The 48563-nt window shown below is 68.5% G+C and carries 45 protein-coding genes (1 of these 45 cut by a window edge); 19 read left to right on the top strand and 26 right to left on the bottom strand.

Annotated features, from left to right (window positions below):
• Positions 1–393 carry the 5' portion of a pirin-like bicupin family protein gene (locus HUN08_RS18045; RefSeq protein ID WP_124246167.1) on the bottom strand. Its footprint begins 366 nt before the window's first position, so only the first 393 of its 759 coding nucleotides appear in the window; the start codon lies at positions 391–393; its stop codon lies beyond the left edge, outside the window.
• Positions 394–505: 112 nt separating this feature from the next.
• Here HUN08_RS18045 and HUN08_RS18050 point away from each other — a divergent pair, with 112 nt between their 5' ends.
• Both HUN08_RS18050 and HUN08_RS18055 read left to right on the top strand, forming a co-directional pair.
• A complete protein-coding gene (locus tag HUN08_RS18050) occupies positions 506–2485 on the top strand; it encodes a M13 family metallopeptidase (RefSeq protein WP_124246166.1) in 1980 nt (659 codons plus the stop codon).
• A 125-nt stretch (positions 2486–2610) separates the two neighbouring features.
• Positions 2611–3468 (top strand): alpha/beta fold hydrolase, encoded by an 858-nt coding sequence (locus tag HUN08_RS18055; RefSeq protein ID WP_124246165.1) that lies wholly within the window; start codon positions 2611–2613, stop codon positions 3466–3468.
• A 28-nt stretch (positions 3469–3496) separates the two neighbouring features.
• Here HUN08_RS18055 and HUN08_RS18060 read toward each other — a convergent pair whose 3' ends face one another.
• Genes HUN08_RS18060 through HUN08_RS18080 form a run of 5 tightly spaced genes read right to left on the bottom strand, consistent with a single transcriptional unit; the run spans position 3497 to position 7839 of the window.
• A complete protein-coding gene (locus HUN08_RS18060; RefSeq protein ID WP_124246164.1) occupies positions 3497–4102 on the bottom strand; it encodes a bifunctional 2-polyprenyl-6-hydroxyphenol methylase/3-demethylubiquinol 3-O-methyltransferase UbiG in 606 nt (201 codons plus the stop codon).
• A gap of 30 nt (positions 4103–4132) precedes the next feature.
• On the bottom strand, positions 4133–5683 hold the full coding sequence (locus tag HUN08_RS18065) for a hypothetical protein (RefSeq protein WP_124246163.1): 1551 nt from the start codon (positions 5681–5683) through the stop codon (positions 4133–4135).
• Positions 5683–6000: a hypothetical protein gene (locus HUN08_RS18070; RefSeq protein WP_124246162.1), complete on the bottom strand. Its 318-nt coding sequence runs from the start codon at positions 5998–6000 to the stop codon at positions 5683–5685. Before HUN08_RS18070 ends, HUN08_RS18065 begins: the two co-directional genes overlap by 1 nt.
• A 36-nt stretch (positions 6001–6036) precedes the next feature.
• On the bottom strand, positions 6037–6564 hold the full coding sequence (locus HUN08_RS18075) for a DUF1697 domain-containing protein (protein WP_124246161.1): 528 nt from the start codon (positions 6562–6564) through the stop codon (positions 6037–6039).
• 15 nt (positions 6565–6579) lie between these two features.
• A complete protein-coding gene (locus HUN08_RS18080) occupies positions 6580–7839 on the bottom strand; it encodes a DUF4185 domain-containing protein (protein WP_124246160.1) in 1260 nt (419 codons plus the stop codon).
• 426 nt (positions 7840–8265) lie between these two features.
• On the opposite strand from HUN08_RS18080, the gene HUN08_RS18085 reads away from it, so the two are divergent.
• Entirely contained in the window at positions 8266–9063 is a 798-nt protein-coding gene (locus HUN08_RS18085; RefSeq protein WP_124246159.1) for a hypothetical protein, read from the top strand.
• A 268-nt stretch (positions 9064–9331) separates the two neighbouring features.
• On the opposite strand, the gene rnhA is transcribed toward HUN08_RS18085, so the two are convergent.
• The gene (gene rnhA / locus HUN08_RS18090; protein WP_124246158.1) at positions 9332–9799 is read right to left on the bottom strand and encodes a ribonuclease HI; all 468 of its coding nucleotides are present in this window, start codon (positions 9797–9799) and stop codon (positions 9332–9334) included.
• A 51-nt stretch (positions 9800–9850) separates the two neighbouring features.
• On the bottom strand, positions 9851–10627 hold the full coding sequence (locus HUN08_RS18095) for a methyltransferase domain-containing protein (protein ID WP_124246157.1): 777 nt from the start codon (positions 10625–10627) through the stop codon (positions 9851–9853).
• 46 nt (positions 10628–10673) lie between these two features.
• Between HUN08_RS18095 and HUN08_RS18100 the strand changes: the two genes are divergently transcribed.
• A complete protein-coding gene (locus tag HUN08_RS18100) occupies positions 10674–11342 on the top strand; it encodes a hypothetical protein (protein WP_124246156.1) in 669 nt (222 codons plus the stop codon).
• 236 nt (positions 11343–11578) lie between these two features.
• Here HUN08_RS18100 and HUN08_RS18105 read toward each other — a convergent pair whose 3' ends face one another.
• On the bottom strand, positions 11579–11962 hold the full coding sequence (locus HUN08_RS18105; RefSeq protein ID WP_124246155.1) for a VOC family protein: 384 nt from the start codon (positions 11960–11962) through the stop codon (positions 11579–11581).
• Between the two features lie 142 nt (positions 11963–12104).
• Positions 12105–14951, bottom strand: a complete 2847-nt coding sequence (gene leuS / locus HUN08_RS18110) for a leucine--tRNA ligase (protein WP_124246154.1) — start codon at positions 14949–14951, stop codon at positions 12105–12107.
• Positions 14952–14998: 47 nt separating this feature from the next.
• Between leuS and HUN08_RS18115 the strand changes: the two genes are divergently transcribed.
• A complete protein-coding gene (locus HUN08_RS18115) occupies positions 14999–15523 on the top strand; it encodes an SdpI family protein (protein ID WP_124246153.1) in 525 nt (174 codons plus the stop codon).
• A gap of 3 nt (positions 15524–15526) precedes the next feature.
• Positions 15527–16510, top strand: coding sequence for a bile acid:sodium symporter family protein (locus tag HUN08_RS18120; protein WP_124246152.1), 984 nt, complete (start codon positions 15527–15529; stop codon positions 16508–16510).
• 102 nt (positions 16511–16612) lie between these two features.
• Here HUN08_RS18120 and HUN08_RS18125 read toward each other — a convergent pair whose 3' ends face one another.
• From HUN08_RS18125 to HUN08_RS18135, 3 genes are all read right to left on the bottom strand, one after another.
• Positions 16613–16948 (bottom strand): DUF4333 domain-containing protein, encoded by a 336-nt coding sequence (locus HUN08_RS18125; RefSeq protein WP_124246151.1) that lies wholly within the window; start codon positions 16946–16948, stop codon positions 16613–16615.
• 65 nt (positions 16949–17013) lie between these two features.
• Positions 17014–19041, bottom strand: coding sequence for a CocE/NonD family hydrolase (locus HUN08_RS18130; RefSeq protein WP_124246150.1), 2028 nt, complete (start codon positions 19039–19041; stop codon positions 17014–17016).
• Between the two features lie 185 nt (positions 19042–19226).
• Positions 19227–19781, bottom strand: a complete 555-nt coding sequence (locus HUN08_RS18135) for a YqgE/AlgH family protein (protein WP_301547015.1) — start codon at positions 19779–19781, stop codon at positions 19227–19229.
• 122 nt (positions 19782–19903) lie between these two features.
• Here HUN08_RS18135 and HUN08_RS18140 point away from each other — a divergent pair, with 122 nt between their 5' ends.
• A complete protein-coding gene (locus HUN08_RS18140; protein ID WP_174900955.1) occupies positions 19904–21190 on the top strand; it encodes an MFS transporter in 1287 nt (428 codons plus the stop codon).
• On the opposite strand, the gene HUN08_RS18145 is transcribed toward HUN08_RS18140, so the two are convergent.
• Positions 21184–22290, bottom strand: a complete 1107-nt coding sequence (locus HUN08_RS18145; protein ID WP_124246148.1) for an aminotransferase class V-fold PLP-dependent enzyme — start codon at positions 22288–22290, stop codon at positions 21184–21186. The two genes, HUN08_RS18140 and HUN08_RS18145, sit on opposite strands and share 7 nt — an antisense overlap.
• A 92-nt stretch (positions 22291–22382) precedes the next feature.
• Here HUN08_RS18145 and HUN08_RS18150 point away from each other — a divergent pair, with 92 nt between their 5' ends.
• The gene (locus tag HUN08_RS18150; protein ID WP_165353378.1) at positions 22383–22904 is read left to right on the top strand and encodes a hypothetical protein; all 522 of its coding nucleotides are present in this window, start codon (positions 22383–22385) and stop codon (positions 22902–22904) included.
• 35 nt (positions 22905–22939) lie between these two features.
• Positions 22940–23341: a YccF domain-containing protein gene (locus tag HUN08_RS18155; protein ID WP_124246146.1), complete on the top strand. Its 402-nt coding sequence runs from the start codon at positions 22940–22942 to the stop codon at positions 23339–23341.
• 21 nt (positions 23342–23362) lie between these two features.
• Here HUN08_RS18155 and HUN08_RS18160 read toward each other — a convergent pair whose 3' ends face one another.
• Entirely contained in the window at positions 23363–24895 is a 1533-nt protein-coding gene (locus HUN08_RS18160; protein WP_124246145.1) for a glycerol-3-phosphate dehydrogenase/oxidase, read from the bottom strand.
• Positions 24892–25539 (bottom strand): TetR/AcrR family transcriptional regulator, encoded by a 648-nt coding sequence (locus HUN08_RS18165; protein WP_124246144.1) that lies wholly within the window; start codon positions 25537–25539, stop codon positions 24892–24894. Before HUN08_RS18165 ends, HUN08_RS18160 begins: the two co-directional genes overlap by 4 nt.
• Positions 25540–25559: 20 nt before the next feature.
• Between HUN08_RS18165 and HUN08_RS18170 the strand changes: the two genes are divergently transcribed.
• Positions 25560–27194 carry an FAD-binding oxidoreductase gene (locus HUN08_RS18170; RefSeq protein ID WP_301546799.1) on the top strand — a complete coding sequence of 545 codons (1635 nt, stop codon included), beginning with the start codon at positions 25560–25562 and terminating at the stop codon, positions 27192–27194.
• Positions 27194–28114, top strand: coding sequence for a YegS/Rv2252/BmrU family lipid kinase (locus tag HUN08_RS18175; RefSeq protein WP_124246143.1), 921 nt, complete (start codon positions 27194–27196; stop codon positions 28112–28114). The genes HUN08_RS18170 and HUN08_RS18175 overlap by 1 nt, the downstream gene beginning before the upstream one ends.
• Positions 28115–28331: 217 nt before the next feature.
• Here HUN08_RS18175 and HUN08_RS18180 read toward each other — a convergent pair whose 3' ends face one another.
• Entirely contained in the window at positions 28332–29771 is a 1440-nt protein-coding gene (locus HUN08_RS18180) for a CCA tRNA nucleotidyltransferase (RefSeq protein ID WP_174900956.1), read from the bottom strand.
• Between the two features lie 86 nt (positions 29772–29857).
• Between HUN08_RS18180 and HUN08_RS18185 the strand changes: the two genes are divergently transcribed.
• The 8 genes from HUN08_RS18185 to HUN08_RS18220 all read left to right on the top strand — a co-directional run bounded on the left by HUN08_RS18185 (position 29858) and on the right by HUN08_RS18220 (position 41690).
• Positions 29858–30943, top strand: coding sequence for an NUDIX hydrolase (locus tag HUN08_RS18185; protein WP_301546800.1), 1086 nt, complete (start codon positions 29858–29860; stop codon positions 30941–30943).
• Positions 30936–33431 carry a DUF6049 family protein gene (locus tag HUN08_RS18190; RefSeq protein WP_124246142.1) on the top strand — a complete coding sequence of 832 codons (2496 nt, stop codon included), beginning with the start codon at positions 30936–30938 and terminating at the stop codon, positions 33429–33431. The genes HUN08_RS18185 and HUN08_RS18190 overlap by 8 nt, the downstream gene beginning before the upstream one ends.
• A complete protein-coding gene (locus HUN08_RS18195; protein WP_124246141.1) occupies positions 33424–37221 on the top strand; it encodes a murein biosynthesis integral membrane protein MurJ in 3798 nt (1265 codons plus the stop codon). The genes HUN08_RS18190 and HUN08_RS18195 overlap by 8 nt, the downstream gene beginning before the upstream one ends.
• Positions 37222–37447: 226 nt before the next feature.
• Positions 37448–38008, top strand: a complete 561-nt coding sequence (gene sigM / locus HUN08_RS18200) for an RNA polymerase sigma factor SigM (protein WP_124246140.1) — start codon at positions 37448–37450, stop codon at positions 38006–38008.
• A gap of 172 nt (positions 38009–38180) precedes the next feature.
• Positions 38181–38882: a hypothetical protein gene (locus tag HUN08_RS18205; RefSeq protein ID WP_124246139.1), complete on the top strand. Its 702-nt coding sequence runs from the start codon at positions 38181–38183 to the stop codon at positions 38880–38882.
• A gap of 97 nt (positions 38883–38979) precedes the next feature.
• Positions 38980–39957: a thioredoxin-disulfide reductase gene (gene trxB / locus HUN08_RS18210; protein ID WP_124246138.1), complete on the top strand. Its 978-nt coding sequence runs from the start codon at positions 38980–38982 to the stop codon at positions 39955–39957.
• Positions 39958–39992: 35 nt separating this feature from the next.
• Complete coding sequence (trxA, locus tag HUN08_RS18215) at positions 39993–40328, top strand: thioredoxin (protein ID WP_124246137.1); 336 nt, start codon at positions 39993–39995, stop codon at positions 40326–40328.
• Positions 40329–40481: 153 nt separating this feature from the next.
• On the top strand, positions 40482–41690 hold the full coding sequence (locus HUN08_RS18220) for an N-acetylmuramoyl-L-alanine amidase (protein ID WP_124246136.1): 1209 nt from the start codon (positions 40482–40484) through the stop codon (positions 41688–41690).
• On the opposite strand, the gene HUN08_RS18225 is transcribed toward HUN08_RS18220, so the two are convergent.
• From HUN08_RS18225 to rpmH, 9 genes are all read right to left on the bottom strand, one after another.
• Positions 41687–42403, bottom strand: coding sequence for a hypothetical protein (locus tag HUN08_RS18225; protein ID WP_124246135.1), 717 nt, complete (start codon positions 42401–42403; stop codon positions 41687–41689). The genes HUN08_RS18220 and HUN08_RS18225 overlap by 4 nt on opposite strands.
• Before the next feature lie 130 nt (positions 42404–42533).
• Positions 42534–43565 carry a ParB/RepB/Spo0J family partition protein gene (locus tag HUN08_RS18230; RefSeq protein WP_124246134.1) on the bottom strand — a complete coding sequence of 344 codons (1032 nt, stop codon included), beginning with the start codon at positions 43563–43565 and terminating at the stop codon, positions 42534–42536.
• A 15-nt stretch (positions 43566–43580) separates the two neighbouring features.
• Positions 43581–44540 (bottom strand): ParA family protein, encoded by a 960-nt coding sequence (locus tag HUN08_RS18235; RefSeq protein ID WP_301546801.1) that lies wholly within the window; start codon positions 44538–44540, stop codon positions 43581–43583.
• 122 nt (positions 44541–44662) lie between these two features.
• Positions 44663–45349, bottom strand: a complete 687-nt coding sequence (gene rsmG / locus HUN08_RS18240; protein ID WP_124246132.1) for a 16S rRNA (guanine(527)-N(7))-methyltransferase RsmG — start codon at positions 45347–45349, stop codon at positions 44663–44665.
• A 257-nt stretch (positions 45350–45606) separates the two neighbouring features.
• A complete protein-coding gene (locus HUN08_RS18245; RefSeq protein ID WP_124246131.1) occupies positions 45607–46236 on the bottom strand; it encodes a R3H domain-containing nucleic acid-binding protein in 630 nt (209 codons plus the stop codon).
• Positions 46237–46283: 47 nt separating this feature from the next.
• Entirely contained in the window at positions 46284–47468 is a 1185-nt protein-coding gene (yidC, locus tag HUN08_RS18250) for a membrane protein insertase YidC (protein ID WP_124246130.1), read from the bottom strand.
• Positions 47469–47475: 7 nt separating this feature from the next.
• Positions 47476–47715 carry a membrane protein insertion efficiency factor YidD gene (yidD, locus tag HUN08_RS18255; RefSeq protein ID WP_124246129.1) on the bottom strand — a complete coding sequence of 80 codons (240 nt, stop codon included), beginning with the start codon at positions 47713–47715 and terminating at the stop codon, positions 47476–47478.
• On the bottom strand, positions 47712–48080 hold the full coding sequence (gene rnpA, locus HUN08_RS18260) for a ribonuclease P protein component (protein ID WP_367649925.1): 369 nt from the start codon (positions 48078–48080) through the stop codon (positions 47712–47714). The genes yidD and rnpA overlap by 4 nt, the downstream gene beginning before the upstream one ends.
• Before the next feature lie 42 nt (positions 48081–48122).
• Positions 48123–48266, bottom strand: a complete 144-nt coding sequence (rpmH, locus tag HUN08_RS18265) for a 50S ribosomal protein L34 (RefSeq protein ID WP_124246127.1) — start codon at positions 48264–48266, stop codon at positions 48123–48125.
• Positions 48267–48563: the final 297 nt, after the last annotated feature.

A 48563-nucleotide genomic window follows, 5' to 3' on the forward strand; every position in this document is an offset into this window, starting at 1 on the left:
CCACATTTGGACATAGCTCGCGTCGACGTCACCGGCGCCCTCGACGCGCAAACCGTCGTCGGAAGTCCACGTGTCGTTGCGTTCCGAATGCTCGATTCCGGCACCGGCGCTCATTCGTTGGGCCAGTCCGGGATAGACGATGCCGCTGTGCCCGTGCGAGTCCTGGTGAACGAGGCTCCCCGATCGCACCCAAGTGATGATCTCGGTCTCGCGGTGCGGGTGGGTATCGAATCCCTGCCCCGGCCGCAGCGTCTCGTCGTTCTGCACCAGGAGCACGCCATGGTGGGTGTTCGACGGGTCGTAGTGGTCGCCGAAGGAAAAGCTGTGCGCCGAGGCCAACCAGTCCGTCGTCGTGGTGAACCGATTTCCGGCGCGGATCACCGAATAACTCATGCATCCAGTGTGCACCGGTGCCCAGTCGACGGGGTTGGGGTGCCCACTCGGCAGGGTTGGGGTGCCCACTCGGCGAAACTGGGGCGGCGAAGACCGACGCGCGTCGGGCAGGATGGAAGCCGTGACTGCGACGACCCCACACTCCGGCATCGACCTCTCCTTCACCGACGACGCGGTGCGCGCCCAGGACGACCTGTACGCCCACTTCAACGGCAAGTGGTTGGCGAGCCACGAGATCCCCGCCGACCGCAGCATCGACGGCTCCTTCATCGTGCTGCGCGACCGGGCCGAGGAGGATGTCCGCGACATCATCACCGCGGCGGCGGACTCCGGCGCCGCGGCCGGGAGCGACGAGCGCAAGATCGGCGACCTCTACGCCTCCTTCATGGACGACGAGCGCATCGAGGAGCTCGGCCTCGCCCCCGTCGCCGGCGGGCTGGCGGCGATCGACGCGATCGGCGATCTGACCGGCCTGGCACAAGCGATCGGCGCCTTCCAGCGTGGCGGCATCAGCGGGCTGTTCGGCGTGTACGTGGACACCGACTCGAAGAACTCCGACCGCTACCTGGTGCACATCGTGCAGTCCGGGCTGGGCCTGCCCGACGAGTCCTACTACCGCGAGGACGCGCACGCCGACACGCGCACCGCCTACGTAGCGCACGTCGAGAAGATGTTCGCCCTCGCCGGCGTCGACGATCCGGCGGCCGCCGCCGCGACCGTGATGGACCTGGAGACCGCGCTGGCCTCGCACCACTGGGATGTGGTCCGACGACGCGACGCCGACGCCACCTACAACCTGACCTCGGCCGCCGACTTCGCAACGGAGGCCGGCAGCTTCCCGGTGGACACCTGGATCACGACCCTGGCCGACGGCGACACCAACGCCTTCGCGGAGGTGAACGTCGGCCAGCCGTCCTACATCACCGGAGCCGCCGCCCTCCTCGCCGACCGCCCGCTCGACGACTGGAAGGCGTGGCTGCGGTGGAAGCTGCTCCACTCCGCCGCCCCCTACCTGCCGAGCGCATTCGTCGACGAGAACTTCGCCTTCTACGGGCGCACCCTTTCCGGTGCGCCGGAGATCCGCGACCGCTGGAAGCGCGGCGTCGGATTCGTCGAGGGCGCAATGGGATTCGCGGTCGGCAAGCTCTACGTCGACAAGCATTTCCCCGCCGCGGCCAAGGCCCGCATGGACGAGCTGATCGGCAACCTCATCGAGGCCTATCGTCGCAACATCGGCGAGTTGGACTGGATGACGCCGGCCACGCGCGAGAAGGCGTTGGCCAAGCTCGCGTCCTTCAACCCGAAGATCGGCTACCCGGCGCAGTGGCGGGACTATTCGGCGCTGGTCGTCGACCGCGACGACCTCATCGGCAACGTCGCGCGCGCGTCGGCCTTCGAGTACGACCGCGAGCTCGGCAAGATCGGGCAGCCGGTCGACCGCGACGAGTGGTTCATGACCCCGCAGACGGTGAACGCCTACTACAACCCGGGGATGAACGAGATCGTCTTCCCGGCCGCGATCCTGCAGCCGCCGTTCTTCGACGCCGAGGCCGACGACGCGGCCAACTACGGCGGTATCGGCGCGGTGATCGGGCACGAGATCGGCCACGGCTTCGACGACCAGGGCGCGAAGTACGACGGCGACGGCAACCTCGTCGACTGGTGGACCGACGAGGATCGGACCGAATTCGCTTCTCGCACAAAGGCTCTCATCGAGCAGTACAACGAGTTCACCCCGACGGGTCTGTCGCCGGAGCACAAGGTCAACGGTGAGTTCACCATTGGGGAGAACATCGGCGATCTCGGCGGGCTGTCCATCGCGCTGGTCGCCTACCACCTCGCCGATCCCAACCCCCCGGTGATCGACGGGATGACCGGCCAGCAGCGGCTCTTCTACAGCTGGGCCCAGGTGTGGCGGACCAAGACCCGCGACGAGGAGGCGATCAAGCGCCTTGCGATCGACCCGCACTCGCCGCCGGAGTTCCGCTGCAACGGGGTGGTGCGCAACGTCGACGCCTTCTACGACGCGTTTGACGTCGCGCCGGGCGACCGGCTCTACCTCGAACCCGACCAGCGGGTGCGCATCTGGTGATCGCCGGTGGGGCGCCCGGGGAGCGCGTCGAGTCGGTGTATCGATGGTGGTCGAGTGCCGGCGAGCCGCTAGGCGAGTCGGTGTATCGAGACCCGGCAAACTAGAACGTGTTCTAGTATGGCTTCGTGGATGTCACCTACGAAGCGACCAAGCGCGAACTGTCGACCGACAAGGGCGTGATCCGGTACCACGAGGCCGGTGACGCGGACGCTCCCCCGCTGATCCTGCTGCACGGATCGGGTCCCGGGGTGACCGGTTGGCGCAACTACCGCAACAACCTCGGGTTCTTCGCCCAGACCCATCGCACCTTCATCCTGGAGTTCCCCGGCTTCGGCGTGAGCGACCCGGTCGAGGGCCACCCGGTGCTCACCGCCGGCAGCTCGGTCACCCGGTTCATGGACGGACTGGGTATCGAGTCGGCGCCGATGATCGGCAACTCGATGGGCGGCGTCGTCGGCATCAACCTGGCGATCAAGAAGCCCGACCGGGTCGCCAAGCTCGTCACCATCGGCGGCGTGGGGCCGAACGTCTTCAGCCCCTCCCCCAGCGAGGGATTGCGCCTGCTGCAGGAGTTCACCGACGCGCCCGATCGCGACAAGCTGATCCGCTGGCTCAATTCGATGGTCTACGACCGCGCGATCGTAACCGACGAACTCATCGAGGAGCGCTGGGAGGCAGCGACCAATCCCGACGCCCAGCAGACCGCCGCGATGATGTACGGCTCCAAGGCCTTCGAGATGCAGCAGCAGTTCATGGCCGCCGCCGACACCCCGCCGTACTGGGCGATGATGCACAAGGTCGCCTGCCCGACCCTGCTCACCTGGGGGCGCGACGACCGGGTCAGCCCACCCGACATGGCGATGGTCCCGATGCGCCTCATCCCCGACGCCCAGCTGCACATCTTCCCGCGCTGCGGGCACTGGGTGATGATCGAGGCCAAGGCGGCCTTCGAGTCGACCGTCGCCGCCTTCCTCGCCGACTGACACCGCCCGGGCGCCGCGCAGCAGCCGGCTATTCGGCCCGGGTCAGCACCGATACCGCGAAGTCGGCGTCGTCGCGCCACGGGCGCAGGTCCCACGTCGAGAGCCGGAGGTCGAGCCGCAGGCCCGCAGCGGCGACGGCCTCGTCGAAAGCGGGGACCGTCAGGTCGCGGTCGGTGTGGAATCCGACGACGATCCGCCCGCTCGACGACAGATGCGCGGCCAGTCGTTCGAGCACTTGCTGCTCGGTCCCCGGCGCGAGGAAGACCATCACGTTTCCCGCGCAGACGATGACGTCGAAAAGCTCGTCGATCCCACGTGCGGGCAGGTCGAGTTCGGCGAGATCGCCGACGAGCCAGGTCGGGCCGGGATGGTCCTGCTGTGCCGCGGCGATCAGCTTCTCGTCGACGTCGACGCCGACGACGGTGTGCCCCACCTCGTGGAGGTAGCCGCCGACTCGGCCGGGTCCGCACCCGGCGTCGAGGATGCGCGCGCCGCGCGGCACCATCGCGTCGACCATTCGGGCCTCGCCGACGAGGTCGGCACCCTCGTCGGCCATCGTGCGGAACCGTTCGATGTACCACTCGCTATGGCCCGGTTTGGTGTCGGTGATCCAGCGGGGTGGCGGCGTCGTCATGGGTCCAGCCTATTCGCGGCAAGGATGTGATCACCGCGTGCCGGGCAGCGGGATGTCGGGTTCACGGCAGACGTATCCGGTGGGCGCCTCGCCGCGGATCACTTTGACCATGTTCTGGAATCCTCCGCTGTCCGGATCGTCGAAGTAGCCGCCATGCCCCGCCGCGCCGCGCACCCGACGACCGTCGCCGTAGTCGCCCGAGTCCATCCGGGTCACCCCGGGGGCGGTGTCCGGGTCGCCGCCGTGGAGCCGCGACGCCTGCACCGGCTGTATCGGATCGGCCGGCGGCGTCACCGAATACCGTTGCACCTCAGCCGGATTGGACCACGACTCGGCGCCGCCCGGAAGGATTCCGGTGCCCGACGCCGAGGCGTACACGACGCGATCGGCGCGCAGCCCCAACTGCTCGGCCGTCCCGACGACGGCACCGCCGTAGGAGTGTCCGAGGTAGACGGTCGCGGCACCCGGCGCGACTCCGGCGACCTCCGCGTCGAGCGCGCGGCCGAAGGACACCAGCTGCGGCGCCATGGCCGCCGCGAACATCGGGGAGGTCGCCGACGGCAGGTCGGGCGGGAAGCGGCCGTCCATGAAGAGGAACACTGGGGCGCCGCTGCGGCTGGCGAAGTTCCACGCCGCTCGCCGGTTGGCATCCGCGGTGTCTAGCTTGGTCCCCGTGCCGGGCACGTACACGGCGGCCGACCGACTCGTCTGCGTCAACGACCCGAACATCTCGACCGCCCGCCCCTCCGGCGTGTTGTCGAAGGCGACGAACTGGCGGCGGACCCGGCGCCCGGGCGCATGCGGATCGACGATGGTCCCCAGCATCGCGCGGAGCTGATCGGCGCGGGCCCGCTCCCCCGCGCCCCGTCGGATCTCGGCGTCGAGCGCCTCGGCGATGGCACGTCGATTCGCCTCGATCCGCACCGAGAAGGGCACGCCCTCCAGGTTTCCCATCGCCTGCGGATTGGCCGTGACCAGTCGGTCGATGTCGTCGGGACTCATCGTCGAAAGGAGCGCCCGCCGTTGCGCCGGGCGCATCGAGACGAGCCGGTTGACCACCGAATCGGGGTCGCGGGGGCCCTCAGCGGTGGCGACGTTCACGTGACCGGCGACCATCGCCTCTAGTTCGGACACCAGGCGCGCGAGTTCGCCGGCGTGTGCGCGATCCTCCCGGTCGAGTTCGTCGAGCGCCTCCCGCACGCGCGCCTGGAGCGCCCGCCCGTCGTCCGCGGCGCCTCCCTCCTCCGACTCCTGACTTCCCGCGTCGCGCGCCTGTTCCGCGCCGTCGACCGCCAGGGTGAGCACCCGCTCCCGACCACGGGCCAACACCTCCGACGCGGTGCCGGCGCGCTCGGCGAAGACGGTCAGCACGCGGGCGAGTTCCTGGGCGTGGTCGACTTCTTGGCCCAGGCGTCCCACGGCACCGTCCCGGCCGCGACCATGCCATCCCCCGACGCGCCGCAGCGCGTCGCCGGCCTCACCGACCTGTCCCCGCAGCGTCGCCGCGGCCGCTCGTGCCTGGCGCGCCGCCCCGTCCAGCGGCCGCGCCGGCCAGGCCGTCACCTGCTCGACGGTCAGCATCAGCGATCCGCCAGCGCGGCGAAGGCGGCGGCCATCGCCGCGTCGTCACGCTCCGCCGACGCGGAGTACCGGTCGACGATTGCGCCGAGCGCTTCCAGCCGCTCGGCGATGCCGACCCCCGCTCGTCGAACCGCGTGCCCGGCGGCACCGGCGACCCGCAGGCAGGCTCCCCCGTCGGACGGCGTTCCCATCTCGTCGACGGAGAGTTCAGCCAGGATCGCGGCGCTGCGCCGCCATTCGTGCGACAGCGCCCGCAGCCGATCCGGGTCGACGGTGAGCAGGGGCGGGAATCGTGGTGGTGCGAATGGTGGGCTCATGCAAATTTGGACGCACGGCCCGCCGCATCGGTTCCCCTAGGCCCGGGCGAGCTCGATCAGCTTGGCGACCGTGTTCAGGTTGCGGCCGGTCCCGTGATAGCCGAGGAGGCGTTTGATCACCGTCGGGGTCAGCTTCGAGTTCGCCGCTCCCTCGTCATATCGAATATGCAGGTCAGAGCCGATTACCGCGAGATGCTCCGTCTTTGCCGCCCGCTCGGCGAGGGCCTCTGCCGCCGTCTCGGGCGGCGCTCCCTGGAGCGCGTAGACGTAGGAGAATTTCGGGTTGATCACCTCGAAGGGATGCACACGCAGCGCCTCGGCGAGCTCGTCGGGAGTACGGCTGATGACCTCGCGCTCGTACCCGAACTCCGCGGTGATGGCGCGTTCCAACTCCGCGTCGAACTCCGTGAAATCCCCCGGCGGCGTGTACAGCAGATTGCCGGAGGCGATGTAGGTCGAGACGTCGCGCGCGCCGAGGTCGACGGCGATCCTGCGCAGATCGGCCATCGGCAGCTTCGCACCGCCCACGTTGACGGCGCGGATGAGCGCGATCCGCTCGCTCACGCTACCGCCCGCCGCTCAGAGACCCGCGAGGTCGGTGCGCGCCAACATGACGTTGTAGTCCTTCCAGCGCGACACCACGAAGTACAGCGAGCTGCCGGTCTCGCGCGGCCAGATGTACGGCGCGTAGAGTCCGCTGATCTTGCTGGACGGGATGATGACGCGCGGTCCGCTCCACGGGCCTTCCGGCTTGGCCGCGGTACGCATGGTTACGCTGCCGGCGCGCGAGCTCAGCATGATGAAGCGCTTCAGGAAGTTGTTGTACCGCACCGACACCTCGGCGATCGGCTCGGTCGCGACCCGCGCTGCGTCGCCGCTGTATCCCGACCATCGACCGCCACCCCGGTAGTACTGGTAGGCGCCGAGGTTGAGGATCTGGTTGGCCGGGACGCGCGAGAGGAACAGTGCGCCATACCGCCCGTTCGGCGTTCCGTACTGGTACACCCACGGGCCGCGGCGCAGGAAGGAGCTGACCTGGAACCGGCCCTGCCCGGTGTTGGTGGCCGGGACACCCGGGATATTCAGCTCGTAGCGCGAGCGGATGGTGCTCGGCTCGACCGTCCACGTCTGCCCGTTGTTGCGAGAGCTGGCGATGGCAGAGAAGTTGGTCTCCCACCGACCGGCCTCACCCCAGCGGGCGATCGACATGAATGCGAGGTACTGGACCCCGCCGATGGAGATGGCGGCCGTCGGAATGCGCCCGACCTCGATGTTCTTCACGCCCACGGCGTTGGTGATGGGCTGCGCGAACGTCGGATTCGCCGACGTCACCGAGGCGCCGGAGCGGCTGTTACCCGGCACGGCGTTGGGGAAGGTGATGCCCTTGCTCAGGTCGCTGTTCCCGTTGGCGCGCAGCATCGTGTTGTGCCGCCACACCAGAGCGCCGTTGCACTTGCCCCAGGTGTCGCCGAAGGCCATGAGGACCTGCCCGCTGCCGTTGTCCCACGGGACGCCGACGTCGGTCGCCGTGATCGAGAAGCGCTTGTCGGTCCGGTTGGGGCTGAGCGGCCCGGTCACCCACTGGATGGTCTCCGTCGGCCCGCCGTGCAGCTTGATCAGCGGCATCTGCGGCTTCTTGCCCGGTGCCGAGTAGCTGCCGAAGTCCAGGCTGCCCATCCCGATCCGCGACGAGCCGGCGCTGCCGGTACTGCCGAAGTCGTGGCCGACGGGTCCTAGCGCATTGCAGGGCGACGCGTGGGAGACCGACGGGGTGGCCGCAAGGGTCACTGCCGCGAGGGACACCGCGATTCCGGTGGCGAGCGCGCGATTAACAGACATGGTTGTGCATCCTAGCCGCTGTTGCTGATGTGATTATTGTGACGTTTTGTCGTGGCTTGCTCGATAGCCCGCACCCAAGCGAGACCCACCCGTTACCGGTCCGAGTCCGCTCTGCTCAGTAGCGAGTCCGCTGGACTCACCCGTGGTTGCGCGCCGCCCCCTCGCCGAACTTCGACTTCGACGACGACGATTTCGCTGGTTACGCAGAAACCCGATTAATGGCAAGTATCGCCCATAACTGACGGCTCGCGTATATGTCCGAAGAAATACCAAATCAAGGTTTAACCGTCACGGGTTCTATACCGGCCCGTTACGTACCAGTCATGTTGTGATTCTTGAATTCGAAGCGTCGACCCGACATTCGAGTCCACGGCCACGAGCCGCCGGAACCGACGACCACTAACCTCAGAAAGCACGCCGGGAAACATGAAACAGCACCGCATCGCCGCCACCGCGGCCCTGCTCATCGCCGCCCTCGGGGCCGGCGCGGCCACAGCTCAGGCCGCTCCGACCACAGCATCCGTCAAGCCCGTGCATTACCAGGTCCGCAGCATCGCAGGTGGGGCCACGGTCAAGATCGACAACGGCTCCTTCACCCAGAACGGCCGCGAACTGAACATCCGCGCCAGCAACGGGCAGTCGGTCGGGCAGCTGCCGCTGACCTACCAGATCAACAACATCGCGCGGCCGCTCATCGCGACCATCTCCGGTAACACCGCGACGCTGACGGCGGTCCGCACCGGACCGGGCAGAATCGTCACCCCGGTGACGCGCCAGATCTCGCTCGCCGACGCCAAGCACAAGGCCGCCGAGTCGTTCACCCCCCGCGACCAGCAGGCGTTGGCCGCTTTCTCCAATCGCTCCACGATCGGAAGCTTCGTCAGCGCCGCCGTCGGCGCTGGTATCGGTGCCGGCATCGGCTGCGTCGTCGGGGCCCTTGCCGGCGCAATCGTGACCCTTCCGCTGGCCACCTTGCTCGGTGGCGGACCCCTCGCCGGCTGCATCGCCGGCGCCCTGCTGGGAACCTTCGGCGGTGCCTCCGCCGGCCTGCTGCTCGTCGGCGTGCCGATCATCCTGTTCTCGGCCTTCCAGTACTTCTCGACGGTCACCTCGCCTTGCACCGCCAAGGGCGCGTACTGCCAGGACCCGGCTCACCCCAAGCCGGAGAAGAAGGACGGGGACAAGAAGAACTCCTCCAAGCAGGTTCACGTCACCGCTGCCTGATCCCAGCCACGACGCACACGGCCCGTCGTCTCCGAAAGGAGACGGCGGGCCGTCGTGTATCCCCTGAGTGGTTCTTGGCTGGCCCAGCGCATCCTCGGCTGGTCCAGCGCATCCTTGGCTGGTCGAGTGGACCCCATGCTGGCCGGCCCCACCTTTGGCTGGTCGAGTAGATCTGGATGGTCGAGCACCTCTTTTGGCTGGTCGAGTGGATCCGAGCCGCTAGGCGAGGAACCGTATCGAGACCACCGCCAGCCGACCGACCAACCGACTAAGCCGATCCGCCGTCGCGCAGTTCCTTTGCCGCCGAGGTCGCCAACTCGTCGGCGATCTCGTTGTAGTGATCCCCGTTGTGCCCCTTGACCCATTTCCATACGACGTTGGGGTGGCGGGCCTCTTCGTCGACGAGGCGCTGCCAGAGTTCGACGTTCTTCACCGGCTTCTTGTCGGCGGTCCGCCACCCGTTGCGCTGCCATCCGGCCACCCATTTGGTGATGCCGTTTCGCACATAGCTCGAGTCGGTGTAGATCACCACCGACGACGGTTTGGTCAACGCGGCCAACCCTTCGATGGCGCCGGTCAACTCCATCTGGTTGTTCGTCGTGTCGGGCGCCGATCCGGAGATCCGCTTCTCGTGTCCGCGGTAGCGCAGCACGGCGCCCCAACCGCCGGGGCCGGGGTTGCCCAGGCAGGCGCCGTCGGTGGAGATTTCGACCAGGTCGTCGGGGGAGTCGTTCACAGCAGACGAGCGTACTAGCGGAGCGTATTGGCGGAGCGTACCGGCGGTGGGTCAGGATGCGCGGCTCGCGACGGCGAACGTTCGCGTGAACGGGAACAGCGTGCCGAAGGGTTCTGTGGGGTAGGCCTCCCGAAGCAGTGCTTTGTACTCGTCGGCGAACTGCTCGCGCATAGAACCGTCGAGTCCCTCCAGAAACGGCCGCGCCCCGGTTCCCGAGATCCACGTGAACACCGGATCGTCGCCGGTGAGGACCTGCAGGTAGGTGGTGGACCACGCGTTCACCCGCATCCCGCGTTCGGTGAAGAACCGCAGGTAGCGCTCCGGTCCGAGGTGGGCCAGTCGCCGCGCACCGACGAGGTGGGCCGCGTAGGGCTCGCGGTCGGCGAGTTCGTAGAGCAACCGGTGGGCGGGTTGGGCCGAGTTATCGGGAACGCCGACGGCGAGAGTGCCCCGCGGCGCCAGGTAGTCGAGGACGCCGTCCAGCGCCGACCACTGGTCATCGATCCACTGGAACATCGCGTTGGAGATGACGAGGTCGACGGGTTCATCGGGTCGCCATTGCGTCGCGGTGGCGACGAGGTATTCCACGTTCTCCTCGTCCCGCTCACGTGCCCGCGCGATCATCTCCGGCGACGAATCGACGCCGACGATCCGCGCCCGCGGCCAGCGCTGCCGCAGGTACCGGGTCAGGTGGCCCGGCCCGCAGCCCAGGTCGACGATGGTGCGGACCGAGGCGGCGTCGAGATCGACCGCGGCGATCAGTTCGAGGAACGGTCGGGTGCGATAGTCGGCAAACGCCAGATACGCCGCCGGATCCCAGGTGGCCACCCCCGCGAGCGTAGTCCCGGCCGACCGTCGTCGCTACGATCGACGTATGGGCGCAATCGTGCCGTACCTCGCCTCCACCTGGTGGCTGATCTTCCCCATCGGCTTCCTGGGGAAACGCCTTGCCCACGAGTACCGCAAGAGCCAGGCGCGGCGGCGCGCATACGAGCTGGAGATGGCCCGCATCCGGTCCGCCGCCAGCCTGGAGGAGCGTCGGGTCGCGGAGGTGAACGCCGATCAGCTGCGAACCGCGTTGCGCACCCACGACGAGGTCGACGAGCGCTGGTGGAACTACGAGATCGACCTGGCGACGATCATCAGCTATCCGATGCTCGTCGACGTCCGCGAGCCGCTGACCCGCGACTTCCACAAGGCCAAGGCGCGCGCCGACATGCTCCGACCACCGTCGGGGGTTGAGGTCACCGATCCGGCGGCCTTCGTCGAATACCGCGACGCCGTGCTCGACTACTCGTCCGCCTTCGACGCCGCCGAGCGCGAGGCGCGCCGCCGCAAGCAGGCCGACTTCTCGCCCATCGAGCGCGAGGCGCTGGAGCGGGCCCGACGGTTGGTGATGATCGCCGCCGACGAGGCGGCCACCCCGGCCGAGCGGCAAGCCGCGTATCGCAAGGCGCGCGACGAGCTCGACGGCCTCATCGACCTTCCATCCGAAGGCGCACAGCAGCTGGAGCGCTCGATCGCCAAGGAACTCGAGGCCTAACCACGCCGCGTTGATCGAGTGCCGTAGACGGTGGTCGAATGCCGTAGACGCGTTCGTCGAGTGCCGCAAGACGGTGGTCGAGTGCCGGCGAGGCGCTAGACGCGCTGGTCGAGTGCCGTAGACGGTGGTCGAGTGCCGACGAGGCGCTAGCCGAGTCGGTGTATCGAGACCGCGCCAGCCGAGAAGGTGTATCGAGACCAAGTGTATCGAGACCAAGCATATCGACGTAGACGCACTCACAAATACGGCGCGGTGATGAACTCCAAGAAGTGGCCGCTCGGGTCGCGGAGATAGACACCGCGACCACCGTGCTCTTCATTGGTCTCACCAGGCCTGGTCATCTGAGGATCGGCCCAGTACTCCCATTCGCGGCGTCGCAACCGTTCCACCGCTCGATCGAAGAGATCGTCGTCGACGAGGAGAGCAAAGTGCTGCGGCACGATCTCGTCGACGGGAGGAGTGGCGAATTGGAGCATGGCACCGGTGCCGCCGTCGAGGAGGAGATTCCGAAACGGCCCCCACGCAGGTCCCTCGTCAAGCTCGAACAGGTCTCGATAGAAGTCGACCGAGGCATCCCGGTCCGCAGAAACAACAATGAAGTGGTTGAAAGTAACTGTCACAGAAGGACTTTCAGTTCCACGCCTCCATGCCTGACGCAGTCCGTCATCGACACGCGACGCTACCACCAGGATACTGCCCACTCGGCGAGGTTGCGGTGCCCACTCGGCGGGGTTGAGGTGCCCACTCGGCGGGGTCGGGTGCCTACGGGACGACGTTGACCATTCGGCCGGGAACGACGATGACCTTGCGGGGCTCACCGTCGAGCAGTGCGACGATCTTCTCGTCGGCCAACGCGGCCGTGCGCACGGTTTCCTCGTCGGCGTCGGCGGCGACCGTGATCCGGCTGCGGACCTTGCCCTTCACCTGGATCGGGATCTCGACCGTGTCGTGCACCAACCACTTCTCGTCGGCCACCGGGAACGGCCCGTGCGCCAGCGACTCGTCGTGGCCCAACCGCTCCCACAACTCCTCGGCGATATGCGGGGCCAGTGGCGCCAACATCAGCACCAGGGGCTCGACAACGGAGCGCGGGGCGCCGGCCGGGTAGGTCTTGGTCAAGTGGTTGGTGAGCTCGATCAGCTTGGCCCCGGCGGTGTTGGTCCGCAGGTTCGCCAAGTCGTCGCGCACTCCGTCGATCGCCTTGTGCAGCGCACGCAGGTCGTCCTCGGTCGGTTCCGCGTCGGATACCCGCACCGATCCCGACTCCTCGTCGACGACGAGTCGCCAGACGCGCTGCAAGAACCGCTGTGCGCCGACGACGTCCTTCGTGGCCCACGGGCGCGACTGGTCCAGCGGACCCATCGACATCTCGTAGACGCGCAGCGTGTCGGCACCGTAGTCGCGGCAGATGTCATCGGGGGCGACGGAGTTCTTGAGCGACTTGCCCATCTTCCCGTACTCCTGGAAGACCTCGTCGTCACCCAGATAGAACTTGCCGTCGCGCTCGACGACCTCCTCGGCTGGCACGTAGACGCCACGCGCATCGGTGTACGCGTAGGCCTGGATCATGCCCTGGTTGAACAGCTTTCGGTACGGCTCGCGACTGGACACGTAGCCCAGGTCGAACAACACCTTGTGCCAGAACCGCGAATACAGCAGGTGCAGCACCGCATGTTCGACGCCGCCGATGTAGAGGTCCAGCCCGCCCGGGTCGTTCGCGCCGTGCACGGACGGGCGCGGACCCATCCAGTACTCCTCATTCTCCTTGGCGCACAGGGTTTCCGTATTCGTCGGGTCGATGTAGCGCAACTGGTACCAGGACGACCCGGCCCACTGCGGCATGACGTTCACGTCGCGCGTGTAGGTCTGCACCCCGACGCCCAAGTCCAGCTCGACGGTCACCCAGTCGGTCGCCTTGGCCAGCGGGGGAGAGGGCTCGGAGTCGGCATCGTCGGGATCGAAGGCGACGGGCGCGTAGTCGGCGACCTCCGGCAGTTCGACGGGCAGCATCGACTCCGGCAGCGGATGGGCGTTGCCGTCGGCGTCGTAGACGATCGGGAAGGGCTCGCCCCAATACCGCTGGCGCGCGAACAGCCAGTCGCGCAGCTTGTACTGGACGGTGCCGACGCCGGTCCCGTCCGTTTCGAGCTTCTCGACGATGGCGGTCTTCGCGTCATCGACGGCCAGCCCGTCGAGGAAATCGGAGTTCACCAGCGGGCCGTCGCCGGTCCATGCCTCCTCGGCGACGCCCTGCTCCGACCCGATGACCTCGCGGATCGGCAGCCCGAAGGCCGTGGCGAACTCATAGTCGCGGGTGTCGTGGGCGGGCACGGCCATGATCGCGCCGGTGCCGTAGCCGATCAGCACGTAGTCGGCGATGAAGACGGGGATCTGCTCGCCGTTCACCGGGTTCGTCGCATACGCGCCGGTGAAGACGCCGGTCTTCTCCTTGTTCTCCTGGCGCTCGAGGTCGGACTTCGCCGCGATCGACGCGCGGTAGGCCGCGACAGCCTCTGCCGGCGACGACGCGCCGCTGGTCCAGCGGGCATCGACGTCGGCGGGCCATGCTTCCGCGACGATCTCGTCGACCAACTCGTGTTCGGGCGCCAAGACCATGTACGACGCTCCGAACAGCGTGTCGGGGCGCGTCGTGAACACCTTGATCAGACGGTCGCCCGGGAGGGCGAAGTCCACGTGCGCACCGCGCGACCGGCCGATCCAGTTGCGCTGCATCGTCTTGACCTTCTCCGGCCAGTCGAGCAGTTCCAGGTCGTCGAGCAGGCGATCGGAGTAGGCGGTGATCCGCATCATCCACTGCCGCAGGTTCTTGCGGAAGACGGGGAAGTTGCCGCGCTCGCTGCGACCGTCGGCGGTGACCTCCTCGTTGGCCAGCACCGTGCCCAACCCGGGACACCAGTTGACCAGCGAGTTGCTGAGGTAGACGAGACGATGATCGTCGACGACCGTGCGCCTCTCCTCGGCCGACAGCTCGGCCCACGACCGCCCGTCGTCGAGAGTCCTTGCCCCCGAGTCGAATTCGGCGATCAGCTCGGCGATCGGCCTGGCGCGCTGCACGGTCTCGTCGAACCACGCGTTGTAGATCTGCAGGAAGATCCACTGCGTCCAGCGGTAGAAGTCGACATCGGTGGTGGCGACTCGACGACGCTCGTCATGCCCCAAGCCGAGGCGCCGGATCTGCTGGAGGTACCGCTCGATGTTGGCCGCGGTGGTCGCGCGCGGATGCGTGCCGGTCTGCACCGCGTACTGCTCGGCGGGCAGTCCGAAGGAGTCGAATCCCATGGTGTGCAGCACGTTTGCACCGTCCATCCGGGAAAACCGCGCGAAGACGTCGCTGGCGATGAAGCCCAGCGGATGCCCGACGTGCAGACCGGAGCCCGACGGATACGGGAACATGTCCTGGACGAACAGCTTCTCGTCGGGGGAGTAGCCGCTGACGTCGCCGGCCAGCGGGCCCACCGGATTCGGCGCATGGAAGACCCCGCGACGATCCCAGTTGTCCTGCCAGCGCGACTCGATCTCGCCCGCGAGGTGCGCGGTGTACCGGTGCGCGGCGTCGGGTTCGTTCGGCTTGGGGTTCGTTCCAGTCACTCGACCAGCGTAAATGGTGACCTGACACACGACGTAGAGTGGTAGCCGTGGCCGATGTTATCGCATACCTCGTGGCGGCGATCGCCGCTGTCTGCGGCGTCGTCTGGATCGGGCTCGGCATCACCGGGTGGACCGGACTCCTGCGCCGCAACCGCTACTTCGGCATCCGCAGCGAGGAGACCATGCGCAGCGCCGCGGCCTTCAGCGCCGCCAACCGCGTGGTCGCACCCGGTCTCGTCGCGACCGGGATGTTGGCGCTCGTCGCCGCCGGTCTCGCGTTCTCGCAGCGGGGGATCGCCGGAATCGTTCTCGGGGTGGTCGGGCTGATCGTCGCCCTCGTGCTCGTCGGCTTGCTGAGCGCGGCCGCCATCCGGTCTGTCGCCGCCCTTCCACCCGACGAGGAACCCGCCGGGTGCGGCGACGAATGCGGGTGCGGTGGCCACGCCGCCTCCGAAGACGAGCAGGTTTGCGCGACGCATACGGGCGAGGCCGACATCTGCGAATCCGGGACGGGCGGCTGCGGCTCCTGCGAGATGCGCGACGCCTGCTTCGACGAGCCCACTCGGGCCTGACCCGTGCGCGGACTGCTCGCGAAGTCCCCCGTCGACGGCTTCGTCCTGGCGATCCTCGCCGCCGTGGTCGTCGCGTCGATCTTCCCCGCCCGCGGCGCATTCGCCCACGTCATGGACTGGGTCGTCATCGCCGCGATCGCGCTGCTGTTCTTTCTCTACGGCGCCCGCATGCACCCGCGCGAGGCACTCGAAGGGCTCACCCACTGGCGCCTGCACCTGACGATTCTCGCGTTCACATTCCTGGTGTTCCCGATCATCGGCGTCGCGATGAAGCCGATCGTCGAACCCCTCGTCGGACACGACCTCTACCTGGGTCTGCTGTTCACCTGCCTGCTGCCCTCGACGATCCAATCCTCGATCGCCTTCACCTCGATGGCGCGCGGCAACGTCGCCGGGGCGATCGTCTCCGCGTCGTTGTCCAACCTGCTCGGCGTCGTGCTGACGCCGCTCCTGGTACTGCTGCTGATGCGCGGCGGCTCAGGGGTCCATATCGACGGCAGCGCGATCGTCAAGATCATGGCCCAGATCCTGCTGCCCTTCATCCTCGGCCAACTGGCTCGACCGTGGATCTCCGGTTGGCTCACCCGTCACGCCGCACCGACGAAATTGGTCGACCGCGGTTCGATCGTGCTGGTCGTCTACGTGGCCTTCTCCGAAGGCGTTCGCAACGGGATCTGGTCGACGGTCGACGTGTGGAAGGTCGTCGCGGTCCTCGGGGTGTGCACCGTGCTCGTCATCGGGATGCTGATTCTGACCGGCTGGCTGCCGCCGCACCTGCGCTTCAACCGCGCCGACTCGATCGCCATCCAGTTCTGCGGCACTAAGAAGAGCCTCGCGACCGGCCTGCCGATGGCGACGGTGCTGTTCGCCGGCGGCCCGGTCGGCATCATCGTCCTGCCGATCATGCTGTTCCACCAGATCCAGCTGATCCTGTGCAGCATGCTCGCCACCCACTACGCGAAGCAGACCGAGGCGGCGGAGTCCTAGCGCTTCTCCAACGCCCGAGAAACGACGGCCCGACAGACGACAGTGCCGCCGATCACGACCACTGTCTGGTCACGATCGGCGGCACCGCTGCGATCGGGGTTCTTACTTCGCCCAGTCGGGTTCGGCGATGACTCCCGGCACCGTGTTCACGTGGAAGGCACCCTTGTCGTCGGTCGCCGTCGCGGTGACGATCTGCCACTTCCCGCCGTCGTAGGAGATCGCGCACTGCTGGGTGGCACCGGCCTTGGCGTCCAAGTCGCCCTTGCACTTGAACTGGTCCAGGGTGACCTGAACCTGGCCCTGCAGCGCCTCCTTACCCTTCGACTCCAGCTGCGACTGGCTGATCGTCTTGCCCGCCGACGCGCTGACGTGACAGCCGGTCAGGCCGGCGACGACGACAGCCGCCGCGCCGATCCCGCATGCGATTCTGGTCTTCATTTCGATCCCCTTTCGGATTCGATCAGACGCTAGCACCGGAGTGTGACGGCGATGGTTCAAACGAACTACCCGAACTCCTTCGACACCGGCACGTTGAGGAAGCTCGGCCGGTTGGGATCGAGCTGGATGTGCTGCGGGCGCAGCTGCGACTCGTTCAGCAGCGGGCGCAGCGGCAAGCCGCGGGGAAGGTTCATCGCGAACACGTCGATCCGCAGCCGGTGCCCGGGCTTCAACAGTGCCTCGGTCGGCAGCAGCCCGAGATCGATCTCCACCGGCACCCCGGGCTTCACACGCTTCCGGGCGTGCAGCGACATCGTGTAGAACGGGTCGATCACGTCACCGTTGCGCGCAAAGGTCGACTTGTCCCGGTCGATGGCCCGCAGCGACGCCATGACCTGGCCCGACGAGATGACCGTCGACTCGCCGTTCGGCGCGACGTCGGTCAGCATCGCCGTCCAGTAGGCATCGGTCGCGTCGGCGATCGCGTTGATGTGCAGGTTGGTGTAGCCGGAGATGCTGCGCGTCGTGCGCACCGGTGCCGTCGTGAACGTCAACGCGTTGTGTTCGGCGATGCGGTTGTCCTTGCCGCAGAACCGGAAGATCGCCGTCACACCCGCGGTCTGCTGGGCGGAGTCCCGCGAACACAGGGTCAGCACCCCGGGTCCGACGGTGAGCCGGCCGTGCGACTGCGGCTTCCCGACGGTGAGCCGGCCGTCGCGCACCGCATAGGGCGCGGTCCCGCTCGGACGATCCGAGAGGTAGAGCCGCTGACGGGTCATCCCCGGGCGCGGGAAGTCCGGCGCGGTGATCCACTTGTTGCCCATCTGGTAGAGCGTGGCCGGACCGTACTTGTCGATCCCGTTGTCGATTCCCTTGAGCCAGTGGTCGTACCAGGCCCGCTGCAGCACGTCGAGGCGCGGGGGAGTGCCCGGCTTACCGTTCCCGGCACCCGGCGTGATGTGGTACGCCTCGCCCATCACCAGTTGCTTCTGGCCCAACGGCAGTGGGATCTTGTTGAACATCCGCACCTCGCTGTTGGTGAAGAGGTCGAACCACCCGCCGACGATCATCGTCGGCACCTTGATGCGGTCGGCGTGGTCGAGCCAGCCCCGACGCTCCACCGACCCCGGCACGAGCAGTCGTTTCATATCCGGCGGGATCGACGCCATGTCCGGCGTCAACAACGCCGCCATCAGTTGCGGGAAGAAGGTCAGCGGGTCGGCGATGCGGTCGGCCAGCCACTTCCAGTCGAAGGTTCCGTTGAACATCGAGCCGACGTTCGGCACCATCTTGGTCCCGTTGACCAGCGCCAGCCACATCGGCAGGAAGCCGGCGCCCAGCGCGCCGCCGGGGGCGACGATGTCGCGCACCAGGTCGCCGCCGGGCACGACGGGGAAGATCGCCTTCAGCGCCGCCGGGTTCTGGTTCGCCGCGTACATCTGGTTGATCGCCGAATACGACATGCCGGTCATGCCGATCTTGCCGTTGGAGAAGCGCTGCTTGGACGCCCAGTCGATCACCTCGAGGGTGTCCTTCTGCTCACGCTGCTTGAAGACGTCCCACTTACCCTGCGAGAAGCCGGTGCCGCGCACGTCGACGACGACGTAGCTGTAGCCGGAGCGGACCATCGCCTCGTCGACGGTGAAGGAGCGGAACGCGCCGCCGGTCGTCGCCTTCAGGATGTCGCCCAGGCCCTCGATCGGCGTGCCGCGCAGGTTGATCATGTCGATGATCTGCCTGGTGATCGGCTCGAGGATGGGATTCTGCATGGTCGCGGTGGCCAGCGTCGACACGAGTTTCGTGTAGGGCGTCAGATTGACGATGGTCGGCGTCTTGACCGGGACGGGCCGATTGGCGGCGTCACCGGGCCGGTAGACGTTCGCCTTGAGGACGGTGCCGTCGCTCATCCGGATGGGCACATCCCAGTCGATGTGCATCGTGGGATATCTCTGCTGTTTGTCCTTGGTGTGGGCCCATGCCCTCCCGGCGCTGCCCCCGCTCGGCCCGACCGGCGTCGCCGCCCCGGCCGTCGCGACCGGCGCGAACAAGGCTCCAATCGCGCACACGCTAACTGCCAACAAACGTTTCCTCATGACGAGGCTCCTGTCCCAAACACCGTGATCCGAACGTGCTGTGCCCTGACGATCCGGATGGCGGCCAGGGAATGGGTCACACGACCCGCTTACTGTGGGGTAGGTTACTCACAGGTAGTTGACAGGATCAAGAGCGGGTCGGTAATTGCCCGAAAAGTCCCGTCCGCCCTTGTCGGCGAACAGCACTAGTTCGCGGTCACATCCATCGGGTAGGTCGCGAGCAACGGCAGCGGCCAGGGCTGGCGGCGGAGCACCGTCGCCCACAGGTCCGTGCCGGCCGGGGCGAGCACGTCGTCGGGCATCGCCGACGCGACGAGCCAACTGTCCTCGCCCAACTCGTCGTCGAGCTGACCGGGACCCCATCCGGCATACCCGGCCATGATTCGCACCCCCACCAGCTGCGGCGAGAGCTCGGTCGGATCGGCGTCCAGGTCGACGAGGACGACGCGCCCGCTGACGGTCATCACCCCGGTGACTCCGCGCAGGTCGGCGCCCCGCTGGGCGACGCCGAGACACAGGGCACCGTCGCGTTTGACCGGGCCGCCCACGAACAGCGCCTTCGGGTTCGCGGCCAAGGGTGACCACTGCGGCAGCAGGTTGTGTACGGCCGAATGCGACGGCTGGTTGATCACCACCCCGATGCTGCCGCCCTCGTCGTGCTCGATGAGATAGACGACGCTGCGCGCGAACGAGGATTCGGTGAGCGAGGGGGAGGCGATCAGCAACGTCCCGGCCCGGATCGAGGCCGTGCCGAAGCGGCCGTCGGCACCACCGCCGGTCCCGGCCCTCGGCTCCTCGAAATCGTCACCGCCCACGTTTTCATCATGACATGGCACACAGGTCCCGTCGGTAGTCTTGAACGGTGCTGATCCGGCTCCTCGCGACTCGACTGGCCGGCCAGGCGGCCGACGGGGTGTTCCAGGCCGCGCTCTTCGCCGCTATCGCCTTCAATCCCGAACATCAAGCCTCGCCGCTGGCGATGGCCGGTGCATTGGTGGTGCTGGTGGGACCGTACTCGCTGGTCGGTCCGCTGATCGGCGGCCTGCTGGACCGGTGGGATCGCCGCGTCGTCCTGTTGTGGGCCAACGTGATCCGCAGCGTGCTCATCGTCGTCACCGCCGGCCTGCTGCTCGCCGGCCTGCGCCAATTCGTCGTGCTGGGCGCGGCCCTGGTCGTCATGGGCGCCAGCCGATTCGTCGCGGCCGGCATGTCGGCCGCGCTGCCGCACGTCACCGATCGGGAATCGCTGATCACCCTCAACGCGGTCTTCACCACGCTGGGCGGAGTCGCGTTGATGGGCGGCGTGGGAATCGCGGCGGGCGCACGGATGGTCCTCGGCGCGGGAACGACGGGCGCCGCCTGGGTGATGCTGGTCGCGGTCGCGCTCGGCCTCCTGGCCGCGCTTCTCGCACTGACCTTCTCGGCCGGGGCCCTGGGTCCCGACCTCGTCGACGATCCGCCGACGACGGCTTCGGGCAGCGCGGGCCACGTGGGCCACGGCGTGCAGCGCGGGGTCGAGGCCATCATCGGCGCACCGTCGGTGGCCCTCGTCCTCGGGGCCATCGGCGCGCATCGGGCGGTCTTCGGCATCAACACGCTGGTCCTGCTGGTGCTGGCGAACTCGACGGGCGAGTCAGCCGGGCTGCGCCGCTTCCTGCTGCTCGTCGGCGCCACCGCCCTGGGGGCCCTCCTCGCCGCGTTCACCACGCCGGTCGCGGTACACCACCTGGGCCGGACGTGGACGCTGGCCGGATCGCTGGCCGTCGGAATCGGCGCGCAGACGGTGCTGCTGACCTTCAACCTGAACATTCTCGTCGTCGCGGTCACGATCATCGGCTGGGTGGGGCAGACGGTGAAACTGTGCGGCGACCTGGCCATGCAACTCGACATCGCCGACGACACCCGCGGCGAGGTGTTCGCGATCCAGGACGCGGTATTCAACCTGACCTTCATCGCGGCCGCACTCGCCGCCGCGCTGCTCGTCCCCGCCACCGGCCATGCCGCCGTGTTGATCATCGTCGGCGCACTTATCTACACCTCGGCGCTGGCCGAAGTGGTGCGCCGCCGCCTCGTCGACCAAGTGGCCCCGATCGACGAGCGCCGCCGGGAGCCCGCCGACCCGAATCGGGTGCGGACCTCCGATCAGTAGCCCATCGTCCGCAGCGCGGTGGCGAGGTGGTCCAGGTCCTCCCGCGTCGCGTCGAGGTGCGGGGAGAGGCGCAGCACCGCGTCGTCGCGCATCAACGGTGTGCGCTCCGGCCCGGCCGGTGTGACGAGCAGGCCGATCTTGCGCAGATGGGCGGCCGCGGCGACGACGTCGGCGGTCTGAAAACCAGGCGGGGGAGCCAGGGTGACCAGCGCCGACGGTTCGTCGACCGGTTCCACCACCTCCCAGCTCGCGATTCCGGTCAGGCGCTCGCGCACCGCCGCACCGATGGCCGCCAGTTCGTCGAACACCTTCTGCGGTCCCGCTTCGATCAATTCCGACACCGCCTGCCCCAGACCCAGGCGACCGGCGACGAAGCCGCCGGTGGTCCCCGCGTCGGCCTCGGCGATGTCGATGCGCAGCCGGGAGTCGGGGCGGACCGCAGCGAATCCCACGCCGCGTGGACCGGTGAGCCATTTGCGACTGGTCCCGTAGACGACGTCGGCACCGGTGATGGTGGGTACGTGACCGACCGCCTGCGCCACGTCGACGACGACGGGGACGTCGGCGGCGTGGGCGATCTCGACGATCGTGGCGACCGGCTGGACCACGCCGCTGCCGGATCCGATCTGGCAGACGTGGATGAAATCGGGCTGCTCGAACTGCAGCATGTTTTCCAACGCATCGGTGTCGACGTGCCCGTACACGTCGACGTTGGGGAGGGTGTGTACCGCGTATCCGCGACGCTCGAATTCGACGAGATTCGGCCCGAACTCGTTGCGCGCCACCCACACCGTGCTGGCGATCGGCAGGTTCGCGACTCCGAGCAGGGCGCGCAGGGCGGCCCTGGCGGTGTCGCGGAAGAACAGTTCGTCCGCGTGGTGGCCGAGGAGCGCGGCGAGTTCGCGCGAGCCGCGGTCGAGTTCGGCGGCCGCGGCGTCCATCGCGACATACGAGCCCTGCTTGGACTCCTCCCACAGGTGGTTGGTGACCGTCTCGATGACCGCGTTCGACGAGCGACCGGCCGACGCCGAGTCCCATGCCACGATTTCGGGCTCGACGCGCGCGGCGTGCCAAGCCGATCCGAGCTCGCTGAGAAACATGTCTCCCAATCTATCCCCGCCCGGTGGCGGTTCGGAGACCACCTCGTGCCCGGGTGCGGGAACCGAATGGGGGCGGGCTGCGTCCAAGGAATATGGACCCGTCGCTCATCGCCCACACCTTCGGCACCGGGATCGGGGGCACCCACACCTGGTACGCACCGGCCGACGTCGACCTCAACGGCGACGGCCGCCTCGATTCGGTACGCCTCGACTTCGACGGCGACGGCCTGGTCGACGATCTGATGGTCGACCTCGACGGGGACGGTATCGCCGACCTCGCCGCACTCGACCTCGATGACGACGGGGTGGTCGACGCCTTCTTCACCGATACCGGCAACGGGACGTGGTCGGTGTCTGCGCCCGCTCCAACAGGTATCGGCGGCCAACCCCCTGGCGCACCCGACGAGCCGCCGAAGCCAGCACCGCCGCCGGGTCGGGTGTCGGTACCGATCGATCTCGACGGGGACGGCCGACCCGATGCGACGCTGGTCAGCGGGCCGGGGCCGGGTGGTGAGCTCCGCGTCGACACGGACGGCGACGGGGTGTGGGACACCGCGCTCGTCGACTCCGACGGGGACGGGGTCATCGACGAAGTGCGGCAGCGCAAACCGTGACGACCGGGTCTCCCGGATTCGGGCATACTCGGGGGATGAAGACGATCCTCAACATCATCTGGCTGGTGCTGTGCGGACTGTGGATGGCGATCGGCTACGCGCTCGCCGGCGTCGTCTGCTGCATCTTGATCGTCACCATCCCGTTCGGCATCGCGTCGTTCCGGATGGCGAACTACGCCCTGTGGCCGTTCGGCCGCACCATCGAGCGCAAGCCGACGGCGGGCACGATGTCGCTGATCGGAAACATCATCTGGCTGATCGTCGCCGGGATCTGGCTGGCCATCGGCCACATCACCGCGGGGATCGCCATGTGCGCGACGATCATCGGGATCCCGTTGGGCATCGCCAGCTTCAAGATGGTCCCGATCTCCCTCATGCCGCTCGGCGTGGAGATCGTCCCCACCGGCTCCGACCGCGCGGTCACCGTCAACGCCTGACGGCCAGCTCCACGGGAGTGGTCAGCCGGCGATCTCCTCGACGGCGGGACGGGCACGGTCGGCATCGGCGGGCACCAGCCCGATCCGGGTGCGGCGCTCAAGCACGTCGTCGACGGTGAGTGCGCCCTCGTGGGTGAAGGCGAATTCGATCTCGGCGCGGGTCACGTCGATGCCGTCGACGATTGGGGCGAGGGGATCGGGGACGGTCGCCACCTCGACCACGCGCGGCGCCTCGGCCCCGAAGCGGGCGATCAGCGACGCGGGTAGCCCGGACACAGCAGCCGCATCGGTGTGCACGCCGCGCGGCGCAGTCGCGCCCACCAGCGGAACCGACGTCGTGACACAGGCCGACGCGGTCAGCCCGGCCGCGGACACCGCGGCGTCGACGGCATCCTGCGCCATCTGCCGATAGGTCGTGAGCTTGCCGCCGATGACGCTGACCATCGTCTTGTCAGTGACCCGGACGTCGTGGCGCCGGGAGACGTCGGCGAGCGATCCGCCGTCGCCGCCGGCCGTGTCGATCAGCGGGCGCAGACCCGAGTAGGTGCCGCGGATGTCGGCGCGGGTCACCGGGATCGCCAAGGCGGTGTTGACGGTGTCGAGGAGAAAGTCGATCTCCTCGTCGTCCGGGGTCGGGACGTCGGGGATCGGCCCGGCGGCATCCACGTCGGTCAGCCCCAGGTAGACGCGGCCGAGCTGTTCGGGGAGGACGAAGACGAAACGGCTGGTCGAGCCGGGGATCTGCACCGTCAACGCACCCGTCGGATTGCCGAAGGTCTCCGCGTCGAAGACGAGATGGGTGCCGCGGCTGGGGCGGATGCTCAGCGTCGAGTCGATTCCGGCGGCCCACACGCCCGTCGCGTTGACCACCGAGCGTGCGGCGACGGCGAACTCGACGCCGTCGACCTCGTCGAACAAGACCGCGCCACCGCCGTCGGCGCGCACCGCACGCACCCGGGTGAGGATCTGCGCGCCGTACCCCGCGGCGGTGCGGGCGATCGCCGTGACCAGCCGGGCGTCGTCGATCAGTTGCCCGTCGGTGGTCGACGCGCCGCCGCGCAGCCCGTGCCTGCGCACCGTCGGGCAGGCGGCGAGGACCTCGAGCGCCGACAGCCGCTTGGGTCCGGGCAGGACATCCGACGGTGTGTGGGCGACGCGGCGCAGCACGTCACCGGCGAGGAATCCAGCGCGGACCAGCAGGTCGCTGGTGCGCACGCCGTAGTCGGGGACGATCTGGCGCACGGGTGTGATGAGGTGCGGCGCGATCGTGGTCATCAGGTGATGGCGTTCGACCGCGCTCTCCCGGGCGATGCCGACGTCGCCGGAGGCCAGGTAGCGCAGGCCGCCGTGGACCAGCTTGCTGCTCCAGCGCGACGTGCCGAAAGCCAGGTCGTCGGCCTCGACGAGCGCCACCGACAATCCTCGGGTCGCGGCGTCGAGCGCCACGCCGACGCCGGTCACCCCACCGCCGATCACCAGGACGTCGAGCGGCTCGGTCCGCCGCGTGAGCGCCGCCAGGTCGTCTCGTCGTCGGGTCACGTTCAGTACGGTCATCGGTTCTCCTCGCCGGGGATTTGAAGGTAGCTCGCCAACGCGCGGTGCAGTTCGGTGGACCACTCCTCACCGAGGATCGGTTCGACGAGGCTCCGCGACTGCACCGCCGACTGGGTGATGAGCAGGACCATGGCGGCGAGCTTGTCCGGTTCGCCGTCACGGACCCAGCCGTCGGCCTGCCCCTGCTCGATCCCGTCGGCCAACAGCCGCAGCAGGCTGCGCTGACTGGTGCCGAGGCGGTCGAAGACGTAGGGCTGCCAGAAGTCCGGGCGGGTGCTCCACAGCTGCGCGAACAGCTCGTCGTCGCGGATGGCGCCGGCCACCCGGACGATCTGGTCGATCGCCGCGCCGAATCCGCTGCGCGTGCGCAGCGGAGTGGTCGCCTGCACGGCCGCGACGATCCGCGTGATCTCGCGGTGGCACAGGTCGCGGACGACGGCATCGAGGTCGGCCCACCGGCGGTACACCGTCGGGCGGCTGACCCCGGCCGCGCGCGCGACGTCGGCCAGGCTGACCTTGCGGCCCTGCTGCCGGAGGATCTCCTCGCGGGCGGCGTCGAGCACGCGGGTGCCCAGTTCGTCGCTCGAGGTGGAGGTGCCCGTCTCGGAGACGAATTCGCCCGATCCTGCATTACGAATTGACATGATGTGTAACACTGTATCGCATGAATGCTGGATTTGACCCCGAACTGCACAAAGTCCCCGCCCCGCCGATGCGCTGGGACGCCTGGGGCGACCCCGAACTGGCCGCCCCCCTGTCCGAGGGCACCTCCACGCTGATCCGCGGAATGCTCGGCGTCTCCGGTGACGTGACCCTCCCGACGATCGACCCGGCGACCGTCGCCGTCTCGCCGAGTCGCCTGTCCGCCGACGATCTGCGCGGACTGCGCGGCATCGTCGGCGACGACTGGGTGTCGGCCGCCGATGCCGACCGCCTGGTCCGCGCCGGCGGCAAGTCGACGCCCGACCTGCTGCGACGCCGACAATCCAACCAGGATGCGCCGGATGCCGTTGTGGTCCCGGCGACCGACGACGAGGTCGCCGCGCTGCTGGCCTGGGCCGCCGAGCAGGGGGTCGCCGTGGTGCCCTTCGGCGGCGGCACCAGCGTCGTCGGCGGCGTCGACCCCGAGGCCGGCAGATTCCGCGCCGCCGTCTCCGTCGACCTGCGTCGCATGAACGCCCTCATCGACCTCGACGAGGTCTCCCAGATCGCCACCCTCGGTGCGGGGCTCACCGGTCCCGACGCGGAGAAACTGCTCGGCGAGCGCGGCTATTCGATCGGCCACTTCCCGCAGAGTTTCCGCTACGCGACGATCGGCGGTTTCGCCGTCACCCGCTCGTCGGGACAGGCGTCGGCCGGATACGGCCGCTTCGACGACATGGTGCAGGCACTCACCCTCGTCACCCCGAAGGGCGTGCTGGAGGCCGGCCGGTCGCCGAAGAACGCCGTCGGCCCGGATCTGCGCCAGCTGGTCATGGGTTCCGAGGGTGCCTTCGGCATCGTCACCCGGGTGTCGGTGCGCGTACACCGCGTGCCCGAGGCCACCGAGTACGAGGCCTGGCGCTTCGACTCCTTCGCCGACGCCGCCGCCGCCTTCCGCGGTACCGCGCAGGAGGGCGTGATGCCGACGGTCATGCGCGTCTCCGACGAGGTGGAGACCGCGCTCAACCTGGCCCGCCCCACCGAGATCGGCGAAGAGGCCGCCGAGGAGACCCCGGCACCGCCCGGCGGCTGCCTGGCGATCACGACCTTCGAGGGCTCACCCGCCGCGGTCGCGGCCCGCGCCGGTGTGGTCCGCGAGATCTTCGCCGGTGCCGGCGGGCAATCGCTCGGCGAGGCGGCGGCCAAGACCTGGGAGCACGGCCGCTTCTCCGGCCCGTACCTGCGGGATGCGTTGCTCGACATCGGCGTCGGCTGCGAGACGCTGGAGACGGTCACCACCTGGAGCAACCTCGACAAGCTGAAGACCGCGGTCACCGCCGCCCTCACCGAGGCGCTGCCCGAGCCGACCGTCGTGATGTGCCACATCTCGCACACCTACGCCACCGGCGCATCGCTGTACTTCACCGTCGTCTACCGCCAGGACGACACCCCGCTCGACCAGTGGCTGGCCGCCAAGAAGAAGGTCAGCCAGGCCATCGTCGACGCCGGGGCCTCCATCACGCATCACCACGCCGTCGGTCGCGACCACCAGCCGTGGCTGGCCGACGAGATCGGCACCCTCGGCGTGGACATCCTCACCGCGGTCAAATCCGCGGTCGACCCCGCCGGCGTCTGCAACCCGGGCAAACTGGTCTGATGCCGATCCGATCCCTGGCGATCCTCGCCAACCCGCTCGCCCGCAAAGGCACCGGGCTGGCGATCGCCGCCCAGGTCGAGCAGCTGCTACATGCGCGCGGCGTGCGGGTGCGGCTCGTCGCCGGCCGTGATCTCGACGACGCGCGGCGGCTCGCCGAAGAGGCCGTCGCCGACGACGAGATCGACGCGCTGGTCGCCGTCGGCGGCGACGGCAGCATCCGCCTGGCCTTGGAGGCGGCGGCGACCGTCGGGTCCGACACCCCGGTGGGCATCGTCCCGGCCGGCACCGGAAACGACCTTGCGCGCACCCTCGGCATCCCCCACAAGAATCTGCCCCGCGCCGTCGACATCATCGCGGCCGGTCATTCCCGCGCCCTCGACCTGGGACGCGTGCGGATGGACTCGGGGGAGACCGTCCTCTTCGTCACCGTCGCCGCGACCGGCTTCGACGCCGACGTGACGATCCGCGCCAACCAGATGCGTTGGCCCCGCGGGCAGGCGCGCTACCTGGTCGCCGCGATCAGGGAGATCTCCAAGCTGCGGGTGCGCCACTTCACCGTCTCCGTCGACGGGCGCGGTGTCGTCGACGGCGACGTGCTCTTCGCCGCCATCGGCAACACCACGTCGTATGGCGGCGGCATGCTCATCACCCCCGACGCCGACGTACACGATGGCCTGCTCGACGTGACGATCGCGACGAAGTCGCCCGAGGTCGGGCGCGGCACCCTGCTGCGCCTGATGCCGACGGTGTTCAAGGGCACCCACGTGCATCACCCGCTGGTCCGCACCGCGCGCGGCGCGACGGTGCGCGTCGAATCCGACCCGCCCGCCTTCATCTCCGTCGACGGGGACATCGTCGGGAAGTTGCCGGCAACATTCGACACCCTCCCGGGTGCCGCGCACGTGCTGCTTCCCGGCTAGTAGCGTTCCGGCTTCGGGGCGAACTCCCGGCGGACATCTGTGACCACATGCGGGTAACAAACGTCCGCACTAGTCGCAGCCTCCGCCAATACAGACACGCCAGTGACTCCTGAGACGAAAACGTTCCGCGGAACGCCACTCACGTCACACTAGTTTCCACCTGATCGATAACCCCGCTGACCGAGGCGTTGGTGGATGACCGAAAGACGTAGCGGCCTCAGCCGTTCTCGGCCCACCAGCGGCGCAGTTCGGCCTCGGCTTCGTCGCGGTCGAGGGGTCCGCGATCGAGGCGCACCTCTTTGAGGTGCTTCCACGCCTTGCCGACCAGCGGTCCGGGCGGAATGCCGAGCAGCTCCATGATGGCGTTGCCGTCGAGATCGGGGCGGACGCGCTGCAGGTCCTCGGCAGCGGCGATCTCGGCGATCCGGCGCTCGAGGTCGTCGTAGTTCTCCTGCAGTCGCCGCGCCCGGCGCTTGTTGCGCGTCGTGCAGTCCGCCCGCACCAGCTTGTGCAGCCGATCCAGCAGGGGACCCGCGTCGGTGACGTAGCGGCGCACGGCGGCGTCGGTCCACTTCCCGTCGCCGTATCCGTGGAACCGCAGGTGCAGGAACACCAGCTGGGAGATGTCGTCGACCCACGCCTTCGGGTACTTCAACGCGCGCAACCGCTTGCGGGCCATCTTCGCGCCGACCACCTCGTGGTGGTGGAAGCTGACGCCGCCGCCCTCCTCGTGTTTGCGGGTCGCGGGCTTGCCGATGTCGTGCAGCAACGCCGCCCACCGCAGGATCGGGTCGGGATCGCCGGTTTCCAGGTCGATCGCCTGCTGCAGCACCGTCAGCGAATGGGCGTACACGTCCTTGTGTTGGTGGTGCTCGTCGATCGTCAGCTTCATCCCCGGCACCTCGGGGATGACCTGCTCGGCGAGGCCGCTCTCGACGAGCAGGTCGATGCCCTCGATCGCGTGCTCCCCGCAGATCATCTTGTCCAGCTCGACGCGAACCCGCTCCGCGGTGATCCGATTGATCTGCGGTGCCATCGTCACGATCGCGTCGAAAGTGCGCGGCGCGACCCGGAATCCCAACTGCGCGACGAACCGGACCGCGCGCAGCATCCGCAGCGGGTCGTCGCCGAAGGACTGCTCCGGGGCGGCCGGGGTGTCGATGACCCCGGCGAGCAGCGCGGTCATCCCGTCGAGCGGATCGTGGAAGTCCGCCGCCCCGTCGCCGGTGATGGCGACCGCCATCGCATTGATGGTGAAGTCGCGGCGGACCAGATCACCGTCGAGGGTGTCGCCGAAGGTCACCGTCGGATTCCGACTCTGCTGGTCGTAGGAGTCGCTGCGGTAGGTGGTGATCTCGACGAGGTGTTCGCCCTTGCGCGCGCTGACCGTCCCGAAGGCGATGCCGGTGTCCCACACGGTGTCGGCCCAGGAATCCAGGATGCGGGCGATCACCTCGGGTCGGGCATCGGTCGTGAAGTCCAAGTCGTTGCCGAGACGGCCCAGCACCGCGTCGCGCACCGATCCACCCACCAGGTAGAGCTCGTGGCCGGCGTCGGCGAACAGCTGCCCCAACGGGTTGAGAACCTCGCCGAGGCCGCGCAGCGAGACAGCCGCCGCGGCCAATAGCCGCGTGCGCCGCAAATCGGACTCGGTCACGGGGTGACAGCCTATCGGTCGCGGACACAATCGCGCATCGCGGCGTCCACGGCAAACTTGAGGTTACGTACGGCTAGCATCGAAGCGTGTCCTCCGCCCAGCCCTCACCCGCGCCCCGCGACCCCGCGGCGTCGGGATCCAAGCGGCCGGGCCGTATCGAGGCGGCGCCCGAAACGAAGCGAGCGGGCCGGGTAGAAGGGGCCGGGAGCAGCGCATCTGGCGAATCGGGGGAACGGTTTTCCGGCGGACGTCGCCGGGGGCGGCGTCGGCGCGGACGCGGCGGCTCCGGGAAATCGGGTACCACCCAGGCGGCAGCGCAGACACCGTCCACGCGGCACGACGAACGTCACGACGACGAGCCGCGCGCGCCGCGGCCCGGGCCGAAGCCCGTTGCCGACCCGCCCCTCGAGTCGGACGCGACGCAGCACCACCCCAAGCCCTCCGACCTCGTCGCGGCGGCCGGCAAGCGGGCCAAGACATCCGCCGGTGCCGGCAAGCAGCGCGGGGATCAACCGCGCGGGGACCGCAACCGTAATCGGTCGCGGACCGCGCCCCGATTGCGGACCATGCGCGAGACCTCGGCCGGCGGTCTCGTCGTCTCCGACCTCTCCCGTCCGTACGACGAGCTCTCCGCAGTGTTGATCGGGCGCGTCGACCGGCGCGGCCGGATGATGTGGTCGCTTCCCAAGGGGCATATCGAAACGGGGGAGACCGCGGAGCAAACCGCCATCCGCGAGGTCGCCGAGGAGACCGGGATCAGCGGGTCGGTCGTCGCACCGCTCGGCAAGATCGACTACTGGTTCGTCAGCGAGGGCCGGCGCATCCACAAGACGGTCCACCACTATCTCTTGCGCAGCACCGGTGGCGAGCTGTCCGACGCCGACTACGAGGTCGCCGAGGTGGCCTGGGTGCCGCTGGTCGAGCTTCCCAAGCGGCTCACGTACTCTGACGAACGACGATTGGCCCGGATGGCCGAGGGGGTCATCGCCGAGTTGACCGCCGATCCGGGCCGCCTCGCGCAGAGCGAAGCAGACAGTATCCGGACCGAGCCGAACGACTATGAGAAAGCCGCAGCCGCACGCAACCAGCGTCGCAAAGATCCGGTGCCGCCGCCGCCATCCGCGCGCCGGCGACGCCGCCGCGGCCGACGGCCCCCGCCAACGGGTGACTAGCACGCGCGCCACGGCGATCACGGTGCTGCTGTTCCTGGTCGTCCTCGTCACGGCCCCGGGGATGGCGGCCGGGGCGCCGTCGTCGGCACCGCGGACCACCGACCCCGACGGGGTATCGGCCGTCGTGTCCGTCAACGGGGTCAAGCCGACCGTCGTCACCACCGCCACCGGTCCCACCGTCGTCGTGGCCGGCACCGTCCGCAACACCGGGCACCGCACCCTGCACACGCCGCTCGTGCGGGTGCAACGCGGACAGCCCGCGCGCCGGGCGGCCGATCTGCGCAGCGAGCTCGCCGCCGACCCCGCGACCTTCGAGATCAACGGCGAGTTCCGTCAGATCGCCGACGCGCTGGCGCCCGGGGCAAGCGCGGGGTTCTCCCTGACCATGCCGCTGCACGGCCCGGGCGGGCTGCGCATCACCGAGCCGGGTGTGTATCCGCTGCTGGTCAACCTGAACGCCACTCCCGACGACGGCGGACAGGCGCGGGTCGCCGATTCGCGCACCCTCCTGCCCGTCCTCTCCCTGCCCGCCGACCGCGACCGGGCGCGCAGCTATGCCGCCGACCCCTCCCTCGCCAGCACCGGCCTCGGCCCCGACGGTTCGATCGCCGCCAATACGCGTGATCCGGCCCGCTTCGCCATGCTGTGGCCGATCGCCGCACCGCCGCAGGCGGTCCCGGGTCGGATCGGCGCGGGTGCCACCGACACGATCGTCCTGGTCAACGAGAACCTGGCCCGCTCGATGAGCCCCGGCGGGCGGCTGCACAACCTGCTCGACGGTTTGCGCCCGGTGATCTCGGCGCCCGCCGACGATCCGCGCGCGGTGTTCCGCCGCAGTCTCTGCCTGGCCGTCGACCCCGACCTGCTCGTCACCGTCACGGCGATGACACACGGCTATTCGACCCTCGCCGACGCCCGCAACCGGTCCGGTGCCACCAAACCCGGCACCGGACAGGCGCAGGCCTCGGCGTGGCTCGCGGATCTGAAGAAGCTGGCAGCCAAGCAGTGCGTGGTCGCCCTGCCCTATGCCGGTGCCGACGCCGACGCCCTGCACCGCGTCGGCAACACCGGCCTGACCCGCCTGGCCTTCGACGGCGGTGCCGATCTCGTCGACTCCCTGCTCGGGGTGGCGAGTATCCGGGGATTGGCGATCCCCGCCGCCGGGACGCTGACGGCCGACGGCGCCGACGAACTCGGCAAGGCCGACCTGACGACGGCCCTGGTCGGCTCCGATACCGTCGCCCCGCGCGGGCGCAGCGCGGCGTCGGGTCAGTATTCGATCGCCGGGAACCACCTGGCCACCTTCGACCGGCCGATCGGCGCGGCACTCGGCGCCGCCGGGTCCCGACCCACCACCGGGCCGCTGACGCCGGAAACCCAAGCCGTCGACCTGCGCGACGAATCCCCGGTCAGCCGCCGACAGGCCGCGCTCGCCTCACTCGCGTTCCCGGCCATCGCCGTCCCCGACCCCCGCTTCCCCGCGCGTCCGGGCGACCCGCTCCCGGTGGCCGGTCGCAGCTCCCTGATCGTGCCGCCGGTCTACTGGTCGATCACCCCGGCCGACGCCGTCGACCTCGCCGCCACCGCCGCACTGCTGCTGCAGTCCGGGGCCGCCACCCCCACACCGATTCCGGGTGTCATCGCCGAGACCGGCCGGGCGACGGCACCCGCGAGTCTTGTCGCCCCCCCGGGCACCGAGACGGCCGACGGGGAGAGTCCGTGGTGGCTCCCGTCAGCGACCGCGGCCGCGTCGATCAACGGGTCGGCCAATCTCAGCTGGCAGTTGCAGTCGGCGCTCGTGACCCCGGCGGCGGGAGCCAGCCCGGACCGCTACATGTCCCCGCTGCGCTACGACCTGCTGCGCGGACTTCCCGCACCCGTCCAAGCCGTCACCCCGACGGTCGCACGGGGGGCCCGCGCCGCCCACGTCACCGCCGTCTCCGACGCGCTAGCCCAGATGCGGAAGTCGGTGACCATCCTCGATCCGGGCGGAAAGTACACGCAGGTCTCCGAGCGCAGCCCGTTGCTGCTGGTCACACGCAATGAACTCGCCCTGCCCATTCGGGTGAAGATCGACACCACCGCCCCGAACGACTTCGACATCGGCGACGTCGGCGTCATCGAGGTACCGGCCCGCGGCACCCGCCAGGTCCAGTTCCCGGCGCAGTCGAAGAGCTCGGAGGCCACCTCGGTGCGCTTCACCCTGGTATCCGCCTCCGGTGTGCAGCTCGGCGGTGAACCGATCATGCTGTCGGTGAACTCCAACGCCTACGGCAAGCCGCTGTTCGTCGTCACCCTCGTCGCCGCCGGTATCCTCGTGCTTCTCGTCGCCCGGCGCCTGTGGCACCGGTTCCGCGGCACCCCCGACCCCGCCGACGCCGACCGACCCGAGGCCAGCCCGCAGGACCGGTTCCTCGCCGGCCGCGACTATTCCTGGCGACATGGCGAAGCAACGCCCCCGAACCCGACTGGTGACACCGATGACTGACCATCCCGACGCCGATCCGGAGCTGACCGCGCCGCCCGGCGGGTTCCGCCCGCTGTCCGGCCCCCTCGCCGATCCGAAGGCCGCGCCGGTGCCGCCGATCGCCGGTCGCGCGCAGCCGCGGCCGATTCCGCCCCGCCCGCTTCCGCCGCGTTCCTCCGCACCGATCCGACGCGAGCCGGACGACCGGCCGACCGGACGTCCGAGTGCGGCCGGTGACGAGACCTCCGACGCCGCGGTCGTCCGCACCGGCGGATCCATCGCCCTCGCGACGTTGATCAGCCGCATCACCGGTTTCGTCCGGTCGGTCCTGCTCCTAGCCGTGCTGGTACCTGCCGCCGCCTCCGCCTTCGGCGTGGCCTACGTGCTCCCCAACATGATCGCCGAGGTCGTCCTCGGCGCCGTGCTGACCGCCATCGTCATCCCCGTCCTGGTCCGCGCCGAAGCCGAGGACGAGGACGGCGGCGCCGGCTTCATCAATCGAATCTTCACGATCACCCTGGTGGTGCTCTCCGTCGCCACGTTGCTGGCCCTGGTCGCCGCACCGTTCCTGACCCTGCTGAACGTCGGCTCGCACAGCGAGGTCTCCCGCCCGCTGACCACCGCCTTCGCCTATCTGCTGCTGCCGGAGATCCTGTTCTACGGGGTCTCGGCGCTGTTCATGGCGATCCTCAACGTGAAGAACGTCTTCAAACCGGGGGCCTGGGCCCCCGTGCTGAACAACATCGTCCAGATCGCCACGCTGGTGCTGTTCGTCCTGATGCCCGGCGATCTGACGTTGAACCCGGTCCACCTCAGCGATCCCAAACTCCTCGTCCTCGGCGTGGGCACCACGCTCGGTGTCGTGGTCCAGGCGGCCGTCCTGCTGCCCTACCTGCGCAAGGCCGGCGTCCGGCTGCGCCTGCAGTGGGGCCTCGACGCCCGTCTGCGCATGTTCGGCAACATGGCCGCGGCGATCATCGTCTACGTCCTCGCCCTGCAGGTCGGCCTGGTGGTCACCAACCACATCGCGGCCGCCCACGCCGCCTCCGGCCCCATCATCTACCAAACCCACTGGCAGTTGCTGCAGCTCCCGTACGGGATTTTGGGCGTGACGATCCTGACCGCGCTCATGCCGCGGTTGTCGCGGAACGCCGCCGCCAAGGACGACTCCGCCGTCGTCGCCGACCTCTCGCTGGCCACCCGACTCACGATGGTGGCCCTCGTCCCGGTCGTCACCTTCATGACCTTCTTCGGCCCGGCCATCGGCACGGCCGTCTTCTCCTACGGCCGGTTCAACGACAACCACGACCTGCCCGCCCAACTCGGATCGGTGCTCGCCTGGGGCGCCTTCACCCTCATCCCCTACGCGATGACCCTGGTGCAGCTGCGCGTCTTCTACGCCCGCGAGGACGCCTGGACCCCGACGGGGATGGTCATCGGCATCACCGGGGTCAAGGTGGGCGCCTCGCTGCTCGGTCCGGTGCTGTTCGACGACCCGAACCTCATCATCCGATGGCTGGCCCTGTCCAACGGCCTAGGCTACCTCGCCGGGGCGATCGTCGGGCATTTCCTGCTCCGCTCCCACCTGGGCAACCGCCGCACGTCGGGAACGGCGCGGACCACCGTCATCACCCTGCTCGCCTCGATCGGTGCCGTCGCCCTGACCTGGGTGCTGGCGCGGTTACTCGGGCTGCGCCGCCTCGGCGACTCCTACGGCACCGCCGGGTGGCTTCTCTACCTGGCGATCACCGCGATCGTCGCCCTCGGTCTGGCCTATGCGGTCATGGCCGTCGCGAAGGTGCCCGACGTCGTGGCCATCACCACCATGGCCCGACGCGCGATCGGCAGATTCGTCCCGGCGCTCGCACCCAAGCCGGACCTGTCGTCGCCGGACGCGGACGACACCACGATGACCGTCGCCTTCCCCAAGATTGGCGCGGACGAATCCCTGCCCTACTCTGGTCAAGTTGAAGTCGTCCGCCGCTTCGATCGGGGCACATCGACGTGGCGTTCCTATACCGTTCACAGTGGTGGAGCGGCCGGAACGGGCAGCATATCTATGCCGCCCCGGACCGACGATCTCGCCGCCCGGCCAAATATGCGCTACCGCAGGAAAGGAATGCCGATTATGAGCGACGGCAAAGACACCGCGGCCGCCGACGACGCTTCGACGACGGACCAGGCCGCCGACCCGAGCGCTGTCGCCGCGGGGTCCGATTCCGCCGATTCCGGTTCGGACGCGCCGGCCCCGCCGCCGACGCGAACCGCCCCGCGCGGACCGCGCCTGGTGCCCGGTGCCGCCGTCGCGGGCGGAAGGTATCGCCTCATCTCCAACGCCGGCGGCGCGCGCGGCCTGCAGTTCTGGCACGCCCGCGACATCAACCTCGATCGCGACGTGGCCCTGACCTTCGTCGACGCCGAGCAGATCGCCGCGCCGACCGCTGCCGGCGAGCCCGCCGACGCCGACGGTCCCCAGGCGGTGCTGTCGCGCACGCTCCGGATCGGTCATTTGAACTCGGCGGGCGCCGCACGCGTCCTCGACGTCATCCGCGGCTCGTCCGGCGGCATCATCGTCGCCGAGTGGGTACCCGGCTCCTCGCTGTCCCAGGTGTCGGCCACCGAGCCCTCCCCGCGCGGGGCGGCCCGGGCGGTGCGCGCCCTCGCCGCCGCCGCCGAAGCGGCCCACCGCACCGGCGGCGCCCTGTCCATCGACAGCCCCGACCGCATTCGCATCTCCACCAACGGCGACGCGGTCCTCGCCTTCCCCGGCACGCTCGCCGGCGACGACAAGACCTCCGACGTCCGCGGCCTCGGCGCCGTCCTCTACGCCCTGCTCCTCGACCGGTGGCCGCTGACCGCCGACGGATCGGCGACGACGACCACCAAGCAGGGCTCCGACCTGGTCGGCGGGATGCACCCCGCCCTGCCCGACGACCAGAGCGCCACGCCGATGGCCCCCATCGAGCCGCGTCGCGCCCGGCCGCAGATCCCGTTCGAGATCTCCGCCGTCGCGGCCCGCGCGATCTCCGGCGACCAGGGGATCCGGACCGCCGCGACCATCCAGCACGTGCTGGACCAGGCCACCGTCGCCGACCTGCCGACCACCGCGGTGGCGCCGCTCGATTCCGACGGCAATCCGATTGCCCCGGCCGAGGCCGCCGAACAGCCGGCCGAAGTCGCGACCGAGACGCCGGTACCGCTGCGGGAGAACAAGCCGTTGCTCGTCGGGTTGGGGATCGCCGCACTCCTCGTCGTAATCGCGCTGATCATCATGCTCTCGAAGCTCCTCGGCGGTTCTGCGCCGAATTCGGACATCGACGCCATCCTGACGACCAGCTCGGCGACGAACGCCGATGCCCCCGGGGCACCGATCCCGCTGCAGACCGTCAGCGTCGTCGACTTCTCCAACCAGCCGCCCGATCCGTCGACGAATGTGACGCATGTGATCAGCGGCGACACCCCGTCGTGGCAGACCGATCGCTACAAGACGTCCGCGGACTTCGGCGGCCTCAAGCCGGGTATCGGGCTGATGTTCAACCTGGGCGGCAACCGGACGGTCCGCTCGGTGACCGTCGCGACCCCCAACCCGGGCTTCCACGTCGAGCTGCGGACCGCACCGGCCGTCGTCACCTCGTTGAATGCCACGACGAAGGTTGCCGACGGCGATGTCGACACCGGCGCGACCACGATCACCGTGGCGAACCCGAAGTCCTCGCCCTTCCTGCTCGTGTGGATCGATCGGCTGGCGCCCTCGCAGACGAATTACGGGCAGTACGAGGCCATCGTCCAGAAGATCTCCATGAAGAGCTGAGTTACCCACAGGCTGAGCTCGCCCGCTCACGGCTCCCAACGGTCCCACTCGTGGATTGACCGGTCCTGAAATCCTTTGTCCCACAACAGATTTCTAGGCTTGACCAGCTGATTCACACTGAATTGTCCTTTGGGATTCTTAATGCCGGTTTGTAGTTATCCCCAAGATTGCCCAAACCGCCCAGAATGCCGTCCGAACCGGTCGGCGACTGCTTATTGTCGTGCCTATGAACCGGGGGGATCTGGAGCATCTCAGCGACGCTCAGCTACTCGAAGCACACGTCGGCGGCCATCGATACGCCTTCACCGCGCTGGTCCGGCGCCATCACGACCGGATGGCCGCCGTCGCGTACCGCACGATGAATGATCCGCAGGAAGTGCCCGATGCGCTGCAGGACGCCTGGACCAACGCCCACGAGATGGCCGGTCAATTCCGCGCGGATTCCCAGGTGTCCAGCTGGCTGCACCGCATCGTCATCAACGCCTGTCTCGACCGCATGCGCCGCTCCCGCGTCCGGGCGGCCAAACTGGTGCCCGAGCTCGACACCCAACTGCCCGATCCGAGCGATCACGCGCATGACGTCGACCTCGCCCTGTCCATCAACCGGGCCCTGTGCCTGCTGCCGGAGGACCAACGCCGGGCGATCCTGCTCGTCGACGTCGAGGGTTATCCGATCGGCGAGGCCGCCGCCCTGCTGGGCGTGCCGACCGGCACCGTCAAGAGCCGCTGCGCCCGTGGGCGGCTGCGGCTTTCGGTCATTCTGGCGAGCCTGCGCACCCCGGTTTGAGTCTTCTCCGGCGTCGACTCCGCCCGGTGTACTTCCCGCCGCTGGTTCTCGGACGGCGACCTGCGGGAATCCCAAATTCTCTTACCGCGGAGAAGAAGCCAAGGGAACCACGCGGGCCTGCGCCGCGTCGTACAGTAAGAACAGTTCCGAGGAAAGCAGGCCGATGTCTCACGTGAGCGACGTGTCCCGGGTGTTTCCGGAGCCGCCATTCGCCCCGGAAGTGATCGCCGATCTCCACGCCGGTGCCCTGGACGACGACGTGGCGGCCCACGTGCGGTCCCGACTCCCGCAAGACCCGGCGGCCCAGCAGGTGCTCGAGTCGCTGCAAGCCACCACCGCCGCGCTGAACGGTCTGCCCGCCCCGGATGTCGTCGTGCCCGAGAGCGTGCGAGCCGCCTCGGAGGAGACCCTCGGCCGACTCGAGGAAGCCGGTCCGGCGCCCACCGAGGAAGCGCCGGAGGAAGACGTGGCGGGTCCGTCCCGGCGGTTCTCGGCGATCTGGTTGGTCGCGGCCGCGGTCGTCGGGGTGTTCCTCGGCGGGGTACTGGTCGCCGTCCTGATGGCACCGGGCCAGCTCACCGCCCCGCGCGCCGGCCAGCAGGTCGCCACCGCCGACACCGCGGCGTTGCTCGCCGCGGCCCACGGCCCGCAGAGTGAGAGCCTGGACGCCAACCGCCTCGCCCGCTGCCTCCTCGCGAACCGATGGGGCGGCAAGGCCGTGGTGGGCGCCGGCTATCTGGACTACCGCGGCGTCCCGGCACAGGTGATCCTCACCCCGGCGGGTACCCCCGGACGGTTCGACGCCCTGGTGACGACCCGCGACTGCGACGCAGGCAAACCGGGCACGCTCGCCCACGCCGTCGTCGGCGAATAGTCTTTCGAATATCGGCGGCTGCCGACCGGGCGTGGAACAACGCGGCCTACCCTTGTGTTGAGCCATCCAGAGCCTGTTACACCGAAGAAGGACAACCGTGAGCACCAGTTCCGACGACACCATCGCCGACGTGATCATCGTCGGCTCCGGCCCGGCCGGATACACCGCCGCGATCTATGCCGCGCGGGCCGAATTGTCGCCGATCGTCTTCGAGGGCACCCAGTTCGGCGGCGAGTTGATGACGACCACCGAGGTGGAGAACTTCCCCGGCTTCCGCGCGGGCATCCAGGGCCCCGATCTGATGGACGAGATGCGCGAGCAGGCGCTGCGTTTCGGCGCCGACCTGCGCATGGAGGATGTCGACACAATCCGCCTCGACGGCGAGATCAAAGAGGTCGAGGTCGGCGGGGAGGTGTACCGCAGCAAGGCGATCATCTTGGCGATGGGCGCGGCGGCACGATACCTGGGCCTCGACGACGAGCAGCGCCTCCTCGGCCGCGGCGTCTCGGCCTGCGCCACCTGCGACGGCTTCTTCTTCAAGGACAACGAGATCGCCGTCATCGGCGGCGGCGATTCGGCGATGGAGGAGGCGACCTTCCTCACCAAGTTCGCCACCAAGGTGTACCTGATCCACCGGCGCGACGAATTCCGCGCGTCGCGGATCATGCTCGACCGCGCGCGCAACAACCCCAAGATCGAATTCATCACCAACACGGCCGTCGACAAGATCGTCGGCGACGACTCGGTGACCGGCCTGGTGCTGTCGGACACCCGCACCGGCGAGACGCGCGATCTGCCGGTGACCGGCATGTTCGTGGCCATCGGCCATGATCCGCGCAGCGAATTGGTCGCCGGCCAGGTCGACCGCGACGAGGCCGGCTACGTGCTCACCGAGGGCCGCAGCAGCTACACCTCGGTCCCCGGGGTGTTCGCGGCCGGCGACCTCGTCGACCACACCTACCGACAGGCGATCACCGCCGCCGGCAGCGGCTGTGCGGCGGCGATCGATGCCGAGCGCTGGCTGGCCGATCGCGCCGCCGAACCGACCAAGCAGGCCGCGGCCGCACAATCCTGACCCTCCCAACCATCCCCGACCGAAGGAGCCACCCAATGGGCGCCCACACCACCGATGTCACCGATGCCTCGTTCGCCACGGACGTGCTCGGCTCGGACAAGCCCGTCCTCGTCGACTTCTGGGCCACCTGGTGCGGACCGTGCAAGATGGTCGCACCCGTCCTCGAGGAGATCGCCCGCGACAACGGCGACAAGCTGACCGTCGCGAAGATCGACGTCGACGCCAACCCCGGCGTCGCGCGCGACTACGAGATCATGTCCATCCCCACGATGAAGCTCTTCTCCGGCGGTGAGGTGGTCAAGACCATCGTCGGCGCCAAGGGCAAGGCGGCGCTGCTGCGCGAACTCGACTCGGTCATCAACCCGTCCTGACCGGCGAGTCAACTGACGTGCATCGTGCATTTGTGTTGTCCGAGATCAACCTGACACAATTGTCGATGCCCGGCGCGCAGGATTGCGCTGGGACGTTGTCGGTGAGCGCCCCGTGTCCGATGGGGTTGTCACGCCGGGGTGAGGAGTAAGTCGATGCCGTCGTTCAGGCTTGGTGATCAGGGCTCGGCAGTCGCCGAAATCCGCGCCATCCTGGTGACCGCCCAGCTCCTGCCCGATACCTCCGGTCCCGACGCATTGGCCGTCGACGACGGGGAGTGGGCATCGCCGGAGGCCGTATTCGACGAGGCTCTCGACCACGCCGTGCGCGCCTTCCAGCAGCAGCGCGGCCTGCTCGCCGACGGGATCGTCGGCGCGGCCACCTACCGCGCCCTCCTGGAGTCCTCCTACAACCTCGGGTCACGGATTCTGCTGTTCCGGTTGTCCTCGCCCATGACCGGCGACGACGTGGCGGCGCTCCAGTCGCGCCTGCAGAACCTCGGCTACTACCCGAGCCTCGTCGACGGGGTCTTCGGCGAAGCCACCCACACCGCGCTGTGCCGCTACCAGTCCGAATACGACTTGGCCTCCGACGGGATCTGCGGACCGGCGACGCTGCGCTCCCTGGACCGGCTGGGCAACCGCATCACCGGCGGTTCCCCGCACACCATCCGCGAGGAAGAGCGCTTGCGGCGCTCCGGCCCGCAATTGTCGGGCAAGCGCGTGTTGATCGACGCCGGTACCGGTGGCACGCACCCGCTTTCGACGGGCGAGATCGCCGGGCTCGAGGACTACGTCCTGCACGATCTCGCGCAGCGTCTGGAAGGCCGGATGGGCGCCGCCGGCATGGACACCTTCGTCTCCCACGCCGGGCACACCGATCCCGATGCCCTCGTGCGCCGCAGCACCGCGCCGGACGACTCGGAGCGCGCCCACACGGCCAACGCCGTCGATGCCGACCTCGTCATCGCGCTGCGCTGCGCCCATCACCCGACCTCCTCCGCACGGGGTGTCGCCAGCTTCTACTTCGGCAACAGCCCGGCCTCGTTTTCGGCCGTCGGACGGAACCTCGCAAGCTTCATTCAGCGCGAAATCGTCGCTCGCACAGGGCTTTACGACTGCCGGACGCATCCGCGCACCTGGCCGATCCTCCGCGAGACGCGGATGCCGACGGCCCTCATCGAGATCGGCTACATCACCAACCCGGAAGACGCGCAGTGGCTCCAGGACCCCGCGCACCGCGACACCGTGGCCGAGGCCATTCTCGTGGCCGTGAAGCGGGTCTATCTGCTGGGGGAGAACGACCGTCCCACCGGCACGTACACGTTCGCCGATCTGATCGCCGCCGAGCGCGCCATCTCCTAGGCCCGTCTGTCGTTCCTCGATGCCCGTCCCATCGCCGGGGACAGTTCGAGCTCACCACTGGTGATCGTGATAGCCGCCTCGACGATCAGCCGCTCCAAGGCACCTTCGACGGCCGACTTCCATCCGAGTCCCTCGTCGAGGACCAGGCGGTAGCGCGGAAACCGGTGATGCGGCGCGACCAACTCGAATCCGGAGTCCGCCAGGAAGTCAGCCTCGATCATGCACTCCTCGCAGATGTCGTCGGGACCGGAGGGGTCGGGCCCGGCGTCGGCGCGAATACCGAATGCCTCCAGGGCGCGCACACCGCGCTGCACGAGGTCGGCCACCACCGCGTCGAGAAGCATCGCACGGATGTCGGTGAATCCCGGCTCGGTTCTCAATGACGTCAGCAGCACCGCGTCGACGCTCACCGGGGAGGTGGGGAAGTGCGCGGCTCGGGGGACGCGCGGTGGCGGCGCGTAGAAGGCCGTCCCGACGACGGTCCTCGACTGCAGACTCAACGACGCACCCGAGGGCACCACATTGGGACCCGACTCCGCCAATTGGGCACAGGTGCCCCACTCGAGGAGCAGACCCGACGTCCAGGCCTCCTTGTCGAATTCGCTCGTGCGTATCCCGGCGCTCGGATCGACCTCCCAGAAGACACACCCGCGCGCATGGCGGGGGAGGGACTCGAAATTCTCGGTGTCGAACGCACGCAGCCGGATTCCCACCTCAATTCACCCGCGGCGCACGTTGATTTGACGAGAAGCGTTGGGGCACAACGGGTTTCGGATCAACACGGTGCCTCTCCGGTTCTCTCGTCACTGTGACGTTTCGAGTGGGTGTCCCTGGGTGCGCGAATCACGACCGTTTTCTCGAGATTTCCTCGACAATACGTTCGAGATCCTCCACCGACCCGAATTCGACGACGATCTTGCCCTTGCGCTTGCCGAGGCTCACGGTGACCCTGGTGTCGAGTCGATCGGACAGTCGCTCCGCGACGTCTTGGAGCCCGGGCATCACCATCTGCTTGCGCTTGGCCGTCGGTCCGGCAGGCTCCGGGGCGTCGCCGCGATTGGCGAGGGTCACGGCTTCTTCGGTGGCACGCACCGAGAGTCCCTCGGCGACGATGCGGGCGGCCAGCGCCTCCTGGGCCTCACTTCCGGCCTCCAGGGCGAGCAGGGCACGGGCATGTCCAGCCGACAGCACACCGGCCGCAACGCGCCGCTGGACCGGGATGGGCAGCTTGAGCAACCGGATCATGTTGGTGATCAGCGGTCGCGACCGCCCGATCCGCTGCGCCAACTCTTCCTGCGTCACGTCGAACTCGTCGAGCAGCTGCTGATAGGCGGCCGCCTCTTCCAACGGATTCAGCTGGGCCCGGTGGATGTTCTCCAGCAGTGCGTCGCGCAGCATGTCGCCGTCGGCGGTCTCGCGGACGATGGCCGGGATGGTCTCCAGACCCGCCTCTTGGCTGGCCCGCCAGCGGCGCTCGCCCATGACGAGTTGGTACTCGACGTCTCCCTGGGGGACGGTCAATCGCCGCACGACGATCGGCTGCATCAAGCCGAACTCTCGGATGGAGTGCACGAGCTCGGCGAGGGCTTCCTCGTCGAAGACGGTGCGCGGCTGATGCGGATTGGGCTGGATCTGGGTGGGGCGGAGTTCGCGGTAGACGGCCCCGACATCGACGCCGTCACCGGTGGGAACCGGCGCGGTCGTCGCGGCCGAGCCGGTGCCGAGGACGACATCCGCGGCCGCGGCGCCCATCCCCTGGGTGCCCATCGACGTCGACGTGGGACTCGTCGCCGACGGTGCATCGGTCTCCGGGGGGCCGGTGGGGATCAGTGCGGCCAGGCCGCGGCCCAGGCCGCCTTTACGTGGAGTGCTCATGGTGATTCGTTCTCCCTACCGCGCGGAGCCGTCGGCGACCGGTGCCGCGAGGGCGAGTTCGCGGGCCGCGTCGACGTAGCTCATGGCCCCTCGGGAACCCGGGTCGTAGTCGATGATCGTCATACCGAAACCGGGCGCCTCGGACACCTTGACGCTGCGCGGCACGATCGTCCGCAGCACCTTGTCACCGAAGTGCCGGCGCACCTCCTCGGCCACCTGATCCGCCAGCTTGGTCCGCCCGTCGTACATCGTCAGCAGCACGGTGGAGACGTGCAGTTGCGGATTGAGGTGCGCCTGGACCAACTCGATGTTGCGCAGCAGCTGTCCGACACCCTCGAGGGCGTAGTACTCACACTGAATCGGGATGAGGACCTCGCGCGCGGCGACCATCGCGTTGACCGTCAGCAAGCCCAGCGACGGTGGGCAGTCGATGAAGACGTAGTCGAAACCGAACTGCTTGAGCACCTCGTGACTGAGCGCGTTGCGCAACCGATTCTCGCGGGCGACGAGGGAGACCAGCTCGATCTCGGCACCGGCGAGGTCGAGTGTCGCCGGCACGCAGTAGAGGGTTTCGTGCGCCGGGCTCTGTTGGATCGCGGAGACCAGATCGGCTTCCCCCAACAGGAGCTCGTACACCGACGAGATATTGGGCTGTCGGTGATCGATCCCCAGTGCCGTGCTGGCATTGCCCTGCGGGTCGAGGTCGACGACCAAGACTCGCAGGCCGTGGATCGACAACGCCGCCGCCAGGTTGACCGCGGTCGTGGTCTTGCCGACTCCGCCCTTCTGGTTGGCGACGGTGAGGATCCGGGGCTGAGCCGGACGGGGGAGCGGTGGCGTACCACCGGGGGTCAGAATCTCGCTGGCGCGGGCCGCGGCCGCAGCAATCGGGGTGTCGACGAAGGCGTCGGCTCCGCCTCGGTGGCCCGATGTTTCACGTGAAACATTCGGTTGATTACTCGGCACTGTTGTCATCCTTCACGATCGTTTCGTTCTCTCTGAGTATTCTGCTCGTCCGGTCCGACAACGCCAAACCTGTCCGCCGGACACCGGCACTCCCGCCCGGCTCGAATGGCCTCGGCCACCCGTGGTGCGCGCTAAACGCTCCGCTCACTCTCTGTTCGCCGCTTGCGACGCCGCGCCCTGGCCGACGATTCCGCCGTCTTACGTCCGACGACGAGAGTCGTCGCCTCCGCAAGGCGATCGCCGCCGACCGTCTCCACCCGCAGATCGGTGATCCCGTGTGAACCGCAGGCGGATCGATGCTCCTCGATCTCCGTGCCGGCGCTGGACCCCTTCATCGCCACCAGACGACCTTCCGCCCGGATCAGCGGTGCCGACCATCGGACCAGTCGGTCGAGGGGAGCCACGGCCCGGGAGGTCACCGCATCCGCCTCACCGTGTTCGGCGATGATCGCCTTCTCTTCCGCCCGTCCCCGAACGACGGTGACATTCGTCAGACCCAGGTCCTCGACCACCTCGTCGAGGAAGGTCGTGCGGCGCAGCAACGGTTCGACCAGAACCACGTCGAGATCCGGGCGGGCTATCGCGATGGGGATCCCCGGTAGACCGGCTCCACTGCCGATGTCCACCACCCGTTCGTCGGGCTGGAACAGCGCCGCGACGACGGCGCAGTTGAGGATGTGGCGATCCCAGAGACGATCGGCCTCGCGCGGCCCGATGAGCCCCCGAGTGACCGCCGTGTCGGCCAGCCAGTCCCGATACCCGACAGTCAGGCTCAGCCGATCGCCGAACAGCTCGGTGGCTACCTCTGGTACCGACACGCTGATCCTCTCGTCGCTCTCGCTCGCGCCCCTGGGGCGGCCTCGGGGTCTGCCCGAGTGGACGTCCCGCCTCGCGATGTTTCACGTGAAACATCGCGGTCCGGCGGGTCCATGTTTCACGTGAAACATCGGGAATTACATCGCTGTGATTCCTGGTTCTGAAACGGAGAAAGGCCCCGGCGTGAGCCGGGACCTTCCTCGGTAGTACGTCGCGTTCAGCTTACGCGACGGGTCGTCGTCGAACCGCGCTGTGCTCGCTACGTCTTGATAACGACCACGCGCCGCTTGGGCTCGGCGCCCTCGCTCTCGCTGATCACCCCGTCGACCGCGGCGACCGCATCGTGGACGATCTTCCGCTCGAACGGCGACATCGGATCCAGGGCCTCGCGCTCGCCCGACTCCAACACGCGGTGGGCCACCTCGGTGCCGAGTCCGGCCAACCGCTCGCGGCGATCCGCACGCCACCGAGCTATGTCCAACATCAGCCGGGAGCGGTCGCCCGTCGCCTGCTGGACCGCCAGGCGGGTGAGCTCCTGCAGGGCATCGAGGACCTCGCCGCGCTTGCCGACGAGCTTCGTCAGATCCTTGCCGCCGTCGATGCTGACGATGGCCCGATCGCCATCGACGTCCAGGTCGATGTCGCCGTCGAAGTCCAGGACGTCGAGTAGCTGCTCGAGGTAATCGCCGGCGATCTCGCCCTCTTCGATCAGCTGGTCCTCTTCGTCCAACTCCTCGTCGTCCTCGTCGGCTCGCTCGGCAACGACGTCGGTGGCACCGTCCGCGTCGTCGGCAGCGGTCGTCTCGGCCGGGGTCTCCTCGGCCTCCGCGGTCACAACCACGTCGTCGGTGACGACATCGTCGTCGGGAACCTGCGCATCGGCAGTCATTGGGTCTCCTCTATCTCTGGTGCGAAAGCTGTTTCAGATGGCCGGGGCTAGCGGCCCTTGTTCTTGCGGGCGGCCTGCCGGTTCTTCTTCGAACCGGCCGCCTTCCCCTTGTTCGTCGTACCGCCCTTGTTGCCGGCACCGCCGGATGACGAGCCGCCGGACTTCCGGCCCTGGCCGGACCCTGCGGTACTCGAATCGTCACCGGCCGACGAGGCCGAGTCGGCATCGGAATTCTTCTCCGAATCACCCTCGGTCGCCGCGGCATCCGCAGCGCCGCGCTTCGTCCTGTCCGGCCGTGCTCCGGGCTTGGGGGCGTTGGCTTTGTTCGCCTCTTCCTTCTTCTTCTTCGCTTCCTCTTCCTCGCGGGCCATCCGGCCGAAGACGAGGTGCTGCTGTCCGAAGGTCCACACGTTGTTGCTCACCCAGTACAGGAGGATGGCGACGGGGAAGAAGGGGCCAGACACCAAGATGCCCAGCGGGAAGATGTACTGCGAGAGCATGTTCATGATCCGCGTCTGCTGCGCCTCGGCCATCGCCGGCGTCTGGCGCTTCACCGCGGCACGCGCGTTGAGGTAGGTCATGAGCGACGCGATGATCATGATCGGCAGGATCACGAGCAGGATGTCGGTGCGCGTGAAGTCGTACGGTCCGTGACCCCCGTGCATGAACGCGTCCCACTGACCCTGCTTATACGGCGCGAAGAACGACGACAGCGGGACACCGAAGAACCGGGCCTCCAGGAAGTTCTGGACCAGTTCTTTGGAGAAGCCGTAGTTCGGGGTGTTGCGGTTCTGCTCGACGGTCATCGGAGCGGTCGGGTGCCCGATGATCGGAATCGCTCCGGTGGTCACCGTGCGGTTGAACGCCCGCAGTACGTGGAACAGACCGATGAAGACGGGGATCTGCATGAACATCGGCAGGCAGCCCAGCAGGGGATTGAAGCCGTGCTCGCGCTGCAGCTTCTGCATCTCCTCGGCCATCTTGACCTGATCCTTGCCGTACTTCTTGCGGATGGCCTGCATCTGCGGCTGGATCTCTTGCATCTTCTTCGTCGTCTGGATCTGCTTGACGAAGGGCTTGTAGAGGATGGCGCGGAGCGTGAACACGAGGAACACCACCGATAGCGCCCAGGCGATGCCGTTGCCGTTCGGGGTGTTCGGGGTGATCTTGTCGAATAGCCAGTGCCAGACCAACATGATCCAAGACACCGGGTAGTAGATGAAGTTCAGCACGTGCTCTTCAGTCCCTCACTGCTTCATGGTCCCGACGGAGCGGGACGGGGTCGTATCCGGGTTTGTGCCACGGTCCGCACTTGGCCAACCGTGCCACCGACAACCAGGTGCCGTAGAGAAATCCGTGTTCGGTCAACGCCTCCACCGCGTACGCGCTGCAGGTCGGTTCGAACCGACAGCTCGGCAGACGGGTAGGGGAGATCCAGACCTGGTAGAAGCGGATGACGCTGATGAGGATCCGACTCATCGCGGTGCCAACGCTTTGCGAAGTTGATCGGCCAGCTCATTCGACGAGCGCAGCGCCGAGGAGGGCCGGGCGCGCACGACGTAGTACGCCTGGGCTTCCGACGGGAGGATCGCCGACGCGAAGGCCGCCCTGATGCGTCGTGCGACGCGGTGGCGCACAACCGAATTGCCGACCTTCTTACTCACGATCATTCCCAGCCACGGTCCGCCTCCCAGGGCGAGCTCCGAGCGGGATCGGTCAGGCCAACGTTGCGCCGGTGTCAGTCGATGCACATCCAAGTCGCGCGTGCGGGTGCGCACACCCAGGGACAGGGTGCGTTGAAAATCGGATCGCCGATGGATCCGATGATGCGGAGAACTCATCATCGAACGGGCACCGGAGGATTCCGGTGCGTAGTCGGACGAGTCTCAGGCGCTCAGCTTCGCGCGGCCCTTGGTGCGGCGGCCGCTGATGATGGCGCGGCCGGCACGGGTCCGCATACGAAGACGGAAGCCGTGCTTGCGCGCACGACGACGGTTGTTCGGCTGGAAAGTCCGCTTGCCCTTGGCCATCGGAACCCCTTCGAGTCAGTGCCCGCAAGCGGGCGGTCATAAGTCTGGTTGTCGCGCGGTGCCGAGACATCTCGGATAGCCTGGCCTCCTTGCTGATTCTGATGAATCATCGGAAGGCCCGACCGGAAATCCGTGCGACGGATGCGACTTGTCGAGGGTACTGACTTCGAGCTGCACAATCAAACCGCCGACCACGGCTTTTGTTCACATCTGTTGATAACCGTGTGGAAAACTTTGCCGTCCGCAACACGGCGTGGCATGCTTGGAAACTTCACGGCAGCCGGGTAAGGGGGATCG

Source organism: Gordonia sp. X0973, from assembly GCF_013348785.1.
Taxonomy (GTDB): Bacteria; Actinomycetota; Actinomycetes; order Mycobacteriales; family Mycobacteriaceae; genus Gordonia.

Excerpts from the sequence above, each read along its gene's own strand:
- HUN08_RS18050 (WP_124246166.1), top strand. The coding sequence starts at position 506 with ATGGAAGCCGTGACTGCGACGACCCCACACTCCGGCATCGACCTCTCC.
- sigM (WP_124246140.1), top strand. The coding sequence starts at position 37,448 with ATGAACCGGGGGGATCTGGAGCATCTCAGCGACGCTCAGCTACTCGAA.
- trxA (WP_124246137.1), top strand. The coding sequence starts at position 39,993 with ATGGGCGCCCACACCACCGATGTCACCGATGCCTCGTTCGCCACGGAC.
- HUN08_RS18100 (WP_124246156.1), top strand. The coding sequence starts at position 10,674 with ATGGGCGCAATCGTGCCGTACCTCGCCTCCACCTGGTGGCTGATCTTC.
- HUN08_RS18080 (WP_124246160.1), bottom strand. The coding sequence starts at position 7,839 with ATGTCTGTTAATCGCGCGCTCGCCACCGGAATCGCGGTGTCCCTCGCG.
- HUN08_RS18165 (WP_124246144.1), bottom strand. The coding sequence starts at position 25,539 with ATGTCAATTCGTAATGCAGGATCGGGCGAATTCGTCTCCGAGACGGGC.
- rpmH (WP_124246127.1), bottom strand. The coding sequence starts at position 48,266 with ATGGCCAAGGGCAAGCGGACTTTCCAGCCGAACAACCGTCGTCGTGCG.
- HUN08_RS18195 (WP_124246141.1), top strand. The coding sequence starts at position 33,424 with ATGACTGACCATCCCGACGCCGATCCGGAGCTGACCGCGCCGCCCGGC.
- HUN08_RS18230 (WP_124246134.1), bottom strand. The coding sequence starts at position 43,565 with ATGAGCACTCCACGTAAAGGCGGCCTGGGCCGCGGCCTGGCCGCACTG.
- HUN08_RS18175 (WP_124246143.1), top strand. The coding sequence starts at position 27,194 with ATGCCGATCCGATCCCTGGCGATCCTCGCCAACCCGCTCGCCCGCAAA.
- HUN08_RS18245 (WP_124246131.1), bottom strand. The coding sequence starts at position 46,236 with ATGACTGCCGATGCGCAGGTTCCCGACGACGATGTCGTCACCGACGAC.
- rnpA (WP_367649925.1), bottom strand. The coding sequence starts at position 48,080 with ATGATGAGTTCTCCGCATCATCGGATCCATCGGCGATCCGATTTTCAA.
- yidD (WP_124246129.1), bottom strand. The coding sequence starts at position 47,715 with ATGAGTCGGATCCTCATCAGCGTCATCCGCTTCTACCAGGTCTGGATC.
- HUN08_RS18235 (WP_301546801.1), bottom strand. The coding sequence starts at position 44,540 with ATGACAACAGTGCCGAGTAATCAACCGAATGTTTCACGTGAAACATCG.
- HUN08_RS18170 (WP_301546799.1), top strand. The coding sequence starts at position 25,560 with ATGAATGCTGGATTTGACCCCGAACTGCACAAAGTCCCCGCCCCGCCG.
- HUN08_RS18085 (WP_124246159.1), top strand. The coding sequence starts at position 8,266 with ATGAAACAGCACCGCATCGCCGCCACCGCGGCCCTGCTCATCGCCGCC.
- HUN08_RS18145 (WP_124246148.1), bottom strand. The coding sequence starts at position 22,290 with ATGTTTCTCAGCGAGCTCGGATCGGCTTGGCACGCCGCGCGCGTCGAG.
- HUN08_RS18125 (WP_124246151.1), bottom strand. The coding sequence starts at position 16,948 with ATGAAGACCAGAATCGCATGCGGGATCGGCGCGGCGGCTGTCGTCGTC.
- HUN08_RS18150 (WP_165353378.1), top strand. The coding sequence starts at position 22,383 with ATGGACCCGTCGCTCATCGCCCACACCTTCGGCACCGGGATCGGGGGC.
- HUN08_RS18220 (WP_124246136.1), top strand. The coding sequence starts at position 40,482 with ATGCCGTCGTTCAGGCTTGGTGATCAGGGCTCGGCAGTCGCCGAAATC.
- HUN08_RS18130 (WP_124246150.1), bottom strand. The coding sequence starts at position 19,041 with ATGAGGAAACGTTTGTTGGCAGTTAGCGTGTGCGCGATTGGAGCCTTG.
- HUN08_RS18160 (WP_124246145.1), bottom strand. The coding sequence starts at position 24,895 with ATGACCGTACTGAACGTGACCCGACGACGAGACGACCTGGCGGCGCTC.
- HUN08_RS18155 (WP_124246146.1), top strand. The coding sequence starts at position 22,940 with ATGAAGACGATCCTCAACATCATCTGGCTGGTGCTGTGCGGACTGTGG.
- HUN08_RS18070 (WP_124246162.1), bottom strand. The coding sequence starts at position 6,000 with ATGAGCCCACCATTCGCACCACCACGATTCCCGCCCCTGCTCACCGTC.
- HUN08_RS18060 (WP_124246164.1), bottom strand. The coding sequence starts at position 4,102 with ATGACGACGCCGCCACCCCGCTGGATCACCGACACCAAACCGGGCCAT.
- HUN08_RS18065 (WP_124246163.1), bottom strand. The coding sequence starts at position 5,683 with ATGCTGACCGTCGAGCAGGTGACGGCCTGGCCGGCGCGGCCGCTGGAC.